Raw genomic sequence first — 57,671 nt, 5'->3', positions numbered from 1 at the left:
GGCTAAGATCGATGCAGGAAATTAGCCACCTTCAAGCGGCGCTACGCTGCCGCGGAACTCCGGAGACCAAATGTCTGAAGCAGTATCAACGCCCCGAAGTGTCCTCATCACGGGCGGAAACCGCGGGATCGGCCTGGCCATCGCAGAGTCCTTCCTTGCCAATGGAGACAAAGTTGCCGTGACGTACCGCAGTGAAACCGCACTTCCCGCGGGCATTCTTGGCGTCAAGGCCGATGTGACGGACGAGGCTTCCCTTGACGCGGCCTTCAAGGAGGTCGAGGCTGCCCACGGTCCCGTTGAAGTCTTGGTTGCCAACGCGGGGATCACCAAGGACACACTCCTTTTGCGGATGAGCGAGGACGACTTCACTTCTGTCATCGACACCAACCTCACGGGTGCCTTCCGGGTCATCAAGCGGGCCTCGAAGGGCATGATCCGCATGCGCAAGGGGCGGGTTGTGCTCATCTCCTCCGTGTCGGGTCTCTACGGTGCCCCGGGACAGATCAATTACTCGGCGTCGAAGGCGGGCATGGTGGGCATCGCCCGTTCCCTGACCCGCGAACTCGGCAGCCGAGGCATCACAGCGAACGTCGTGGCCCCGGGCTTCATCAACACGGACATGACTGCCGAACTTCCGGAAGAGACCCAAAAGTCCTATTTGGCAAGTGTTCCGGCGGGACGCTTCGCCGAAGCGTCCGAGGTCGCCAACGTGGTCCGTTGGATTGCCAGTGACGAAGCCGCGTACATCTCCGGGGCCGTGATCCCCGTGGACGGCGGCCTGGGCATGGGCCACTAGGGCCCGCTTCGCCGGCCAAGTCAGGGCTTGGACGACTAAACCTGCCCCGGGGATCTTTGTGGGGATCCCACAGGAGTCATCAGCAATCCCGCTGGCATGATTGACTCGGGACTAATAGAACTTGGACGTTTTGAACAAATTGAACGCTTTGAATCAAGGAGCACGAATGGGACTGTTGGACAACAAGACGGCGATCGTCACCGGTTCTTCACGCGGGATTGGCGCTGAAGTAGCCAAGATCCTGGCTGGAGAGGGTGCCGCCGTCGTCGTCAACTACCGTCAAAAGGCCCCGCGGGCCAACAAGGTGGTAGGCGAGATCCAGGCGGCCGGCGGCCGGGCCGTCGCCGTGGGCGCGGACCTGACCACCCAGGAGGGTGTCCAGTCGCTGGTCAGCGCCGCCATGGAGGAGTTCGGTTCGCTCAACGTCCTGGTACTCAACGCTTCGGGCGGCATGGAATCCGGCATGGAGGAGGACTACGCCCTCAAATTGAACCGGGATGCCCAGATCAACATGCTCAATGCCGCAGTTCCGCTGATGCCCGAAGGTTCCCGCGTGGTCTTCGTCACGAGCCACCAAGCGCACTTCGTGGAAACCGTTCCCACGATGCCCGAATACGAGCCGGTTGCCCGCAGCAAGCGCGCGGGCGAAGACGCATTGCGTGGACTGCTCCCGAACCTCGCCGAGAAGGGCATCTCCCTGGTAGTTGTTTCGGGGGACATGATTGAGGGCACCGTGACGGCAACGTTGCTGGACCGTTCCAACCCGGGCGCGATCGAGGCCCGCCGCGCCGAGGCCGGCAAGCTGTACTCCGTCGAGGAATTCGCCGCCGAGGTCGCCAAGATGGTTACTGCCGACGTCGAAAGCGGCCACACTGAATACGTTGGGGGCGCCGACTACTTCGGCAAAAGCGCCTGATCATTTTTTAGTGCATAAATCAGGGCACGAGGAAGCGGCCCGGGACTGGCTGAATCGCCCAGTCCCGGGCCGCTCTTGTGTTGCTTCTGTGGTGCTTGAATTCCAGTTAGACGCCCGCGATATGGCGGACCGCGTCCAGGTACGGCATATTAATGGCGGCATCAGCCACCGCTCTCACGGCCGGCTTGGCGTTGAAGGCGACGCCGATGCCCGCTGCGCCGAGCATGTCAAGGTCATTGGCGCCGTCGCCCACGGCAATCGTGTGCTCCAGGTCGATCCCTTCGGCAGCTGCCCACTCGCGCAGGTACTTCTCCTTGGCGGCGCGATCGATCACGTCGCCAAGCACCTTGCCTGTCAGCACGCCGTCGACGATCTCGAGTTCATTGGCGATCCAGTAATCCAGCCCGAGTTTTTCCGCGATGGGCTGCAGGATCTGGTTGAAACCCCCGGACACCACCGCCACCGCATGGCCGGCAGCCTTGAACGCGGCAACGAGTTCCGCCGCGCCTTCGCTGAGGCGCACCTCGGCCCGCACAGCGTCGACGACGGCGGCCGGTAGTCCTGCGAGCACCGCGACGCGGGCGTGAAGGCTCTGCGCGAAATCCAACTCGCCACGCATTGCTGCCTCCGTGACGGCCGTTACTTCCTCGCGTTTGCCGGCGTGCGCGGCAAGCAGTTCGATGACTTCCTGCTGGATCAGGGTGGAATCGACATCCATTATCAGGAACTTACGTGTTGCATCGCGCAGGGCGTCGGCGACGATCGCAGTGTCCATGCCGGGAGCTGCGGCGTCGGCGACCAGGCGGCGAATGCCGGACAAATCGGCAGCAGTGCTCCCGTCAACGGTCAAGCCAAGGATGCAGACCCCGAAACGCTCGTCCCCGGAACGCGACTCAGACGTCAAGGAAGCCCCCGAACCGGCCAGCACCTTGCGCAAGTGGTCAAGCTCCGAAGGGGACAAATTCACACCATAGCTGACCGCGGTCAAGTTCGAACTCATGGCTGCAATCTTAGCCAGCGTAGAAGCGCCGCCCGAATTCCTGTTTCATTCAAGGCGCCGCACAAACCGTGTGAGCGAAGTTTCGGTTATCTATCGCCCGCCTTTTTGTCCTAGTGTCTACTCCTATGAGTGATGTTCTTGAATTGGCTTCCGTCAGCGTTGTCCGAGGTAGCAAGATCCTGCTGGACAAGATCGACTGGCAAGTCAACGAAGGCGAACGCTGGGTCATCCTCGGCCCCAACGGTGCCGGCAAGACCACTCTGCTCCAGATCGCTGCCGCCCGGATGCATCCCACCAGCGGAAAAGCCGGAATCCTTGACGAGACGCTCGGCCGGGTCGATGTGTTTGAGCTCCGCCCGCGCATCGGCCTCTCCTCCGCGGCCTTGGCCACGCAGATTCCCGAACACGAAAACGTGCTGAACGTGGTGGTCACCGCCGCCTATGGTGTGACCGGCCGCTGGCGCGAGGGATACGAGCGCGACGATGAGCGACGAGCCTTCGGCCTTCTCAACGAGTGGGGCATGGGGCCGTTGCTGAACCGTTCCTTCGCATCGCTTTCCGAGGGCGAGCGCAAGCGCGTACAAATCGCCCGCGCCCTCATGACCGATCCCGAATTGCTCCTGCTCGACGAGCCAGCCGCGGGCCTGGACCTGGGCGGACGCGAGGAGCTCGTCCATAAGCTTGGTGAACTCGCCCGCGACGAGGACGCGCCTGCCATGGTTCTCGTCACCCACCACTTGGAAGAAGTGCCGCCGGGCTTCACCCACGCCATGTTGCTGCGCGACGGCGGAGTGGTTGCCGCGGGACCCATCGAAGAGGTCTTGACGGCGGAAAACCTCAGCGACACCTTCGGGCTGCCCCTGGACGTGAGCGAGAACTCCGGCCGCTACACGGCCACCGCCCGCCGCTAGGCCCGGGCACCAAGAAACTGTGGAGATCCTTAGCGGCATCCTGATCTTTTTCGCGGGCTTGTGGGCCGGAACCATCAATAGCGTGGTCGGCTCGGGCACGCTGGTGACGTTCCCGGTCCTCATCGCTTTGGGCTACGCACCCGTCACTGCGACCATCAGCAACGCCATGGGCCTCGTGGCGGGCAACGTCACCGGAGCCTGGGGCTACAGGCATGAGCTCCGGGGCAGGGGCCGCCAATTGCTTCGGCTCTTGCCCGCGTCCCTTCTCGGCGGCATTACGGGTGCGTGGCTGCTGCTGCACCTGCCGGAGAAGGTCTTCTACTACGCGGCTCCCATCCTGATTGTCGTCGCGCTGCTCATGGTCCTCTTCCAGCCCAAACTGCAACGATGGGTCCAGGACCGGGCAGGCAACCCGGAACACGCTATCCACGACAAGCGGCACACCGTGATTCTCGTGGTATTGGTGTACCTCGCCGGGGTCTATGGCGGCTATTTCGTCGCTGCCCAAGGCATCCTGCTGGTCGGCATCCTGGGTGTTTTCATGACGGGCACCATCCAGAACGCCAACGCGATGAAGAACATCCTGGTGTTGGCCGTCAACGTCGTGGCAGCGTGTTCCTACCTCTTGTTCGCCTTCGGCCGGATCGAGTGGCCAGTCGTGGCAATCATCGCAGCGAGCTCATTGATCGGTGGCCTCATCGGCTCCAAAGTGGGGCGGCGCTTGAAGCCCCTCGCGCTACGCATCGTGATCTTCGCCCTCGGCATCGTGGCCCTCGGCTTCATGATCACCAACCTGCTGAAATAGGAATCCGGTGACCTTCCACTACCTTGAAACCGCCGACGACCCGCGGGTTGCCGACTACACCCGACTCACGGATGTCCACCTTCGCAAGCTTCGCGAGCCGGAGGAAGGTATGTACATTGCCGAGTCGTCCCGAGTCCTGCGACGGGCCCTCGCGGCCGGGCACAAGCCCCGTTCCTTCTTCCTTGCGGAGAAGTGGCTGGAAGACCTCGACGACGTCTTCCAGCAGTTCCCTGACGTGCCGGTCTACATCGGCACGGCTTCCCTGCTCGAGGAAATCACGGGATTCCACCTGCACCGCGGTGCCATGGCCGCCATGCATCGCCCCGCTCCGGTGCCTCTCGAGGAGCTCCTCGCCGGGGCACACCGCGTGGCTGTCCTGGAGGACGTCGTCGACCACACGAACGTCGGTGCCATCTTCCGATCCGCGGCTGCGCTTGGCGTGGACGCCGTGTTGGTCTCGCCGCGCTGCGGGGATCCCCTGTACCGCCGCAGCGTCCGGGTGAGCATGGGCACCGTTTTCCAGGTGCCATGGGCTCGGCTTGAGTCCTGGCCGCGTGACCTCGAACGGCTCAAAGAGCAGGGCTTCACCGTGGCCGCCATGGAGCTGACCGACGACGCCGTGGACCTGGATGACCTCGCGGCAAGTAACCCCGGCAAACTCGCCCTCGTGCTCGGCACCGAAGGCGCGGGCATGAGCCCGGAGACGCTCGCCGTCGTCGACCTCGCAGTGAAGATTCCCATGCGCGCCGGCGTCGATTCGCTCAATGTCGCGGCCGCTTCCGCGGTGGCCTTCTGGGAACTGCGCCCGCGCACCTGATACGGCCGATGGGGTGGAACTATGCCCCGCGCGCCGGTTCGTGGCAAGGTGCAGTTTCCGCTATGATTGATTGTTGGCCCGGCACTGGGTATCTGTTATCAGTGTGCGGACCGAATCCATTCATACCTGGCAACTGGCAAAATCCAGCTGCGTGAACAAAAGGTCCCATTATGAAGTCTGATATCCACCCGAAGTACGAAGCTGTTGTTTTCAACGACCTGGCTTCCGGCGTCAAGTTCCTGACCAAGTCCACCGTGTCTTCCAAGAAGACCATCGAGTGGGAAGACGGAAACACCTACCCGGTCATCGACGTCGAAATCTCCTCGGAGTCCCACCCGTTCTACACGGGCAAGCAGCGCATCATGGACTCTGCAGGCCGCGTCGAGCGCTTCAACGCTCGCTTCAAGGGCTTCGGCGGCAAGAAGTAATCAACTTCACCTCCAAGCTTCTGTGAAAGCCCGCGCCCGTCGTATCTTCGGCGGCTGCGGGCTTTTGCGTTTTCCGGCAGGATGGAAAGCATGACTTCCACCATGCCATTCCAAAATGACGGCCCCCTGCTCCATGGCGAATACAAGGTCCCCGGCGGAAAACTTGTGGTTGTTGACCTCGACGTCTTGGACGGGCGGTTCGCGAACGTTTCGCTCAGCGGCGACTTCTTCCTGGAGCCGGACGAGGCCCTGCTGGAGATCAATCGGGCGCTCACGGGCCTTCCGGAAAGTTCGACGCCTGCAGAGATCTCCGCTGCGGTTACCGAGGCATTGCCTGCCGACACAGTCCTGTTCGGCTTTTCCGCCGACGCGGTCGCCGTTGCTGTCCGCAGGGCGCTGTCCAAGGCCAGCGGGTGGGCGGACCACCAGTGGGAGGTCATCCCGCCGTCGGTCCTTCCCACGCACCTCAACGTCGCGTTGGACGAGGTCCTCACGGCTCAGGTCGGGGCCGGGCTCCGCAACCCCACCTTGCGCTTCTGGGACTGGGAGGAGCCCTCAGTGGTGATCGGCAGCTTCCAGTCCTTCCGCAACGAGGTGGATCCCGACGGCGTCGCGCGCCACAGCATCACGGTGGTCCGCCGCATCAGCGGCGGGGGAGCGATGTTCATGGAGGCGGGCAACTGCATCACCTATTCGCTGTATGTGCCACAGAGCCTGGTCGACGGCATCAGCTTTGCCGATTCCTATGCCTTCCTGGACGCTTGGGTCATGGCGGCACTGGAACAGCTGGGCATCACTGCGTTCTACGTCCCCCTCAATGACATCGCCACCGAACAGGGCAAGATCGGCGGTGCCGCGCAGAAACGACTCGCGAATGGCGGGATGCTGCACCACGTCACCATGAGCTACGACATCGATGCCGACAAGATGGTGGACGTGTTGCGCATCGGTAAGGAGAAACTGTCCGACAAAGGCACCCGCAGTGCTAAGAAGCGCGTGGATCCACTGCGACGGCAAACCGGCCTCGCGCGGACGGAGATCATCAAAGCCATGCAGGAAGTTTTCACCGAGCGATACGGCGCCATGGAGTCCCGCATCACCGATGCGGAATTGGCAACAGCCCGGGAGCGGGTGCAGTCAAAATTCGGTACCGCGGAATGGCTACACCGGGTTCCCTAGGACTCGTCCCGTGGCTTGTGCCGTCAATGCGCGGAACATATGGCTCCGCTGTTCAATGATGATGCGCTGGAGCGCGCGCGGGGCGGCCGGGTGAGTGGCAAGCCAATCGTCCGTAAGCCGGAGCACCGGATGGTCCGCCGGAGCCATTCCCCCGGACAGGTCCTGGGCCGAGGGGAACAGTCCGCGCACAATCCGGCTCGCGATCTCGATGCTCCGGGACTGCCAGACACTTTCCAGACAATCGAAATATAGCCCGGCAAAACCGTCCAACAGGCCTGACGGGGCAAGGGAGAAGCCGGCGATCGTCGCGCTCAGGATCTCGTTCGAGAGCGTGGTGTTGTTGATTGCGGCATCCCATGCGGCTGCTTTGACTGCCGCCTCGGGACGGGCGGCAGCGGCCAACGCATGGCCTTCGCGTCCGGCAGCGGTGTGGTCCCGGGAAAGTTCGGCATCCAGTTCAGCGAGGCCCGCCGCCCCATTGGCTGCCAGCGCTTGCCACAGGCTCCACCGAAGATCCGCGTCCACCGTCAGTCCATCCACTGTGATGCTTCCCGAGAGGATACCGCGGAGGAACTCAACGTAGGCACTATCATGACGGGACAACTCGGCGAGGGTCCTCGCCCAAGCAAGTTGCTGGTCTGAACCCGGCCGGGAGGTGCGCAGCTGCATCGCGCTGCTCGCCATCAGTCTCTCCCGGACCTCGCCACGCTGCGGAGCCGGGATGTAACGCTCGACGGCGGTCACTGCGTTCCCCAAAACGTTCAGCAGCACGCCGATCCCTGATTCGGCAGGGGCGAAGCGTTCGACGGCGGCGACGTACAGCGCCGCCGGGGTAACGGCGTCGCGCGCTGAATCCCACAGGGCTGTCCAACACAACGCCCGGGCCATGGGATCGCTGAGGCGGTCCAAGGAGGAACGGACCGTTGCCTCGGACGCCGCATCCAGCCGGACCTTGGCGTAGCTGAGGTCGTCGTCGTTGACGAGGAGCAGGGCCGGGCGCGGCTTTCCTGCCAGTGCGTCCACTCTGGTCTCGGCCCCTTCAACGTCGATCTCGACGCTCTCGGTGCGGAGCAAGCTGCCGCCGTCGTCAAAATTGTAGAGACCGATCCTGAGCCTATGCGGGCGGTGTTCCTGCCTGCCTGTGGCCGGGTCTACGGAATCCTGGCGCAGGGCAACGGACCCCATGGCATCGCCGCTCCCGGAGATCTCCGCCGCAATGGTGGAGATCCCCGAGGTCTGCAGCCACTGCCGGGCCCACGTTCCAAGGTCCCGGCCCGATGCGGTGCCCAAGGCTTGGAGGAGGTCGGCGAGCGAGGTGTTGCCGTATTCATGATCCCTGAAGTACCGTCGCGAGCCGGCAATGAACGCCTCGAACCCGACGTAGGCCACCAATTGCTTGAGGACGGATGCGCCCTTGGCATAGGTAATGCCGTCGAAGTTCTGCTTGGCAGCTTCCAGGTCGGGGATATCCGCAACGATGGGGTGCGTCGTGGGCAACTGGTCCTGCACATAGGCCCAGGACTTGCGTTTGTTCGCGAAATTCACCCAGGCGCTGTCCCAGTCCGTGGCCTTGTCCACGCCTAGGGTGCCCATGTAGTCGGCGAAGGATTCCTTGAGCCAGAGATCATCCCACCAGGTCATCGTCACGAGGTCACCGAACCACATATGGGCCATCTCGTGCATGAGGGTATTGGCGCGGGCCTGGTATTGCGCATCCGTGGCCCGCGACGTGAAGACGTACTTCTCGGTGAAGGTGACCAGTCCGGGATTTTCCATGGCACCAAGGTTGTATTCGGGCACGAACGCCTGATCGTACTTGCCCCAGGGATAGGGATAGTCGAAGAGCTCGTTGAAGAAGTCCAAGCCCTTCTTCGTCAAGCGGAAAAGTTCGGCCGCGTCGAAGGACTCCTGCATCGACGCGCGGCAGTAAAGCGCCAGCGGAACCTCGAGGCTGGTCCCGTCGTCGAGCGTCTTGCTCCAGTGATCCGTGGCGCGGAAATAGGGGCCGGCCAGGACGGTGGTGATGTAGGTGGACATCCGCTTGGTGGTGGCGAAGTCCCAGCGGCTCGTGGCAGGATCGCTGGTCAGTTGCGTTCGGGCGGCTTCGGCGCCGTTCGAAGCCACCTGCCACCCGGACGGCGCCATGACATGGAAGGTGAATTCGGCTTTCAGGTCCGGTTGCTCGAAATTCGCGAAGACGCGGCGGGCATCCGCCGGTTCATATTGTGTGTAGAGGTAGCACTGTCCGTCGGCCGGATCGACGAAGCGGTGCAGTCCTTCCCCGGACCGGCTGTAAAGGGCCGTACCGGTGATGGTGACTTGATTTTCGGGCTGAAGGTTTTCGAGGCGGATCCTGTCGCCGTCCACCACCGCAGCGACGTCAAGTCCTTTCCCATTGAGGAAGACGCTGTGCACTCCGCCGTGGATGAAGTCCAAGAACGTGGACGCGCCGGGCTCGGCGGAGAAGTTGATGACGCTGCGGCTTGTGTACCCGGCCACCTCGGGGTCCGCTGCTTCGCGGACGTCGAGTGAGACATCGTAGCTGTGGGTGCTGATCAGGGCTGAACGGGTGGCGGCCTCAGCGCACGCCAGATTGTGATTCGACACTCAACTATCTAATCATGAGCCCTGCGGCGCCCAAGCCCAGCAACGCGATGAGGAGCCAGGAGCCCAGGGCAACCAGCACTGCGCGGACCCCGGTGTGCAACAACGTGCGGATGCGGACCGCCGAACCCAGCCCGAACAAGGCGGAGCTAGCAGTATGTCCTGGATTCCTCCCGCGGCCTCCAGAACGCCCGGGCTGAGCCAACCCAGTGAACGGGCAGCTACCATGGCGATGAATCCAAGGACGAAAAGGGGAACGATCGGTGGGAACTTGCCGTCGTCGTTCGCCTCGATGCCGTTGCGCGACTTCCGCCCCATGGACCATCGTTGCGTGAGGCCGTACGGCAACGACGGGGGCCAGGAGGATCACGCGCGTCAGTTTCACGACGACGGCGAGTCCCACGGCCGCCGGACCGGCAGTCTGTGCGGTGGCAACCACTTGACCCACGTCGTGGACTGAGGCGCCGGTCCATGCGCCGAACCGTTCCGGGGTCAGCCCCATGGCACCATCCCGTGGAAGCTTTAATAAGCGGGCGAGCCCATACGTGCCGGCGAAACTGAGGAGTACGACGGCGGCAATCAGCACGAGCGCGAACCCGCCAAGGTCAAGGACGTCCACAACACTGACCTTCAAGCCCAGCAGGACGATGCCTGCCCGCATGTGGTGCTTGCCGGCGAAGTCCAGGCCCGGGCGGGCGCGTCCGGCGGCCCATGCCGCCGTGCCCGGTATATTTGCAGCTAGCAAACCCAGCGCTACAGCCGCCGTCATGGCAGGGATGGGGGAAATCAGGGTGTGGACAATGAAGGCAAGCCCAGTGGCTGCCACTGCCATGACAATCCCTGCTCCCACTCGGGAGACGGGTGCCGGAAGACGCTTGGGGTGCATTCGTCAACCTTGAAGCATGCAAGAGGTGGAACGCGAACCGGGATCGAACCTGGAGTCGCAAAATGCAGGACGCGAAATGTGTTCGTAATCGAAAAGGTGATTGTCTGAATCCCATGTCTGAGCTATTCCGGGATTACTCCGAGGCCGCCGCCCGTTCCGGCGCCTACGACGAAATGTTCACCCCGGGCACGATTGCCCGAAAATCCTACGGCCAGGTAGACGGCGCGCTTCGCGAGCTTTCGCTTGCCGATGTGAGTGCTCGTGCCGAGTCGATGGCGCGGACCTTCCTGGACCGCGGCGTGACCTTCGATTATGCGGGGGAGGAGCGGCCCTTCCCTTTGGATATCGTGCCGCGGGTGATTCCGGCTGATGAGTGGGATGTTCTGGAGCGTGGGGTAGCGCAGCGTGTGCGCGCGCTTGAAGCATTCCTGGACGATGTCTACGGGCGGATGGCGGTGGTCGCGGACGGTGTGGTGCCCCGTGCTTTGGTGACCACAAGTGCGCACTTCCACCGGGCGGTCCATGGATTCGAGCCGGCCGGTGGCGTGCGCGTGCACGTGTCCGGCATCGACGTGGTCCGTGATGCGGCAGGCACGTTCCGGGTGCTGGAGGACAACGTGAGGGTCCCTTCGGGAGTGTCGTATGTGCTGGAGAACCGGCGGGCGATGGCGAAGGGTCTGCCGGAGGCCTTCGGGCAGCAACACATCCGGCCCGTGGAGGAATACCCGCGCCGCTTGCTGTCGGCCCTCCGGAAGACGGCGCCGTCAGGGGTCGATGACCCGACAGTCGTGGTGTTGACGCCCGGGGTCTTCAACAGCGCGTACTTCGAACACACGCTGCTGGCGGGTTTGATGGGCGTGGAACTGGTGGAAGGCAGGGACCTTATCTGCCGTGGAAACCGGGTATACATGCGGACCACGGCCGGTGAACAGCGCGTGGATGTGATTTACAAGCGCATTGACGACGAATTCCTGGATCCGTTGCAGTTCCGCTCGGATTCCATGCTCGGATGTCCGGGACTGGTGAACGCAGCCCGGGCCGGCGGGGTGACGATCGCGAACGCGGTCGGCAACGGGGTGGCCGATGACAAGCTGGTCTATTCCTATGTTCCCGATCTGATTCGCTATTACCTGCACGAAGAGCCGGTCATCGCCAATGTGGAGACGTTCCGGCTGGAAGAGAAAGAAGCCCGCGAGCAAGTCCTGGACCGCCTTGAGGAACTCGTGGTCAAGCCGGTGGATGGTTCCGGCGGCAAGGGCCTGGTGATCGGTCCTGATGCTTCACGCGAGGAGCTGGATGCTTTGCGGAAGCGGGTGTTGGCGGATCCCCGGGGATGGATCGCCCAACCGGTGCTGCAGCTCTCCACCGTGCCTACGCTCGCCGGGGACCGGTTCGGTCCACGGCATGTGGACTTGCGTCCATTTGCGGTCAACGACGGCGACGACGTCTGGGTGCTGCCCGGTGGCCTGACCCGGGTGGCCCTTAAGGAAGGCTCGCTGATCGTGAATTCATCCCAGGGTGGTGGCTCCAAAGACACCTGGGTGCTTTCGGATTCCCCGCAACTGCCCGCCGCGGAGATGCCCCGATCCTCCATCACGGTCCGCGAACAGGTCTCGGTCTGGCCAGTCGAAAGCAACTGGCGGGACCGGCAATCGGACCAACAGCAGTGATCCGTCACGCCATGTCCGGACCGGTTACATTCATCGTCGCAACGCAGGACCCGAAGGAGGCACAGCCCCATGCTGAGCCGTATTGCTGAATCCCTTTTCTGGATCGGCCGCTATGTTGAGCGGGCCGACGGAACGGCCAGGATCCTGGACGTCCATCTCGAACGCCTGAACCACCTTCCGCTCGAGGAGCAGCGGAGTGTGGCCAGGGAACTGCTTGCCGTCATGGGCGCCCGTCCCCAGAGCGAAGAATTCGGCCTGCCCGAGCTGCTCCATGCCCTCGCCTACGACAAGACGAGTGCAACGTCCATTGCCGGTTCGCTGAGCGCTGCGCGGGAGAATGCGCGTCGGGCACGCGAGACGGTGTCCTCTTCGCTGTGGGAAAGCCTCAACACCACGTACTACGGGCTGAACCAGCACCGTAAGGATGTGGTGGGAACGTACCGTTTCTGCAACTGGGTGCTGGAACGCACCGCCATGGTCAGGGGCCTCGCGGACACCACGGTGAGCCACGACGAAAGCTGGCTCTTCCTGGTCCTGGGCCGCTCGCTCGAACGCGCCGACATGACTGCGCGCATGCTGTCCACCCGGGATGTCCTGTCCGCCGGAATGTCCTGGGTGAACATGCTGCGCTGTGCTGGCGCTTACGAGTCGTTCCTGCGGACCCGGCGGGCGGCCTTCGGAGACCAACACGCCGCCGAATTCCTTTTGCTGGACCGCTTGTTCCCACGCTCCATCGTTTTCGCCTTGCGCGACGCCGATGAGTGCCTCGCCAAGCTGGATCCCTCCGCCCAGCGGGTGGGCTTCATTAATGACGCCCGTCGGATCGTCGGCCAGGCCCGCACCTTCCTTGAGTTCCACCGCACGGACGACCTCATGTCCGAGCTGCCCGAGCATATGGACCGGGTGCAGAAGGCGGTCACTCAGGCCTCCGACGCGATTTCACGTAAGTACTTCAATCAGGCGGATGAACTGGCCTGGGTGGGAGAAGTTTCATGACCCGGCTGAGCATCGTCCACAAGACGGCCTACAAATACAACCGCAGAGTGACCTTGTCGTACAACGAGGCACGCATGACGCCTTTGACTGATCCGCAGCAAGTGGTGCTTGAATCCTCGTTGAAGATTACGCCGTCGCAAGCTGCCGTGAGCACCTACCGCGACTATTGGGGCACCAGGGTGACCGGTTTCGACATGCAGATGCCGCACGAGCGCCTCGAAGTCGTGGCCACCACCACCGTCGAGGTCCATCGGGTGGAACGGGTGGCCTTGGACGAAGAGATCGTTGGCTGGGATGTGCTGGCCTCGGACGAGATCCGGGACCAGTTCAGTGACTGGCTGCCGCAATCGCAGCTGAGCGGGCCCGGCGAGGAAGTCCTTGGCATCGTTCCCACAGTCGTCGCCGGCAAGAACCCTCATGAGACAGCCATGGCGATCTTCGAATGGATGCACGGCGAAATGAGTTACGTGAAAGGCACCACGGGCGTGACCACCAACGCCGAGCAGGCCTGGAACCAGCGTCAAGGAGTCTGCCAGGACCTCGCGCATCTGGCCATCGGCTCGCTTCGCAGCTGCGGCATTCCTGCACGGTACGTGTCCGGTTATATCCATCCGCGTCCGGCGGCGCAGATCGGCGAGACGGTCGCTGGCCAGTCTCATGCTTGGCTGGAATGGTGGGACGGAGAATGGCGTAGCTGGGACCCCACCAACCACAAGCCCGCGGGCGATCTCCACGTCACTGTGGCCCGCGGTCGGGACTACCGGGATGTTCCTCCCTTGAAGGGCATCCTGTCCGGGGGCGGCGGCTCGGGCCTTACGGTGACGGTCGAGATCACCCGACTGACCTAACGGGCCCGGGGCCCTCCACCTGGATTACCAGGGGGAGGGCTTGTAGTCCTTCAGGAAGACACCGTACTGGTCTTCGCCGTTTTCGCCCATCACTATGGGGTCGTAGACGCGGGCCGCGCCATCCACCAAGTCGAGCGGTGCGTGGAAGCCTTCCTCCATGAGCCGGACTTTGGTGTAATGCGGTCGTTCGTCGGTGATCCAGCCGGTGTCGACGGCGGTCATCAGGATCCCGTCAGTGTCCAGCATCTCTTGCGCGCTGGTTCGCGTCATCATGTTCAACGCAGCCTTCGCCATGTTGGTATGCGGGTGCCCGGGGCCCTTGTAAGCGCGGGAGAACTGCCCTTCCATGGCCGAGACGTTCACGATGTACTTCCGATGTGCAGTGGAGCGCTTCATCGCCCCGCGGAGACGGCTGACCAAGAGGAAAGGTGCCGTGACATTGCAGAGTTGAACCTCAAGCAATTCCAAGGGATCAACCTCGTCCAGTACTTGCGTCCAGCTGTTGATGGTCGCAAGGTCAGGAACCAAGCCGCCGGCGTCGATCGCGGTCCCCATGGTGATTCGCTCCAATGACGCCGACCCGGTGGACAACGCGAGTGAGGTAATCGCATCACCTGCCAGCACGGGATGATCGGTGACGCTTTGGGTGATGGCCAAGGGGTGCTTGTCGTGGGCATGGCCGAAGGTGACCAGCTCCGGACCGCCGTTGGCTGCCTGAAGGGCCTCGGGCAGTGGCTCATCCTCGGCATCGACGAGGGGCTTGTACGCATTCCCGGAGCGCCGGACCGTTTGCGCGGCGTTGTTGATGATGATGTCGAGCGGGCCGGCTTCGTTGAGGGAGTCCGTGAGCGCCATGACCTGTGAGGGATCCCGGAGGTCGATGCCCACAATCCTGAGTCGGTGCAGCCAGTCCGCGCTGTCCTCCATGGCGGCAAAGCGGCGTGCGGCGTCCTTGGGGAAACGCGTTGTGATGGTGGTGTGTGCGCCGTCGCGGAGAAGTCGGAGGGCGATGTACATGCCGATCTTGGCGCGTCCGCCCGTGAGCAGGGCGCGTCGTCCGCTGAGGTCCGTGCGGGCATCACGCTTGCTATGGCTGAACGCCGCGCATTCCGGACACAACTGATGGTAGAAGGCGTCTACCTGCGTGTAATGCTGCTTGCAGATGTAGCAGGGCCTGGAGCGGATGAGGTGGCCGGCGATCTCGCCTGTGGCCGACGTAGCTAGTTTGTTGCCGCGGGTCTCGTCGTCGATCCTGTCTGGTGCAGCGGTGGCGGTCAGCGAGAGGACAGCGCGGTCCGCTTCGGCGATCTCGTCCCGTTTGGTGACCCGGCGATGGCGCTTGACAGCCTTGAACATCTTTCCCGTGGCACGGCGGACGGCGAGGTAGTCAGGGTGCTCCTCGTCGTAGGCGTGGATCGTGTTCAAGACCTTGAGGCAGGCCTGGATCTCTTCAGGCGTCAAATCGGCGGGGCTCATTGGCTCAATTTTACAGTGTCGGGCAGAACAAAGCCTCCTCGGCGACGGCGGCTGGACGCGCCTGCTGTCGCCGGGGAGGCCGGGCGCTGTTCTAACTCCTGGGTTCCTCGCTAGACCTCAACCGAGGAAGCCTGGATTTTGGTGACCTGCTCTGCGGAATCCCGGATATCGGGGAACTTCTCCGTGGCAGCTTTGATTGCTTCCGGTACGGAGCGCCGGTATTCGGCCGCCAAGGCAAGCTCTGAAGCGTCAGGCTCCGGTACCACCTGGTCCTTGGCGAGTACCGTGATTCCGGATTCGGTGACCTTGAAGCCGCGTGCACGGTCGAGATCAGCGTCCAAACCGATGGTTGCCCCGGCGGGGATCTTCACGTTCTTGTCGATGATTGCGCGCTTCACCACGGCGCCGCCACCGACGCGTACCTTGTCCATCAGTACCGAGTCCTGGATCCTGCTGGCCGTTCCCACGTAGACGTCGTTGGAGAGGACGGACCCTTCAACGATTCCTCCGGAGATCACCGAGCCGCTGGCCACGATGGAATCCAGGGCCGTGCCGACCGTGTTGTTGTCGCCGCGGACGAATTTGGCGGGCGGTGAAATGCTCTGCCGTGTGTAGATGGGCCATTCCGAGTTGTACAGGTTGAAGACGGGGACGGGCGAAATCAAGTCCATGTGGGCGTCATAGAACGAATCGATCGTACCTACATCGCGCCAGTAGGTGCGGTCCCGTTCGGTGGATCCGGGAATGTCGTTGAGGGTGAAGTCGTAGACCCCGGCCTCTCCTTGGGACACGAAGTAGGGGATGATGTCTCCGCCCATGTCGTGTTTGGTATCCAGACGCTCCGCATCGATGCGAAGGGCTTCCACCAGGGCGTCGGCATTAAAAACGTAGTTGCCCATGGAGGCAAGGAACTGCGTGGGGTCGGCTGCGAGGCCTTCCGTTTCAGCGGGCTTTTCGACGAATGCCGAGATCTTCTGGGGATCGTTCTTGTCTACCTCGATCACACCGAACTGGTTGGCCATGTTGAGGGGCTGGCGGACCGCTGCGACCGTGGCCTTGGCCCCGCTGGCTACGTGCTGCTGGACCATCTGCTGGAAGTCCATGCGGTAGACGTGGTCGGCTCCGACTACCACCACGATGTCGGGATTGGCGTCGTGAATCAGGTTCAGGGACTGGTAGATTGCGTTTGCGCTGCCTAGGAACCAGCTCTTGCCAACGCGCTGCTGCGCGGGAACGGAAGCGACGTATCTGCCCAGCTGGGTGGACATTCGCCAGGTCTCGGAAATGTGGCGGTCAAGACTGTGCGACTTGTATTGGGTCAATACGACGATCTGCAGGTACCCGGAATTGACCAGATTCGAGAGAGCGAAATCGATCAGTCGATAGCCTCCCGCAAACGGCACCGCAGGTTTTGCCCTGTCTGCCGTCAATGGCATGAGGCGGTTTCCCTCGCCGCCAGCCAACACAATTGACAATACTTTCTTCAACGCCATGGTGTTTGCTCTCCCTGTACGTCTTTGTAGCCCCCGTAAAAAGCCCGGGTTGCCGGACCCTTTCACACTAGAACACATACTCGGGAAGGACTACGTTAGGTAGCGTGCGCGTAGACATTGTGACTAAAGAGTTTCCACCCGAAATCTATGGCGGGGCCGGTGTGCATGTTGCCGAGCTCAGCCGCGTCTTGGCCAAGCACGTGGATCTGCAGGTGCGCGCCTTTGGGGCGCCCCGTGATGCGGACTTCCATGGAGCAACGGTGACGTCGTATTCCACACCGGAAGATCTGAGCGAGGCCAATGCCGCCCTTCAAACGCTCGGGGTGGATTTGCGTATCGTGCCGGACATCGCCGGAGCGGACTTGGTCCACTCCCATACTTGGTATGCCAACATGGCGGGCCACCTGGCGTCGCTGCTGCATGGCATCCCCCATGTCCTCAGCGCCCATAGCCTGGAGCCCCTGAGGCCGTGGAAAGCTGAGCAGTTGGGCGGTGGCTACGCTCTGTCTTCGTGGGTTGAAAAGACTGCGTACGAGGCAGCGGCAGCCATCATCGCCGTCTCGGAGGGCATGCGGCAGGACATCCTGCGCAGCTATCCGAACGTGGACCCGGCCAAGGTCCGTGTGGTCCACAACGGCATCGACGTCGACATGTGGCAGCCGGACAACGGCGAGGACGCAATTCGCGCCCTCGGTATGGACCCGGCCAAGCCCAGCGTGGTGTTCGTGGGGCGCAATACGCGACAGAAGGGCGTGCCCTATCTTCTGAAAGCGGCCGCAAGCTTGCCGGAAGACGTTCAGCTTGTCCTCTGCCTCGGGGCAGCGGACACCCCGGAACTTGCCGCGGAGACGGCCCGGCTGATCGAGGAACTTCAGGGCAAGCGCGAGGGTGTGCTGCTAATCGAACGCATGCTTCCCCGCCATGAGCTCATCCAGGTCCTCAGCCACGCGACCGCCTTCGCTTGCCCGTCGATCTACGAGCCCCTCGGCATCGTCAACCTCGAGGCCATGGCGTGTGGTGCAGCCGTGGTGGCGAGTGCCACGGGAGGTATCCCCGAAGTGGTCCAGCACGGTGAAACAGGCTTGCTCGTGGAGCTGGAGCAGGTCACGGATGGTACTGGAACGCCGTTGGATCCCGAGAAGTTCGTCGCAGACTTTGCTGCCGCACTCAATGAGGTTGTGTCCGATCCCGCGCGGGCCAAGGTCATGGGCGCTGCGGGCCGGGTTCGGGCGGAGCAGCACTTCTCTTGGGAATCGATCACGGAAACGACACTTGAGGTCTACCGCTCGGTCCTCGCCCCCTAGCCTTTAACCCAGGAGCCCAACTAGCTCGCAGTTGTTGTCGTTCTGGGCCCCCAGAACGACAACAACTGCGAGTCACTTGGGGCGAAACGACGACGGCGAAGACTTCTTCCCCTTCGAAGCGAGCAAGGTCTTCTCATCCGAGGGCGCCTTGCCGCTCGCCCGCTGTGCCTGGAAGTAGCCGCGGGCTTCGTCTTGGCGCTCTTTCTCGGCTCCGAACGCAATGGCCGCCCGCAAGTGTTCAGGGCCGTAGCCGAAGGAATCGACCAGGTCGAGTGCGTGGGGACGGATCTTGAGGAGCAGCCTGTTGATGTAGGCACCCACGGTGCGCCCGCGTTGCATGGAGAGGCGACCGTTCATGAGGTACCAGGACAGGTGCTTTTCGATGAGCGAGAGGCCAAAGAGATCGCGAAGCCATGTCAGGACCTGGCGGGTGCCCGGATCCGTGACCTTGCCGAGGGCTTCGGTGAACGCTTCCCATTGCAGGAGTTCGGCGTGTGCCTGGGCGGCATCTATCAGCTCGTCCTGATGTTGGTTGAACAATGCCGCGGCCTGGTGCTGGGGAAGCTTGTTCGCGCCCTTGAGTGCCGAGCCGATCTCCGCGACCATGGATTGGACACGATCGGTCAGCAGTGTGCGTTGGCCTTCTTCATCGCGTAGGGCCAGCGCTGCCTTCTGGACGGATCCTGTGTCTGCCACGAACTGCGCCACTTGCCGTAGCCCGGTGCGGTGGAAGGCCACATCAGTGGCTTGGGCAACCACGAAGCGGGCCAACACGCCAAAGTCCACGTTGCGGAACTCCTTGGCATAATCTGCCAGCAGCCGTTTTGCGACGAGCTGGAGAAGCACGGTGTTGTCGCCCTCGAAAGTGGCGTATACATCCAGGTCCGCGCGCAGCGAGGCAAAGCGGTTTTCACTGAGGAACCCTGCGCCGCCACATGCCTCGCGGCACTCCTGGAGCGTGTCGAGGGCATGCCAGGTGCTCATGGGCTTGAGGGCTGCTGCAAGGGTCTCGAGGTCTTGGCGGTCGGCATCGGTGTCGTGCCGGCCGGAGAAGACGTCGTCGAACTTCTCGAGCAGCTGCTCGTGTGCGAAGCTCGTCGCAAAGGTGGTGGCCAGCCGGGTGAACAGCCGGCGTTGATGCCGCTGGTAGTCCAGCAGGACTTCTTCGTCGGTGGGGGAGGCCGCGTTGAACTGCCGCCGTTCGGTGGCGTAACGGATGGCTGTGGTCAGGGCAACCTTGCTCGCAGCCACTGCAGCGCCGTCGAGGGAGACACGCCCCTGCACCAGGGTGCCGAGCATCGTAAAGAAGCGCCGTCCCGGGCTGGCAATCGGGGAGGTGTACTCGCCTTCGGGGGATACATTGCCGTAGCGGTTGAGCAGGTGTGTGCGCGGTACCCGGACATCGCTGAAGTGCAGGCGGCCATTGTCGATGCCGTTGAGGCCACCTTTGAGGCCGTCGTCCTCACCGCCGATGCCGGGCAGGAACTCTTTCGTGTCCGGGTCTCTCAGCTGGACATAGAACGCGTGCACGCCGTGGTTGACGTTGCGGGTCACCAATTGGGCGAACACGACGGCGGCGAGGCCATCCACAGCTGCGTTGCCGATGTAGTCCTTCCATGCGGCACGGAACGGCGTGTTGATGACGAACTCCTGAGTGGCCTCGTCATAGCTTGCCGTGGTGGCGATGCTGGCGACATCGGAGCCATGGCCGGTTTCGGTCATGGCAAAGCAACCGGGGATCTCGAGGTTCATGATTCCGGGCAGCCATCGTTCCTGGTGTTCTTCCGTGCCGAGGTGCATGACGGCCGAACCGAAGAGCCCCCACTGGACGCCGGCTTTGATTTGGAGTGAAGGATCGGCGGTGACGAGTTCCTCGAAGCCTGCGATGTTGCCGCCGTGGTCATCCGAGCCCCCCAGGCTTGCGGGGAAAGCCCGGTGCACAGCGTTGTTTTCCACGAGGTACTTGAGCTGCCCGAACACACGCTTTCGATGTTCGCTATGCGTCAGGCCTTCGATCTTGTGTACCTCGGGGCGGCCGGCGACGTCGCGCGCGGTGCGCCTGATGTGGGCCCACTTGCCCAGCAGCAATTCGCCAAGTGCCGTTACGTCAACAAGGGGCGCGGCGGCCGTTGCGGCAGCTTCCCGGCTGGAGGAGGTGCGGTCCACTACTTCAGTCATGGTGATTCCTTCTTTGGTTCCGAACAACTGATGTGTCATTGCTGATATTCAGCGGGAGTTGGTCTTGAGTTCCGCGGCGATTCCCACACACAGCCAGTCCGTGATCCGGGCCGCCATGGTTTGCTGTTCGGGCTTCGTGGGGGAGGGAGGGCTGGAGAGCCATTTTTCGCCTGCATTGCGGACGAGCCCGATAGCGGCAGCGGGCCAGTAATCGATCAGGGCTTCTTTTTCAGCTCCGAGGTGTTCCCGCATGGGTTGGGCGATCATGGCGCTGATCGATTCGAAGAAGTGGCCCAAGGCGCCGGATGCGGCAATAGCGTCCTGCGCCGAAGGTTCTCCGGGGGAGAGTCGGGTGATGAACGCGTAGACGTTGGGGCTGGATTCGGCCATTTGGAGGTATGCCGAGACCATGGCGAACAATCCTTCTCGCGGAGTCTGCGCGCTTTCGGCTGCTTCCTTCATCCGCCGTTGCATTTGTCCAAGCACTATTTCACCCATGGCCTGTTGCAGGCCTGCTTTGTCCCCGAAATACCGGTAGTACACAGACTTGGAGGTGCTAGCGGCGGCGGCGATGTCTTCCATCGAGGCGTCGCTGCCCAATGTGTGGACAGCCTTGCGGGCGGCTTTGATGAGCTCGCGGCGGCGTTCTTCGCGGTGGCTCTGCCAGCGGGCGGCACGGCCGTCGACGGCGGGAGCCTCGCCGCCTGCGGGGGGTAGCGTCCCGGCGTCGTGGTGGGCGGAAAGCGATGGGCTCGGGATGTTCACGATACTCAGCGTATCAGGTACGCTGGGTATCAGTAACCAGATGTGATCAAAAGGAGAAACGCATGCCTGAAGCAGCACATTCCGCGAGCGCACCACAGGAAACCTCCGACGGACAGGGCGCATTCCGCAAAGCCGTGGTGATTGGCGGCAACCGGATCCCTTTCGCGCGCACCGGCGGCGCTTACACCAAGTCGTCCAACCAGGACATGCTGACGGCGGCGCTGGACGGACTGATCGCACGTTTCGGGCTCCAGGAGGAGCGGATCGGTGAAGTGGCAGCCGGTGCTGTTTTGAAACACTCCCGCGACTTCAACCTGACCCGCGAAGCCGTGCTTGGATCGGCCCTTTCCGCGGAGACTCCCGCCTACGATCTCCAGCAGGCATGTGCCACCGGGCTCGAAACCGTCCTAGGCCTCGCCAATAAGATCAAGCTCGGCCAGATCGACTCGGCTATCGCCGGGGGTGTCGACTCCGCATCGGATGCCCCCATTGCCGTGAGCGATGGCCTCCGAGAAATCCTGCTTGACCTCAATCGCGCCCAATCGCTGCCTGAGCGGCTCAAAGTCCTTTCGCGACTGCGTCCCAAGGACCTTGCTCCGGATGCCCCGAATACCGGCGAACCACGGACCGGCCTGTCCATGGGTGAACACCAGGCGCTCACCACGGCCCACTGGAAAATCAGCCGAGAGGCCCAGGATGAGCTTGCCTTCAGCAGCCACCACAACCTCGCCGCAGCCTACGAACGTGGCTTCTTTGATGACTTGGTGACTCCGTACCGCGGGCTGAGCCGCGATTCGAACCTCCGGCCCGATACTTCCATGGAAAAGCTGGCCACCCTCAAACCCGTTTTCGGCAAGAGTCTGGGAGCGGACGCCACCATGACGGCCGGTAACTCCACTCCGCTCACGGATGGCGCCTCCACGGTGCTCCTCGGCACGGCGGAATGGGCCGGCGCCCGGGGCCTGCCCAAACTTGCCGTCGTCGTCGACGGCGAAGCGGCCGCCGTCGATTTCGTCCACGGCAAGGACGGACTCCTCATGGCCCCAGTCTTCGCCGTGCCACGCCTCCTCGCCCGCAACGGGCTGTCCTTCGAGGACATCGACTTCTTCGAAATCCACGAAGCCTTTGCCGGCACGGTCCTGAGCACGCTCGCCGCGTGGGAAGACGAGGAATTCGGCCGTACCCGTCTGGGATTGGATGGCGCTCTCGGCAAGATCGACCGGGCCAAGCTCAACGTCAACGGTTCATCCCTCGCCGCCGGACATCCATTTGCTGCCACCGGTGGACGGATCGTCGCGTCCCTGGCGAAAATCCTCCACGAGAACGGCCCGGTGGACGGCCGCCCCGCCCGCGGACTCATTTCCATCTGCGCAGCCGGGGGACAAGGCGTTGTGGCGATCCTCGAGGCCTACTCCGCTCCGGAAGGGCGGTAGCCGGCATGACCGACAAGTACACCCAGTTCGTTAGTCACGGGCTCGGCAAGGACCTGGCCAAGAGACTCGGGCTGCCCCGACCCGCCGTGCTCCGCCGGTACAAAGCGGGAGACCTGCTGGTTCCCGGGCCGGTCCTCTTGCTGGGGAGCGGGAACGGCGACACCGCCGGCACAGATGAATTGGCTGCGGCACTCGTGGGCTGGGACCTCGACGTTCGGCGTGCGGCCCTGCCTAAGGAAAAGCTCGGGGCGATCATTCTGGTACTTGACGCCGTCGAGCACCCCGATGAGCTTGCCGGCCCCGTTCTGACCGCGGCTCCCTCACTCCGCGACCTTGCCCCGGGCGCAAGGGTCGTCACGATTTCCCGTACCTCCGCGTCGGCGGACAGCCCGGCCGTTGCCGCGGCCCGTCAGGGCGTCGACGGGCTGCTGCGTTCGGTGGCAAAGGAACTGAGGACGGGTGCCACGGCGAACGGCATCCTTCTTGCGGACGGCGTGCAGACCACCAGCCCCAGCACACTCGGCGCGTTGCGCTTCTTCCTGTCCGGGCGATCAGCCTTTGTCGATGGACAGTTTTTGACCGTCACGAACAATGCGGGTCAGCTTCCCGCCGACGCCGACAAACCTTTGGCAGGGGAAGTCGCCGTAGTCACCGGGGCTGCCCGTGGCATCGGGGCGGCCATAGCCAGGACTTTGCATAGGGACGGTGCCACGATTGTGGTGGTGGACATTCCCGCCGCGGGAGACCACCTGGCTTCCGTCGCCAACGAGGTCCATGGCACCGCCCTGCAGCTGGACATCACGGTCGAGAACGCCGGGAAGCGCATCATCGACCACGCCATGGAACGCCACGGGGGCCTCGATATTGTCATCCACAATGCCGGCATCACCCGGGACAAGCTCCTCGCCAACATGGACGAGGGCCGGTGGAACTCCGTCATAGGCGTAAACATCGCCTCGCAGTTGCGAATCAACGAAACACTTCTGGGCGCGGATCTGCGTGGCAAGTCGCCGCGGATCGTTTCGGTGGCTTCCACGAGCGGCATTGCCGGAAATCGGGGGCAGAGCAATTACGCCGCTTCCAAGGGCGGAGTCATCGGCATGGTCAGGGCAACGGCACCTTTGCTGGCAGAACGCGGGGGATCGATCAACGCCGTCGCGCCCGGTTTCATCGAAACCGACATGACCGCAAGGATGCCCTTCGCTACCCGTGAGGTGGCGCGCAGGCTGAATTCGCTCCAACAAGGCGGCCGGCCCGGGGATGTCGCGGAAGCCATTGCGTTCCTGGCATCGGATGCTGCCGCGGGAATCTCGGGTGAAGTCCTCAGGGTCTGCGGGCAGAACGTGGTGGGTGCATGAGTCCGGAACCACCGCTCATCCTGGGCGAGCTGCCGTCTCTGCCGAAACTGTATGTGAATGCGGCGGCCATGGCGGCACGGAGAAGGGTACTCGGGTCCCATGCTGCGAATATGCTGCCCAAAGGAAGCCACGAGGTCCGCGGGATCCGGGCGGACGTCGAAAACCTCACTGCCTACCAACACTTGATAGGTGAGACAGCGAGTGACGTGCTGCCGGCGGGCTTCATCCACGCGCTCGCCTTCCCGGTCGCCATGAGCGTGTTGAACCGGGATGACTTCCCGCTTCCGCTGCTCGGGATGATCCACTTGAAGAATCGCGTAGAGCAGTTGCGGCCGGTGCAGTTCAGCGAGGCGCTCGACATCCAGTGCTGGGCCGAGGACATGCGCGGCCACAGGGCGGGCACCCAGCTGGACGTTGTCGCCGAAGTCCGTTCAAGCGGCGACGGGAAACTGCTCTGGCGAGGCGTCTCCAACTACTTGGCTAAAGGAGTGTTCTTGCCGGGGGTCGATAAGGCGGCTACGGCCGGCGTGCCTACTGAGTTCACGGCACCGCTGCCTACGGCCGTCTGGCAGCTCGGCGTCGATACGGGGCGCCTTTATGCCGCCGTCTCGGGAGACTTCAATCCGATCCACCTGAGCGTTCTCTCTGCCAAGGCGCTGGGCTTGCCGCGGTCGATTGCGCACGGCATGTACCTTGCTTCCCGGGCTTTGGCTGACGTCGGCTCGGTGAAGTCCGAGGCGTTCTGCTGGGACGTGACCTTCGAAGCGCCGGTGTTCCTCCCGGCGCGGGTGGCCCTGGAAATCAGCACGGCGCAGTCCTCGTCGGGTGCCTGGCAGCGTTCTGACTATGTCGCCTGGAATCCGAGGAGCGGCAGGAGGCACTTCAGCGGATCCGTGGCGACGTTGTAGGGTGCCGGGACTGCGGTTCCAGCGCACAGGAAGAGCTACGACGACGGCGGCGGCCACCCCGTGTGGGTGGCCGCCGCCGTCGTCCCCCACGAAGCCCGGCTCGCCTTCGTGGGGAAATTGCCGGTAATGCAATTTAGTAAATGTGATGAACGTGGCAGAATTGTTGAAACGCAAATTAATATTAAACAAAGAAGGCCCGAAATCTTCTGATTTCGGGCCTTGCAATTGTGCGCGGAGGGGGACTTGAACCCCCACCCCCTTTCGAGGACTAGCACCTCAAGCTAGCGCGTCTGCCATTCCGCCACCCGCGCAGGTGGTGTTCGGAGCCTTGGTTCTGCGCCTCTCGGCGCTTCTCTTTCCTCCGAAGCAGCGAGAAAAACTCTAACACGGTTTCTGGGAAATGAAAAAATCGGTACTGGAAGGGGTGCTACGGGCGGGAATTAGTCCGCGACAATCGGCGTCAACCGGCGCGAAAACACCTGAAAACACGCGCGCCCAAACCCCGTGGCGATGGGTAGGCTGAGGGAAGCGCGCGGGAGCGTCCGCACCATTCGCCTGCCCGCCGGAGTATGCGAATCCCAGCCAGCAAGGAGAGCTCCATGACTGATATCCGACCCGAGGACGAAGTTGTCCGGATCTGCCAGGAACTCATTCGGATTGACACGTCCAATTTCGGCGACGATTCCGGGCCGGGGGAACGCGCGGCGGCAGAATATACCGCGGGGCTGATCAGCGAAGTGGGTCTGGACGTCGAAATCTTCGAGTCCGCTCCGGGCCGGGCCAACGTAGTGACGCGCATGGCAGGGGAGGATCCCTCAGCCGACGCCCTGGTGGTGCACGGCCACCTCGACGTGGTTCCTGCCCTCAAGGATCAGTGGTCGGTGGATCCTTTCAGCGGTGAACTCAAGGATGGTCTCATCTGGGGACGGGGTGCCGTGGACATGAAGGACATGGACGCCATGATCCTCGCTGTCATGCGCGATTTCGCCAGGACGGGACGCAAGCCCAAGCGGGACATCATCTTCGCCTTTTTCGCGGACGAGGAAGCCGGCGGCAACCACGGCGCGCGTTACGCGGTCGAACATCGCAGGGAACTTTTCGACGGCGCGACGGAAGCGATCTCGGAAGTGGGCGGCTTCTCGGCGATGATCGGAGGCCAGCGCACCTATTTGCTCCAGACCGCGGAGAAAGGCCTGTCCTGGTTGCGGCTCGTGGCCCACGGCCGGGCAGGGCACGGTTCGCAAATCAACACGGACAACGCCATCACCCGCCTGGCCGGAGCGGTGACCAGAATCGGTGAGTACCGCTGGCCGGTTGAGCTGACGCCCACCACGCGACAGTTCCTCGACGGCGTCACCGAACTGACCGGCGTCGAGTTCGATCCGGACAACCCCGAGACCCTGTTGAAGGAACTCGGCACTGTGGCGCGTTTCGTCGGAGCCACCCTCCAGAACACGTCCAACCCCACGCTCCTGAGCTCGGGATACAAGCACAATGTCATCCCCGAATCCGCCGAAGCCCTGGTGGATTGCCGCACGCTGCCGGGCCAGCAGGAGTTGGTTTTCGAAACCATCAAGCAGCTCGCAGGGGATGGCGTGGACATCAGCTATGTCAACAAGGACGTCTCTTTGGAGGTGCCGTTTGCCGGCAATCTGGTAGACGCCATGATCGATGCCTTGCACTCGGAAGACCCCGGCGCCAAGGTGCTGCCGTACACCTTGTCCGGCGGCACCGACAACAAGTCGCTCAGCAAGATCGGCATCACAGGCTACGGATTCGCCCCGCTAATGCTCCCGGAGGAACTCGACTTCACCGGGATGTTCCACGGCGTTGACGAACGCGTCCCGGCCGATTCGCTCAAGTTCGGATCCCGGGTGCTCAACACCTTGCTCAGCAACTACTAGGGAGAACGCCGTGACTCCCAGTGAGATCCTGCCGGACGAACTGCTTGACCGCATCAGGGGCCGCGCCGCGGGCTACGACCAGAACAACTCGTTCTTCCACGAGGACCTCGAGGAGCTTGCTGCGGCGGGTTACCTGAAGATCTTTGTTCCCGGATCCGACGGCGGACTGGGACTCGGGCTCGAAGCCGCGGCAGCGCTTCAGCGCCGGCTTGCCACGGCAGCGCCGGCCACAGCGTTGGCGGTCAACATGCACCTTGTCTGGACCGGCGTCGCGCATGTCCTCGCGGCCCGCGGCGACCATTCCCTCGACTTCGTCCTCAAGGAAGCCGGCAAGGGCGAGATCTTTGCGTTCGGGATTTCGGAGGCGGGCAATGACTCGATGCTCTTCGACTCAGGTACCACTGCCGAACCCTTGCATGACGGCGCCTATAGCTTCACGGGACGGAAGATCTTTACGAGCCTGTCGCCGGCTTGGACCCGTCTGGGAGTCTTCGGCAAGGACCGCGATGCGCGGGAGGGGAGCGGAGAGCTGGTCTTCGGCTTCATCGAACGCGACACTCCCGGTCACGAGACTCTCAGCGACTGGGACACCGTGGGCATGCGCGCCAGCCAATCGAACACGACGCTCCTCCACGGTGCCATGGTCCCGCCGGACCGGATCTTCCGGAAACTGCCTGTGGGGCCCCATCAGGATCCGTTGATTTTCGCGATCTTCGCGTGCTTCGAAACCCTGCTTGCCGCCGTGTATACAGGCATCGGAGAGCGGGCATTCACCCTCGCGGTCGAGGCCGCCATGCGCCGCACCTCGGCCAAGTATGGTGGCCGCAGCTTTGCGCAAGACCCGGACATCCGCTGGAAGATTGCCGATGCCGCCATGGCAATGGACGCCATCGAACCCCACTTGTCGTCAGTAGCGCGTGACGTGGACGCACTGGCAGACCATGGCGCCCAGTGGTTTCCAAAGTTCGTCGGACTCAAGGTGCGGGCTACGGAGAACGCCCGGACCATGGTGGATATGGCGATCCGCGTGTCCGGAGGCTCCAGCTATTTCCGCGGATCCGAGCTGGAACGGCTGTATCGGGACGTTCTGGCCGGGATTTTCCATCCCTCCAACGATGAATCAGCGCACACTACAGTGGCCAACGCGTGGCTTGGGCCGCTCGAAAGCTGAAGTGCTCGACAAGTTGAAACAGTGAGCCCGAATGGCTGCTGCTCCTAGACGGTGCGCTGCACGTTCAGTACCTTGCGGCGCAGCCAGAAACGCCGGCCGCCGCCAATATAAAGGATGCTTCGCTCCAGTTCCCACTTGCCATACTCGGAGTGCTCCACGAGCCGACGCCGCGCCTCGGGCAAGGAGTCGTCAGGGCTCACAGTCAGCACGAGATACTCGTACTGCCTTGCGTAGTCCCGTCGGCGTTCCTCTGAACTGCTCAGAAATTGTTCTCTCATCCCTCTCCATTTTCGTCTTTTTCGGGCTAACGTGAAGTCATGAGCATCGATCCGCGTGTCGCGCTTCAGTCGCTGACAGCTGCCTTGGAAGAGCACCTTATTGCCGCTTCCGCCCGCCGGGGCGAAGGAGATCCCACTGTGGAGGCAGCGTTTTTCGCCGTCGCAGATGCCTTTGAGGTGTATGAGGATTCACTATACGAGGCCTACTCGGAAGTCACACCCCTCCAGGTGTTTGACGACGATGAAGAAGATGATGACGAGGACCGCAACGAACTCGTCGATGAAGATGAGCTGGAGATTTTGGACCAGTAGGGCCGCCGTTTCAGGCATGGTCACATCGTTGAAACGTCCTCCAGTGCCCGGGAGATTTCGGTCGGAAGCGGCGCTAGCTGTGCATCGAGTAGCTCCTTAAGCTGAACGGCATTGCGTGCGCCTACTACAGCCGTTGACACGGCTGGCCGGGAGAGCAGCCAGCTCAGCGAAACATCCACGGCGGAGCGTCCCAATCCACGACCGGCCATGGCCACTGCTTCCACGATCCGGGCGCCCCGCGCGTCGAGGTACTTGTCGACGTAGCCGCTCAGGCGGTGCTCCGCTGCCCGGGATTCGGAGGGGATCTGTCCACGGTATTTGCCACTGAGCACGCCGCGGCCGAGGGGACCCCAAGCCATGAGGCCGAGGCCGGCGTCCTCGACGGCGGGCACCAGTTCGTCTTCCGGCTTGCGGTGCAGGAGCGAGTATTCAGATTGATTGGCCACCATGGTGAATCCCGCAACGGCGGAAGCCTTGGCGGTCTGCCAACCGTTGTAATTGGAGATGCCGACGTACCGGGCACGTCCTGACCGCAGAGCAAGGTCGAGCGCGGAAAGCGTTTCGTCCAACGGAACATTGCCGTCCCACGCATGGGCAAACCAGATGTCAACGTAGTCGGTTCCCAAGCGGGCAAGGCTCGCGTCGAGCGCGGACAGCATGGAGCCGCGGGACGCATCGATACTGCGTCGGCCGTCCGACGTCGAGACGCCCGCCTTCGTGGAGAGGACAAGCTCCGAGCGCGCAACGACGTCGCCCAGCATGGAGCCCAGGAGAGCCTCGGCTTGTCCACCGGCGTAGGAGGCCGCGGTGTCGATCATGGTCCCGCCGGCTGAAACGAAGGCATGCAGCAGCTCGCGCGCATCCTGTTCGTCCGTTTCTTCCGCCCAGGACATGGTGCCCAGGGAAAGGGTAGACACCCGAAACCCGCTATTGCCGACGTAACGCTGCTGCATAGCTGATAGCTTACGGGGAGTTCGGGTAGTTCATGACGTAGGGTCTATTCACGTGAACTGGTTAGAAGCAGCCTTCCTCGGCCTCGTGCAGGGCCTGACAGAATTCCTTCCGATTTCTTCGAGCGCGCACCTGCGCATTGTCGGCTCGTTCCTGCCCAACGCGGCGGACCCCGGCGCTGCTTTCACGGCCATTACGCAACTGGGCACCGAAACGGCTGTCATCGTCTTCTTTTGGCGGGACATCGTCAGGATCGTGCGCGCTTGGTTCGGATCGCTGCGCGGCAAGGTCTCACGGGACGATCCCGACGCCCGGATGGGTTGGCTGGTCATCCTCGGCAGCCTGCCGATCATCGTACTTGGCCTGCTCTTTCAGGACCAGATCGAGTCCGTCCTCCGGAGTCTGTGGATTGTGGCCACGATGCTCATCGTGTTCGGCATGATCCTTGCGGTAGCCGACGCTGTCGGCCGGCAGAAACGGGAGCTAAGCCAACTGAGCTACAAACACGGCATCCTGTACGGGCTGGCGCAGGCCATGGCGCTCATCCCCGGCGTATCCCGCTCAGGCGGAACCATCACTGCCGGCCTGTTGATGGGCTACACCCGTGAAGCCGCCGCGCGGTACTCCTTCCTGCTGGCAATCCCCGCCGTTTTCGGCTCCGGACTGTACCAGTTGTACAAGGTGGTCTCGAAGGAAGGAATCACGGGACCCTTCGGCCTGCCGGAAACGGCACTAGCCACTGTCATCGCCTTCGTCGTCGGCTTTGTCATCATCGGCTGGTTCCTCAAGTTCATTTCCACTCACAGCTACCGCGTCTTCGTCTGGTACCGGATACTCCTTGGACTCGCTCTCTATGTCCTGCTCGGTTTCAATGTCATCAGCGCCTAGCACTAGGGTTGAGGCTGTGAAATCGTGGATCTCCCGCCCTGTGCCTGAATTGCCCGGCAGCATGCCCCGACTCAGGCTGTTCGACACCGCCCTCAAGTCACTGGTGCAGGTAGAGCCGCGCCCGGAGCAATCCATGTACGTCTGCGGCATCACGCCCTACGACGCCACCCACATGGGCCACGCTGCCAGTTATGTCGCCTTCGACCTGCTCAACCGGGTATGGCGGGACAGCGGCCAGCGCGTTGCCTACGTCCAGAACGTGACCGACGTCGACGACCCTTTACTGGAGCGTGCTACCGCCACCGGCGTTGATTGGCGTGAGCTTGCGGCGAGCCAGATCGAGCTTTTCCAGACCGACATGGACGCCCTCAACGTGCTGGCTCCCGACTACTACATCGGAGCCGTCGAGGCCATTCCGATGATCGTCCCGGCAATTGAAAAGTTGATCGCGGACGACCTCGCCTACCCCGTACACGGCACCAACGGAGAACCCGACGGCGACGTCTATTACGACGTCGAGGCAGCAGGCAAAGCTTCGGATAAGCCGGACGCGTGGACACTCGGCGACATCTCGGGGCTCGGCGAAGTGGAAATGCTGGAGCTGTTCGCCGAACGCGGCGGCGATCCCGGCCGGTCCGGCAAGCGGAATCCCCTCGATCCTTTGCTATGGCGCGTTGCCCGCGACGGCGAACCGAGCTGGCCCGGCGCAAGCCTCGGTGACGGACGTCCCGGCTGGCACATTGAGTGCACTGTCATCGCCCAGAAATATCTGCCGGCTCCGTTCACCGTGCAGGGCGGCGGTTCGGACCTCATCTTCCCGCACCACGAAATGGGCGCCGGACACGCATACTCTCTCCGGGGCGTTCCCCTGGCACGCCACTACGCCCACGCCGGAATGGTGGGCCTGAACGGCGAAAAGATGAGCAAGTCCAAGGGCAACCTCGTGTTGGTGTCCAAGCTCCGCGCCGCTGGCGAAGAACCTGCTGCAATCCGCTTGGCGATCCTGGCCCATCACTACCGCTCGGATTGGTCCTGGACGGATGAAGGATTCGAGCAGGCCAAGGAACGGCTCAACACATGGCGGGCCGCCCGGGACATTGCCCCGGAGGGGACGGCGGCGCAACTGCTGACGCAAATGCGTGCCGAACTGGCCAACGACCTCAATGCACCCGGTGCGATTGCCGCCGTCGACGCCTGGGCAGCAGCCGCCCTCAGCGACTCCTCCAAGGCCCATGTCAGCGCGCTGGACACCGCTTTGGTAAGCGACGCTGTCAACGGGCTGCTCGGCGTCGAGCTCTAGCGAGACGGCACCGAGCTTCACGAGCGGAAGCTGTCAGGGCTTATCCTTGCCCCTGCGCTTGAGGTAGCGCTCAAATTCGCGGGCGATGGATTCGCCGCTCGCCTCCGGCAGGTCTGCCGTGTCCTTGGCTTCTTCGAGCTGACGCACGTAGGCCGCGATTTCAGGGTCTTCCGTTGCCAATTCGTCCACACCGCGCTCCCAGGCCTCGGATTCCTCGCTCAGGGCCTGCGTGTCGAGAGGTACCTGGAGCAGGTCCTCGATCTTGTTCAAGATGGCTAGTTGCGCCTTGGGGGACGGCGCCTGCGCGACGTAATGCGGTACTGCTGCCCACAGCGACACCGTGGGCAGGCCCGCCAGCAGTGCGAATTCGCCCAGAACCCCGACGATGCCCACGGGTCCTTCGTACTGCGAGGCCTCCAGGCTCAGGCGCTGCCTCAACACTGCGTCGTCCGAAGTAGTGCTGACGGGGATCGGGCGGCTGTGCGGGACATCGGCCAAGAGGGCGCCAATCAGCACAACATAGTCGACCTTGAGCGTTTCGGCATGGACCAAAAGCTCGGCGGTGTAAGCACGCCAGCGGTAGGAAGGCTCGGTGCCGAGCACCAACACCACATCCACGTTGCTGTCCGGCACACTGGCCCTGTAGAGGCGCGTGGAAGGCCATTTCACCTTGCGGGTTCCGGCTGCGGTCCGTCGTACGGTCGGTCTGGTGAACTGGAAGTCGTAATAGTCGTCGGCATCAACGGATGCCACTTTCTTTCCCTGCCACAACTTGTTCAAGTAGTGCAGGGAATCGCTGGCGGCCTCACCGGCATCGTTCCAGCCCTCGAAAGCCGCCAGCATCACGGTGATGCGCTGACCCTCCGCCACAGGCTGGAGCAGGCGCTCAGGCTCCGGTGAAATGGCCTGTCCGTCAGGGGCTCCGTCCAAACTGTTCATCCACTCACCCTACGTCCAAGACCGCCACCCACGCATGGCCTTGAGGAGGACGGCGTGGCCATAAGTCGCCCCGGGCGTGGAAGGACGATTGCGTCCCCCCGTTCCACGTAGACTTGAGGCATGCATGCCTTATCCACCCAGCCCCTCCTCAAAGCCGCGCTATGGGACATGGATGGCACCCTGGTGGACACCGAACCATACTGGATTGCCGCGGAACGCGCCCTCGTAGAGTCCCACGGTGGCGGCTGGAGCCATGAACAAGCCATGCAGCTCGTAGGACAGTCGCTCATGCACTCGGCCGGACTCCTTCAATCCGCCGGTGTGAACCTTGCAAAGCGGGAGATCGTTGACACCTTGAGCGGCCACGTGATCGAGCGCCTCCGCGTCGAGGTGCCCTGGCGGCCCGGTGCCAAGGAATTGCTCGACGAGTTGTACCAAAGGGGCGTTCGCTGCGCCCTCGTGACCATGTCCGAGGGTCCGATGGCACGCGAAGTTGTGGCCAACCTCCCCAAGCCCTACTTTGAATTCCTGGTCACGGGGGACATCGTCAACCAAGGAAAGCCCCACCCGGAGGCCTACCTCACGGCGGTCGAGCGACTTGGGCACACAGACCCCGAGCTGACCAAGGATCATTGCGTCGCCTTGGAGGATTCCGTCCCGGGAGTTGCGGCCGCGATCGCATCCGGGGTCGTCACGGTCGGAATTCCGCACCAGATGCCCTTGCCGGAGGACCCAAGCAGAACCACTTGGGACACCCTTCAGGGACGGAAGGTCGCCGACCTTGAAGCGCTCGTCGCTGCACGGGCTGCCGGCATTGTGCCTGCTGCCGCCCTCCTCGGACAGGCAAACTAAGTGAGCACTACCGGGAAAGTCGGACATAGCACCCGCGGTGGACGGAAAGACGGGATTCCACTCGGCCGCATCGCGGGGATCCCCGTCTACCTTGCTTACTCTTGGTTCATCATTGCCGCGTTTACGGTCATCGTGTACGGGCCGGCTCTGCTGATCCGGAACCACTCCCTAGGCATCGGCGCCTACTTTGTTGCCTTTGCATATGCGCTCCTCCTCGCGCTCTCGGTGCTCGTGCACGAACTCGCCCATGCTTTGAGCGCGAAGGCTTTCAAATGGCCTACGGAGAAGATCGTGTTGAACCTCTGGGGCGGGCACACGCAGTTCGAGAGTTTCATCGCATCCCCGGGCCGCTCGGTGCTGGTTGCCTTGGCAGGACCCGTGGCCAACTTTTTCCTCGCGGGCGGGGCCTGGCTGTTGCTTGAGGCCGATGTCTTCACCGGGGTGGGGGACACTCTGACGAATATTCTGATGTGGGCCAACCTGCTGATCGGCATCTTCAACGTACTCCCGGGCCTGCCCCTTGATGGAGGACGCCTCGTGGAATCCGCGGTATGGAAGGCTACGGGCAGCCAGGAAAAGGGGACGGTGGCGGCCGGGTGGGCCGGACGGGTCATCGTGATCGTCCTGGTTGTTTGGTTCATCGCGTTGCCGTTGCTGAGCGGCAGTTCCCCCGATCTCACCCTGATGCTCATCACATTCCTTGTCTGCAGCTTCCTCTGGGTCGGCGCATCCGGTGCCATTCAGCAGGCCACGCTCCGCGGACGCCTCCCCTCGGTGAGTGCCGCGGCCTTGGCCGAACCCGCCGTCGGGATTCCGAACTCGGCCACCGTCGCCGACGTCCTGCGCGTGGCACCGTACGGTGCTCCCGCCGTCGTGATTTGCGGGCCGGACGGGCGGCCGCAAGGACTTGTCGATCCGGCTGCCGCAGCAGCCGTGCCGCCCTCCGAGATTTACGCGACACTGGTCACCGCGGTTTCGACTCCGCTTGCCGACGGCGCCTACGTGCCCAGGACATCGAACGGCCAGGAACTGATCCAGTATCTGGCCCAGCTCAACGGCGCCGAATACGCCGTGGTGGACGAAACCGGCACCGTCACGGGTCTGTTGCGCCAACAGGCCGTCGTGACAGCCATTACAGGTAAAGTAGCCCGCCGGAGCGGGCGCTCCTAGGACCTTCCCGGTAGAGTTACCTGCCGGCCGCGAAATACCCCCGACAGCAGTGCGCATCACTAAGCAGCAACTGCGGCAACAATTGACGGCCCAGCCGTACAGGAGCGAGGAAACACCCATGAGCAGCGAAACCGCCGCCAGCGACACCGAAACCGGCACCGCCAACACTGCCCTCCAACCCACGGGTGCTGCGCGGCGCCGCGGACCGTTCCGTGTGGGCGAGCGGGTCCAGCTCACCGACGAACGCGGCCGGATGAACACGATCACCCTGGAGGAAGGCGGCGCCTTCCACACGCATCGCGGTTTCCTGAACCACGATGAGATCATTGGCCAGGTTGACGGTTCGGTGGTGGCCAACAACGTCGGCCAGCAGTACCAGACGCTCCGGCCGCTCCTGTCCGACTTCGTGTTGTCCATGCCCCGCGGCGCGGCTGTTGTTTATCCCAAGGATGCGGGCCAGATCGTCACCATGGCGGACATCTTCCCAGGCGCGCGCGTGGTGGAGGCCGGCGTGGGTTCCGGAGCCCTTTCGATCTCGCTGCTTCGCGCAGTGGGCGACGGCGGCTACCTGCACTCTTTCGAGCGCCGCGAAGAATTCGCCGACATCGCCCGCGGGAACGTGGAAACCATTTTCGGCGGACCACACCCTGCCTGGAAGATCTCGCTCGGTGACTTCCAGGAGGAAGTTGTCCGCAGCGAAGAACCCGGATCCGTGGACCGCGTGGTCCTCGACATGCTGGCTCCTTGGGAATGCCTCGACGCCGTAGCGACCGTTCTGGCCCCGGGCGGCGTGTGGATCAACTATGTGGCCACCGTGACCCAGCTTTCCCGTACCGCGGAAGCCATCCGCGCCGACGGCCGTTTCACCGAACCGGACGCTTGGGAATCGATGGTCCGCGGGTGGCACCTCGAAGGCCTGGCCGTCCGCCCTGACCACCGCATGGTGGCCCACACCGGCTTCCTGCTCGTGACTCGTCGGCTCGCGGATGGCGTGACGGGTATCTCCGTCAAGCGCCGCCCTTCCAAGACCGAGTTCAGCGAAGAGGACCTGAATGCCTGGACTCCGGCGGCGGTGGGGGAGCGGGCCGTTTCCGACAAAAAACTGCGCCGGGCGGCACGTGATGCGATAGCCGGCACCAACGTGAAGGACAACCCCGCGCCCGCGAATTAAGGAAAGATCACAAACTGGTCCGCATTCCGGATGTCACAGGTTTCCCGACGCTTTTGAGGGCTAAGGTCTATTTATAGAAAGCGGGAAGGAGCTGATGCTTCGTGGATACGTCGAACAACGACTTCGGGCGGACAATGCCGGAGGAGCCATCGAACAAGGCTGTGACTGAGGGAAAAACGGGACACGGGGGTGGGGGGAACCAACCGGTGGAGGACTCCTCCGGTGAGCTCACTGTCGCGGAACGCCAGATCAACATCCTTCGTGACAAACTGCGCCACATTGACCGCCAACTTGCCGCCGCCACTCAGAACAACACCAAGCTCGTCACCATGTTGGAAACGGCGAAGGCCGAAATCCTGCGGCTCAAAGGCGCCCTCGAACAGGACGGCCAACCGCCGTACAGTTTCGGGACCATTTTGCAGATCAACCCCAGGCGCCAACCAACGGCAGGCAGTACGGGCCAGGCAGCCACAGAGGAATCTGTTGACATCTTTAATGCGGGCCGAAAGATGCGCGTCGGCGTCAGCCCTCTGGTTAACCTCAACCAGCTGGCCGTGGGGCAGGAAGTCCTTCTCAACGAGGCCTTGCTCGTGGTGACTGGCCTGGGCTATGAACGGGCCGGCGAACTCGTCACGCTCAAGGAAATGCTTGGCACCGATCGCGCCCTGGTAGTGGGACGGGCCGATGAAGAGCGTGTCGTCAGGCTTTCAGGGGCATTGCAGAAGGTGCACCTGCGCGTCGGTGACGCCTTGTCTCTGGATTCCCGCACCGGCTACGCCCTGGAGAAGGTGCCGCGAGCAGAGGTGGAAAACCTCGTCCTCGAAGAAGTCCCGGATATCACCTACGAGGACATCGGCGGTTTGGGCCCTCAGATCGAACAGATCCGCGACGCCGTGGAACTCCCGTTCCTGCACCCGGATTTGTACCGCGAACACGGGCTCAAGGCACCCAAAGGCATCCTGCTTTACGGCCCTCCGGGTTGCGGTAAGACGCTGATCGCGAAGGCCGTTGCCAACTCGCTCGCCGCCCGTGCCTCCGAACGGGCCGGCAACGTGGACCTCAAGAGCTACTTCCTGAACATCAAGGGTCCTGAACTTCTTGACAAGTATGTCGGGGAAACAGAGCGTCATATCCGGCTGATCTTTGCCCGGGCCCGGGAAAAGGCTTCGGACGGCAGCCCCGTGGTGGTATTTTTCGACGAAATGGACTCATTGTTCCGCACCCGCGGAACGGGTGTTTCCTCCGACGTTGAGACAACCATCGTCCCGCAGCTCCTCAGCGAGATTGACGGCGTCGAACGGCTGGACAACGTGATTGTGATCGGCGCCTCGAATCGCGAAGACATGATTGACCCCGCAATTCTTCGGCCGGGCAGGTTGGACGTGAAGGTCAAGATCCAGCGTCCCGACGCCGAAGCGGCAGCCGACATCTTCGCCAAGTACATCACCAAGGACCTTCCTTTCCATGCGACGGACCTGGCCGAGCACGCCGGTGACGTTCAGGCTACGGTTGATGCGATTATCCAACGCACCGTCGAAGCCATGTACTCGACCGAGAAATCCAATGAGTACCTGGAAGTCACCTACGCCAATGGCGATACCGAGATGCTCTACTTCAAGGACTTCAACTCCGGAGCCGTAGTCCAGAACGTGGTGGACCGGGCCAAGAAGTACGCCATCAAGGACCTCTTGCTGACACAGCAGAAAGGCCTTCGGATCGACCACTTCCTGCGTGCAGTCGTCGATGAATTCCGCGAGCATGAGGACATGCCCAACACCACGAACCCGGATGACTGGGCACGCATTTCAGGAAAGAAGGGCGAACGCATCACATACATCCGCACCATCGTCCAGGGCAAGGCAGGCCAGGAGCCCGGGAAGTCGATCGAGACGACTCCCAACACCGGCCAGTACCTGTGACGGCCCGGCCGGAAGTTCCGCCTTCGGAGAAACTTCCGGTGGGCGGGGCGATGCGCGTCATGGGTTCGGAAACTGAATACGGTATCCATGCGCCCTCTGCGCCGGGGGCGAATGCCACAATGATGTCCGCGCGCATCATCCAGGCCTACGCCAACCTGACCCGGCAGCGGGCGGCGGGGGGTGCTGAAACCCGGTGGGACTATACCGACGAAGAACCCCTGCATGATGCCCGTGGCTGGACAGTGGAGCGTAGTGCTGCCGAGCCCAGCCAGCTGACCGACAGGCCTCCGGTGCTCGACGCCGAGGCCGTTGCCCTTGCATATGGGCGGCAGGAACTCGAAGCCGACGGCAGCGACGAATCTGGCTCGCTGCTGATGAACATGGTCCTCGGCAACGGGGCGCGCCTGTACGTGGACCACGCCCACCCGGAATACTCCAGTCCCGAGGTCACGAATCCTCGCGACATCGTTGCGTGGGATGCAGCCGGCGACCTCGTCGCCTTGGCCGCCGTCCGGAGAGTGGCAGCAGATCCTGATTTGCCGGCCATCAACTTGTACAAGAACAACACTGACAATAAATCGGTGTCTTACGGCTCCCACGAGAACTACCTCATGCCCCGATCGGTGCCTTTCGGGGAGATCGTCCGGGGCTTGACGCCGTTCTTCGTTACCCGCCAAGTCATCTGCGGGGCCGGGCGACTTGGCAAGGGCCAAGACGGTTCGAAGGCCGGATTCCAGATCAGTCAGCGCGCGGACTTCTTCGAAGCTGAGGTGGGACTCGAAACCACCATCAGGCGTCCCATCATCAATACCCGTGATGAACCGCACGCCACGGCGGACAAGTACCGGCGCCTGCACGTCATCATCGGCGACGCCAACCTGAGCCAAGTGTCCAATTACCTGAAGTTCGGCACCACGGCCTTGGTCTTGAGCCTTATCGAAGCCGGCCAAGCTCCGAAGATCGAAGTGCACGAGGCCGTGGCGGGCCTCCAGACAATCAGCCACGACACCTCACTGACGGCCACGATCAGGCTTCTCGACGGACGCCGCGTAACAGCGTTGGATATCCAGTGGATGTACTACGAGGCCGCAGCCAAACTTGCCCAGGAAACCGGGGTTTCCGACGCCTTCAGCGGGGACGGCCACACCCGGGATGTCCTGGAACGGTGGGAGTCAACGTTGGGGCTTTTGGGGAACAATCCGGCAGGTGCCGCGTCTTCCGTCGAATGGCTCGCCAAGATGTCCCTCTTGGAGGGCTATCGCAACCGTGATGGCTTGGAATGGAACGACGCCCGCCTGGGTCTTGTTGATTTGCAATGGTCCGACGTCAGACCCGAAAAGGGCCTTTACTATCGCCTGCTTTCCCGTGACCGGATGCAGACGATTGTCGACGACGCCGCCATCACCCGGGCCGTCGTCGAGCCGCCATCGGACACGCGGGCATATTTCCGCGGGAAGTGCGTTGCCAGTTTCGGTAAGGACGTGGTCGGTGCCAGCTGGGATTCGGTCATCTTCGACGTTCCCGGCATCGGCAAACTCCAAAGGGTGCCCACACGGGAGCCCCTCCGCGGAACAGAAGCACTCACTGGCCAGCTCTTTCGAAAGCACGCCACCGCGGGTGCATTCCTTCGGGAATTGCTCGGTCTGGACCCGGCGCCGCCCGCCTGAACGGGCGGCCCATGAAAGGTCGCCAAACTGCTTGCTAAAACCGCAGCGGCGCGGGCCGCCCCGTGGCAATATGGCATTACAGGAAGTCCCCTTTTGACGGGGATGGACAGAATGGAGAAAGAAATGGCAACCCAAGAGCAGCAGCAACCGCAGTCCCGCGACGCTGAGACCGAGGCTGACGTCCCCGAGGCCCCGCCCGGAGCGCCGGAGGCCCAGGCTTCAGTCGCCACGCAAGGCGTGGACGATCTCCTCGACGAAATCGACGGCGTCCTTGAATCGAATGCCGAAGAGTTCGTTCGGGCATTTGTGCAAAAGGGTGGCCAGTAAGCAGCCGCCAGCTAAGCTAACGGCCCGGCCGGCGCGAGGCCGCCGGGCATCGGAAGTCAGAGTCGAAGGAGCGCAGCAATGCAGGATCCAGCAGCCGGCCACCTGGCCACCCAAGCAACGTCTTCGTTCACAGAGCATCTGCAACGCTCCAGGCCTGAACTTCTCCCTTTCAACCAAGTGCTGCCCGCGGGACAGATTCCGCCGGTGCCGCACGCCACAACCATCGTCGCCCTCAGTTATCCCGGCGGCGTTCTGATGGCGGGCGATCGGCGCGCCACTATGGGGAATGTCATTGCCAGCAGGCACATCGAGAAGGTCTTCCCTGCCGACGAATACTCCGTCCTGGGCATAGCCGGCACGGCGGGCCTTGCCCTCGATATCACCCGCTTGTTCCAGGTGGAACTTGAACACTACGAGAAGATCGAAGGCACCCTGCTGAGCCTGGACGGCAAAGCCAACCGGCTTGGAGCCATGATCCGGGGAAACCTCCCGATGGCCATGCAAGGGCTCGCGGTGATTCCGCTTTTCGCGGGCTTCGACCAGGCAGCCGGCGTGGGACGGCTGTTTTCCTACGACGTCACAGGCGGACGATACGAGGAATTGGAGCACCACTCGGTGGGTTCCGGTTCCGTCTTCGCCCGGGGTGCCTTGAAGAAACTGTGGCGGCCGAACCTCACCGAAGACGGGGCCGTGGCCGTCGCAGTGGAAGCCCTCTACGACGCGGCCGACGACGACTCTGCCACAGGCGGCCCGGATCCCGTCCGTCAGCTCTGGCCGGTGGTGTACACCGTCAATCGCGCAGGCGCCCGCCGGGTGCCCGAACGCGAGTTGGCGGCGATCGCCGGATCCATCGTTGAATCGCGCGCTGTTGCCGGACGGGAGGCTTGAGATGACCCAGCAGTTTTATGTTTCGCCCGAGCAGCTGATGAAGGACCGCGCAGACTTCGCGCGGAAAGGCATCGCCCGCGGCCGCTCCGTCGTCGTGATCAGCTGCGCGGACGGGATCGCCTTGGTGGCAGAAAACCCGTCGCCGTCCCTGCACAAGATCGGTGAGATCTACGACAAGATCGCCTTCGCCGCGGTGGGGAAGTACAACGAGTTTGAGAGTCTTCGGCAGGCAGGCGTCCGTTACGCCGACGTCCGCGGCTATTCCTACGATCGCGAGGACGTCACGGCCCGCGGGCTCGCGAGCGTCTATGCGCAGAGTCTTGGCGCCGTCTTCACCGCGGAGCAAAAGCCGTTTGAAGTGGAGCTTGCAGTGGCGGAGGTGGGGCATACCCAGGCCGATGATCATCTGTATCGGCTGACCTTTGACGGTTCCATCGCCGACGAGAACGGCTTCGTGGTCATGGGAGGCCTCGCGGAACAAGTAGCCGAGACCGTCGCAGGTGGCTGGAAAGACGATCTTGACCTGGCGGGTGCCCTTCGCCTGGCGGTCAAGGCGCTGGCCACGGACAAAGAGGTGGACGCACTGCCCGGAACCGCCGTCGAAGCTGCAGTGTTGGACCGTAGCCCGGAAAGCGGGCGCGGATCCCGGCGGGCGTTCCGCAGGCTCCGCGCGGAAGAAATCACGCAGCTGCTTGCAGGGGAGGCCTGAAATGGACAAGAGAATATTCGGGATTGAAACCGAGTTCGGTATTTCGTATTCGAGCCCGGACTCACGGCCCTTGGCCCCGGAGGAAGTCGCCAGGTACCTTTTTCGGAAGGTTGTGAGCTGGGGACGATCCTCCAACGTCTTTCTCACCAATGGCTCGCGGCTGTACCTCGACGTCGGCTCGCACCCGGAATACGCCACAGCAGAGTGTGACGACCTCGCCCAGCTGATCGCGCACGACCGTGCCGGTGAACTGATTCTCGATGACCTGGTGGATGAGGCGCAGGGCCGCCTCGCGGCGGAGGGATTCAACGGAACGGTCTATTTGTTCAAGAACAACACCGACTCCGCCGGCAATTCCTATGGCAGCCACGAAAACTACCTGATTCCCCGCCGCGGTGAGTTCTCGCGGCTCGCGGAGATCCTCATTCCGTTCCTCGTCACACGGCAGTTGATCGCTGGTGCGGGCAAGGTTCTGAAGACGCCGCACGGGGCCACCTTCGCGTTTTCCCAACGGGCGGACCATATCTGGGAAGGCGTATCTTCGGCAACGACGAGATCCCGGCCGATCATCAACACCCGTGACGAGCCGCACGCCGACGCCGAGTTCTTCCGTCGGCTGCACGTGATCGTTGGCGATTCCAATATGTCCGAGACCACCGCCTTGCTGAAGGTGGGGACGGTAGACCTTCTCCTGCGGATGGTCGAGGCCGGAGTCATCATGCGGGACATGCGCATGGAGAATCCCATCCGCAGCATTCGTGAAATCTCCCACGACCTGAGCGGCAAAGCCCTGGTACGGCTCGCCAATGGGAGGCAATTGACGGCCCTGGATATCCAGCGTGAGTACCTCGCGAAGGTCAGCGCCTTTCTAGCATCAAACGGAGCCCATAACCCGCACGTTCCACTTATCCTGGATCTGTGGGAACGGACGCTGGACGCCATCGATAGCGGAGACACCAGCGGAATCGACACCGAAGTGGACTGGGCCATCAAAAAGAAACTGATGGATGGTTATATGCGTCGTCATGGACTGGGCCTCGATTCCCCGAGGATCGCGCAGCTGGACCTCACGTATCACGACATATCGCGCAAGCGCGGGCTCTTCTTCCTGATCCAGTCCCGCGGCGCGGCCCGGCGCATCGTGGCCGACACGGACATCAAGGATGCCGTCGACGCGCCGCCGCAGACCACCCGCGCAAAACTCCGTGGCGACTTCGTCCGGCGCGCCCAGGAACTCGGCCGCGACTACACGGTGGACTGGGTCCATTTGAAACTGAACGACCGCGCCCATCAGACTATCTTGTGCAAGGATCCCTTCCGCAGCGTTGACGAGCGGGTGGATGCCTTGCTGGACTCGATGGGCTGACTCCCAGCTTTACCGGCTATCCTTTAAGTTGGCCTTTGCCGGGGGCCTCTACGTGCACGTCCCGGCGGTGCCCTCCTTTTGCCCCGACGAAAGTTCATTTGTGCGACGTCTACTAGCAATTCTTATACCCGGCCTTTTGCTGCTCACCGCCTGCGGCGGAAGCCCGGCAACAACTGCAACCCCGGAGCCCACCAGTCAGTCCGCTGGTGAGGTCGCCAAGCTGGATTCCCTCAAGGTCTCCGATAATGGCGACAAGAAGGCACCCGGCCTGGACTTCACCAAGCCGTTGGATGTAACGCAGCAAACCATCAAATTGGTCACCGACGGGACCGGCGACAAAGTGAAGGCCGGCCAGGTAGCGCAGATCACCTACATTGCCGTCGACGGCAATGACGGCAAGACCCTCGAAGACACTTTCCCGACCGGCTCCCAGCCCGTCGAATTGAACGATCAACTCAAAACGAACAGCGCTGTGCTTTACAACGCGCTGGTCGGCGCGAAGGTGGGCGCTGACATCGCTTTCGCCGTCCCCGGAACCGCAGCGTCGGCTGAAGCAGCGGCGACGTCATCCCAGCTGGTGGTCTTCAAGATCACTGGTGTCAAGGACGCAGTCAAGCCCCTGGACAAGCCCGAGGGCGACACCGTCACTCCGCCCCCCGGCCTCCCTACTGTCAAGGTCGACGACAAGGGAGTTCCGCAAATTTCCGTTGATGGCGCGAAGGCCCCGCAGGCCCTCGTCTCCCAGGACCTCATCAAGGGGAAGGGTGCGGTCGTCAAGGAAACGGACACCCTGACGGTCAACTACGTCGGCGTCACCTTGGCTGACGGCAAGAAGTTCGACTCCAGCTACGACAAGGGCCAGACCGCCAGCTTCGCGCTGAACGGCGTCATCAAGGGCTGGACGCAAGGCCTGACGGGCAAGACCGTCGGCTCCCGTGTCCTTCTGGTTATCCCCAAGAGCCTCGCATATGGCGACGGGGCGGCAGCCCAAGGCCAGCCCACGGGCGACCTCGTCTTCGTCGTGGACATCCTGGGCGCTCAGTAACCTCCCGCAAGACAACATAATGTTCCTATCAAATTAAGGAGTACCCATGTCATTTGGTCAGCGTGATTACGATCGCACTAAGCCGGAGATCGACTTCCCGGAGGGCGACGTCCCGACGGAACTCGTGATCGAGGACATCATCGTCGGTGACGGCGCCGAGGCCCAGACCGGCGACACCGTCTCCACCCACTACGTCGGCGTTGCATGGTCTACTGGGGAGGAATTCGACGCATCCTGGGGCCGAGGCGCACCGCTGGACTTCCGCGTCGGTGTCGGCCAGGTCATCCAGGGCTGGGACAAGGGACTGCTTGGCATGAAGGTCGGTGGCCGCCGTCGCTTGGAGATTCCCGCCGAGCTTGCCTACGGCTCCCGTGGCGCGGGTGCGTCCATCAAGCCCAACGAAGCGCTGATCTTCGTCGTTGACCTGGTGGCTGTCCGCTAGCTTTTGCAGCATTGGAAGGCGCGCCAGCAGCCGGAGAAATCCGGCGGCAGACGCGCCTTCCGCCTTTATCGGCGGAGTTTAGTAACGTTGCAACCGTGTCCGCATCACGTACCGAACGACTCCTGAACCTGCTGATCGCCCTTCTGAACACGAAGTATGGGCTGTCCCGGGCCGTTCTGAGGGACAAGGTCTACCACGACGCCGGTGACAACGACGTCGCGTTCGGGCGCATGTTTGAACGCGACAAGTCCGACTTGAAGCAGTTTGGCTTCGACATTGAAACACTCCTTGACCATGGGTTTGGCTCAGACGATCCCGCGTCGACGCGCTACCGCATCGGCAAGGAATCCAACCGCCTGCCGGATGTGCATCTGACGCCCGCGGAGGGAACAGTGCTGCTCCTTGCGGCGCAGTTGTGGGAACGGGCCGCCTTAGGCTCCGCTGCGGCAAGCGCGCTGCGTAAGCTGCAGGCTTCCGGCGACCTTGCCGACGTCGAGCTTCCAGCAGGCGTCCAGCCCCGCATCAAGCCGGCAGGCCAGGCGTTTGACGACATCATCCTGGCCATGAATGGCCGGCACCCTGTAAGTTTCGGCTACCGGGCGGCGAGCACAGGCAAGGACGAACGCCGCCTTGTGGAGCCCGGGGGCCTCGGGAGCCGCTTCGGCCAGTGGTACCTCGTGGGGTACGACCGGGGGCGGGAGGCGAAACGCTTCTTTAGGCTGTCCCGGATGACGAGCGACGTTCATGTCGAAACCGGGTATCACTGCGAGATTCCTGCGGGCTTCAATACACGCACAGAACTGGACAGCCTGAGCGAACTGCCCTTGCAGGAGGCCCACCTCGAAGTCGCCGAAGGCCGTTTGCTGGGCCTCCGCAAGCGTGCGGCGAGAGAGGCGGATGCAAGGGTGGCGGGCTGCCCGCCGGATGGCAGGGATCGCCTCTCCGTGCCGTTCCGGGACAGTGACTTGCTTGCTGAAGAACTTGCGTCCTACGGTCCCCACGTTCGCGTGGTGGGGCCTCCTGAGTTGCGTGACGCCGTCGTCCGGAGGCTTGAAGGTGCTGCCGCATTCGCCTCGCGTCCCGCCGTCGAAGTCCGCTTTCCCGACGCCGGCCCGGCACCCCGGGCGCGTAAGCGAACTTCGGAGGACCAACTCAACCGTATGCTGCAGTTGGTCCCTTTTCTTGTCCACAATCAGGGCCTGCCCATCCAGGACGTGGCGGACCGCTTCGGTATCAGCCGCAAGGAACTTCTCGAGGACCTGAAGATCCTGATCTGCTCCGGCCGCCCGGAAGGGTATCCGGATGACCTGTTCGACATCGATTGGGAAAACGAACACGTCTATATCCGGGAGCACCTCGAACTCAATCGGCCCGTCCGATTCAGCGTTGATGAAGCCTGCGCGCTGCTGACCGGCCTCGCCACCCTGGGCGGACTTCCCGCCCAGGCGGGAATGTCGGAAGAGGAACAAAGCGGGGCCCTGGAGTCCGTGACGCTGAAACTCACGGGCGCGGCGGGGGAGTCCGGCCGTTTGGCGGCGGCCGTCTCCGGACCGCCAGTCGCCCCTGCCGACGCCGAGTCGTTCGACACCATCACCCGGGCGATTGAAGCGGGGGGTCAACTGCGTCTTCGCTACTTGTCGCCCCGGCGTGATTCGGTTTCCGAACGGGACGTGGACCCTTTTCGGCTCTATTCGCTCGACAACACCTGGTATTTCGAGGCGTACTGCCACAGCAAAGCCGGGCTGCGGAACTTCCGCCTTGACCGTATCGAGGAGATTGCGCCCAACGGACGGCCGGTTTCCAGGAGCGGTAACGCCGAGGAAGGCGTTCCCGTGAAGTTATACACCCCCAATGACGACGACGTCGTCGTCGTCCTCGAATTGACCCGGCAGGGCGCCGGGCTGGCCGACGACTACTATGCGGAGCGGACCGCCGTGCTTCCGGAAGGCGGCCTGCTCGCCGAGGTTCGATTCGGAAGCGCGGACTGGTTGCCGATGTTTGTTGCCCAGCACGGTGGAGCGGTCCGAATCCTGCAGCCCGCCGAACTGGCTGACGTGTCTGCGGCATGGGTCGCTTCCGCACTTGCGCAGTACAAGCAATGAAGGCTGGTTAGACTACTCAAATGCCTTGGTGGTCCTGGATCCTCTTGTGGGTCGCTCTGATTGCGGTGTCACTACTTTGCTACGTCCTGCTGGGAGTCCGGCTTTTCCGGAACTTCATGGCAACGGTGCACGAACTGAGTGCGGCGGGGGAGCGCTTTGCTCACCGCGCGCACCTTCCCGAACCCGCTGACGACGACGGCGAAGCGTCACCGAAAGTGTTTGGCGCGGCCGTTTTTGCCTCACCTGAACAGATGCGTCATGATTACGTGACGGCCAAGGCCTCCCGCCAGGAAGTGCGTCGCCAAGAGCGCGTTAAGCGCAAAGCCGAACGGGGCCAACCCCAGTCCCTGCGCGACATCGAATTAAGTTAGACGTAGGATGTATTCCAACGAAAGGACTTCCCGTGGGACGACTATTTGATGGCCCTTGGCCAATTGTCATTATCATCATCGTGGCCTTGCTGCTGTTTGCCGCACCCAAGCTGCCTTCCATGGCCCGTGCCCTGGGCCAGTCGATGCGCATCATCAAGTCCGAAGTCAAGGAAATGAAGAACGACGGCAAGCCGACGGCCAAGGACGACTCGGACCCCGTTGAAGGCAAAGTGGTCAACCACCCCGAAGCCAACAAGAGCGGCAACGACACCGACGTTCCGCCCGCAAGCCGTAGCTAAGCAGTAGTGGCAACGAAGACAGGCCGCAAAGCCAACCCCGAAGGGCGGATGGCGCTCCTAGACCACCTGAGGGAGCTCAAGAATCGGCTGATCAAATCTGCCGTCGGCGTGCTGCTAGGCGCCGTGGCAGGGTGGTTCCTTTATGAGCCGGTGGTGAACAGCCTGTCGGATCCGCTGGTCAAGATCGCCCAGGAGACCAAGAGGACCGCGGTCCTGAATTTCGCGAGCGTGGCGGATCCGTTCGACTTCAAGCTCCGTATCGCCATCCAAATCGGTTTGGTGATCTCCAGCCCGATCTGGATCTACCAGGTGTGGGCATTCATCACGCCCGGCCTGACCAAGAAGGAGCGTCGCTACACTCTCGGCTACATGGCCGCTGCGGTGCCGTTGTTCCTCATTGGCGTATACGTTGCGTGGACGGTCATCCCGAACGTCGTGCGCGCCTTGCTGCAGTTCACGCCCCAAAATGGTGCCAACAACATCGACGCATCTCAATACCTGACGTTTGCCACGCACATGCTTCTTTTCCTCGGCATCGCGTTCCTGGTGCCGGTGGTGTTGGTCGGTGTCAACATGGCGGGCATTTTGAGCGGCAGGACCATTCTCAAGGCTTGGCGCATTACGGTCTTCCTCGTGTTCGTCCTGGCGGCCGTTGCCGCCCCTGGCGCGGACGCGCTGTCAATGTTCATGCTCGCCGGTCCCCTTCTGGTGCTGTTCTTTGCCGCGATCGGACTCTGCATGCTGAACGACAAACGGCGGGCCCGCCGTCAGGCGAAGGTTACCGCTGAGACGGAAGCCACGGCCGACGTCGCCACACCTGCCTCCGATCTGGAGAATCTGTAGTCCTCCGGCCACTAGTCTTGAAGCATGTCTTCCAATTCAGGGGCCCTCTCGCCCTCAGAAGCCTTTCAAGCTGCAGCGCAACGGAGTGCTGAGTCGAAAACCTATCTTGGTACTTTCACCCGGTCCTTGGAGTTCGAACTTGACGATTTCCAGCGTGACGCATGCCGTTCCCTTCAGGAAGGGAAGGGAGTGTTGGTTGCGGCGCCCACCGGGGCTGGTAAGACGATCATTGGCGAATTCGCTATCTACCTTGCCCTGGAACGCGGTCTCAAGGCGTTTTACACGACGCCGATCAAGGCGCTGAGCAACCAGAAGTTCTCCGAGCTTTCGGCGAAGTACGGTGCATCGAACGTCGGCCTGCTGACCGGTGACACCACCATCAACGGTGAGGCACCCGTTGTTGTGATGACCACTGAGGTTCTGCGGAACATGCTGTACGCGGATTCGGACACTTTGGGCGACCTTGGCTATGTGGTGATGGATGAGGTGCACTACTTGGCAGACCGCTTCCGCGGGGCCGTTTGGGAAGAAGTCATCATCCACCTGCCCAGTGAAGTACAGGTGGTTTCACTCAGCGCGACGGTATCCAACGCCGAGGAGTTCGGGGCGTGGCTGGATACCGTGCGTGGGCACACTGATGTAATTGTCTCCGAGCACCGCCCCGTCCCCTTGTGGCAGCACGTCATGGTGGGCCGTGAGATCGTCGACCTCTTCGCGGGGGACACCAGCTTCGACGAGATCGCCCCCGGGGCGAGGGACGGCGAAGCACCCCTGCTGCCGGGAGTGCGGGAGCCGGAGCGGAATCCCGGGCAGAAGGAGTTCGAGGTCAACCCGGAACTGCTGTCCATGGCGCGGGCTGAAAGCCAGATGAACTTCCGTGGCCGCTTCGGGCATGGCGGACGCAGCCGACGCCGGCAGGACCGCCAACGCGACAACACTGCCGGGGAGCAGCGCAGTCCCGTGCGCAAGGCCAGCCGGCCACAGATCATTGCGAGCCTGGACCGCCAGGGGCTGTTGCCGGCCATTACCTTCATCTTCTCCCGTGCCGGCTGTGACGGGGCTGTCGCGCAATGTGCTGCTGCCGGGCTGTGGTTGACCACCGAGCGGGAGCAACAGATCATCGCGTCCCGGGTAGATGAGGCGAGCCGCGAGATTCCCGCCGATGACCTCGATGTGCTTGGCTTTTGGAGCTGGCGTGACGGGTTGCTCCGTGGGCTCGCTGCCCACCACGCCGGTTTGCTGCCGACCTTCAAGGAAGTGGTGGAGACGCTCTTCGCCGATGGCTTGGTGAAGGCGGTTTTCGCTACGGAGACGCTCGCGCTGGGCGTCAACATGCCGGCCCGCTGCGTTGTCCTGGAGAAGCTCGACAAGTTCAACGGCGAAGCCCACGTCAACATCACGGCGGGGGAGTACACCCAGCTGACCGGACGCGCAGGAAGGCGCGGGATCGACGTCGAAGGTCACGCCGTGGTCCTCTGGCAGCCCGGAACCGATCCTGCCGCCGTTGCCGGCCTCGCTTCGCGACGCACCTATCCGCTCAACTCGAGCTTCCGGCCCACGTACAACATGAGCATCAACCTGATTGCCCAGTTCGGCAGGCCGCGGGCACGCCAGATCCTCGAATCGTCCTTCGCCCAGTTCCAGGCAGACCGCTCCGTTGTGGGGCTGGCCCGTCAGGTTCAAAGCAGGGAAGAGTCCCTTGCCGGCTACGCGGAATCCATGAAGTGCCATCTTGGCGACTTCACCGAGTATGCCAAACTCCGGCGGGATCTGAGCGAGGCGGAGCAATTTGCCTCGCGGAGCACGTCGCGGGCGCGCAAGTCTCTGACCGTGGACTCCCTCACCCGGCTCATGCCTGGCGATGTCGTCAAGGTTTCCGGCGGCCGCACGCCAGGATACGCCGTCGTGCTCAATGCCGACCCCAACGCGCGTGAACCGCGTCCCGCGGTCCTGACCGAAGACAACCAGTTGCACAGGATCGGCGCCCACGAGGTCGAAGGACCCGTCGCTCCGGTATCTTGGATCCGGATACCGAAGTCGTTCAACGCGAAGCTGCCCAAATCCCGCCGCGACTTGGCATCCGCGATGCGGAACGCAGTGCGCGAGGGACGCCCGCCCGCGCGGGGGACGATCCGGAACGAGGACTTTGGCCGTGCCCGCTATTTGCCGGACCAGGAAAAGAAGATCGCTGACCTCCGCCGGGCGTTGCGTGCCCATCCTTGTCACGGGTGCAGCGAACGCGAAGACCATGCCCGCTGGGCCGAGCGCTGGTGGAAACTGCGCCATGAAACCGATGGGCTCGTCAGGCAGATCCAAGGCCGGACCAACACGATCGCCAAGACGTTCGACCGCGTGTGCGATGTCCTCGCCGCTTACGGTTACCTCCAGACGTCCGACGGCGGCCACGTCACCATCAGCGCGGATGGTCAGCGACTTCGCCGTATCTACGGCGAAAAAGACCTGCTGATCTCGCAATCCATTCGGCGGGGCGCCATCAAGGACCTCGACGCCGCGGAACTGGCCGCGCTGGCTAGCACCATGGTTTATCAGGCCAAACGCGACGATCGGGGCCTTCGACCCAAGATGCCGTCGGTCTCCCTCGAAACATCCGTGGACATCGTGGTGCACGAGTGGTCTGCCTTGGAGGATGTCGAGGACAAGAACAGGCTGCCATTGACCGCTGAACCGGAGCTTGGACTTGTGTGGCCCATTTTCAAGTGGGCCAAGGGTCGGCACCTTCAAGAAGTTCTCAGCGGAACAGACCTTGCCGCAGGCGATTTCGTACGCTGGGCGAAGCAAGTGATCGACCTGCTCGACCAGATGGCCAAGATTCCCGGTCTCGAACGGCGGCAGGCCAAGATGTGCCGCGAAGCGATCGATCTCATCCGCCGCGGCGTCGTGGCCTATTCCAGCGTCGCCTGAACCCCGCAGATTCCAGCAAGGAGCAATTCCATGATCCATCCAGGCGTGCCCGCCGCCACTACCCAGCCGCGCAAGGTCACGATGTACCGGAACGGCTCCGTCTACACAGCGGCGGACCCCTTCGCGACGGCAATGCTGATTGACGGAGACACCGTTGCCTGGGTCGGTTCGGAGCAGGCCGCGACCTCGATTGTGGATTCCTCCATGGAAGTCATCGACCTTCGAGGAGCCCTGCTGGCTCCCGGTTTCGTGGATTCCCACATGCATCTCACCGAGACCGGTATCGCTTCCGATTCCCTTCAGCTGGCCGGGGTCCGGTCTGGGCGGGAGCTGCTCGACGCCGTCGCCCACGCGGCAACAGCTCTTCGCCCGGCAGGCGCCGTGCTTGGCCATGGCTGGGACGAATCAACGTGGTGGGACAGGACCTTTCCCACACCGGAGGAACTCGAACGCGCCGCCGGCGGACGCAAGGTGTATTTAGCGCGCGTCGACGCGCATTCGGCTTTGGTATCAACCTCTTTGGCATCCAATGCGGGCCTCAGCGGCCTTGACGGGTATGACGGTTCCGCTCACGTCCTAAGGGCCGCCCACACTGCCGCGCGCCGGGCCGCCAGGCAGCTCCCCGAAGCCGAGCGCCGCCGGTATCAGGAACTCGCGCTCCGCGAGGCGGCGGCCAACGGCTATGTCGCGCTGGCGGAAATGGCGGCGCCGCACATCTGCAGTATTGAGGACCTCCGCATGTCGGCATCGTGGAATACCGGTGAAATGGTGCTGCCCGAGATCCTGCCCTATTGGGGCGAATTAGCTACGTCGGAAGAACATGCCGAATCCATTCTGGAACGCTTGGACGTCTCCGTCCTTGGCTTGGCAGGTGACTTGAATATCGACGGGTCCATCGGGTCGCGGACCGCTGCCCTCAGCTCCGACTATGCCGATGCACCGGGTCATCGTGGAAGCCTTTATCTCTCCGTGGACCAGGCTTCCCGCCACATCGCAGCCTGTTCAGGGCTGGGTATCCAGGCCGGTTTCCACGTCATAGGTGACGCCGGACTGAAGATGGCGCTGGATGCCTTCGACCTTGCGGCCTCGGAGGTGGGCGAGCAGCGGGTCCGTGCCGCCGCACATCGCCTCGAACATGTGGAAATGGCCGATGCCGCCGATCTCGCCCGATTGGCCAAGCATTCGATCACGGTGAGTGCCCAACCAGCCTTCGACGCCGCCTGGGGTGGTGCAGGAAAGCTGTATGAGCAACGCCTGGGTGCGCGGGGTTCAACGATGAATCCGTTCGGCTCGTATTACGCCGCCGGCGTACCGGTGTGCTTTGGAAGCGATAGCCCGGTCACCCCCTTGCGGCCGTGGTCCAGTGTCCGGGCATGCCTGGAGCACAGCAACCCTGATCAACGCATTTCGGCGCGGGCGGCCTTCCTGGGACACACCCGGGCAGGTTGGCGCGCCAGCAAACAGCGCAATCCTCTTTTGGGGCAATTGGTCCCCGGTGCCCCTGCTAGCTTTGCCGTCTGGGAAGTTGAAGAACTGATGGTCCAGGTGGCTGATGGCCGAGTGCAGTCCTGGTCCACTGATCCGCGTGCCCGGACGCCCCTTCTCCCGGCGCTGGATAGCGGTAGCGATCCTGTCTGCCTGCAGACCGTGCGGGATGGCCAGGAGGTCTTCGCCAGCGAAACTTTGCGGTCATAGTCGCAGAATCTTGATGCGCCAGAGAGGCCCCTGACGTGCGTCGATGAATAAAGCCTCAGTTCAGCCGGTGCTTGACAGGATTTGTGAAGCCCGTAGCATCAAGTGTCAACAGGTCGCCACAGGGAATACCTGGTTGCCTGGCCGCGGTCCGGTTCCCTCGCCAAAAACAGGCAACGGACCCGTTCTTCCAGGACCGTGGCACTCGTAGTGGGCAGGTCCGCTATGCAGCAGAAAACGGTTCGGCCCCGACTTCACTACCCGGGCCGGCACTGGACCTGAGCTTGTGGACCTGCCTGCGGCCAAGCACATCCGTTGTGGCGAGCACCACAAGTGGCCCGGAGCAGTCAAGGTTGTCGTCCTATAATGGATAGTCGCGCCTGAATGCCAGCCACGCTGCCGCTCCGGCCCACTGACCGCTCCATCAAGGAAAGGCCTCTTCTTGCGTGTTCTGACGATCATCCCTACGTACAATGAGCTGGAATCGCTGCCCAAGACCCTCGGACGGCTGCGGGCGGCTGTGCCCGCCTCCGACGTCCTGGTGGTCGACGACAACAGCCCTGACGGCACGGGACAACTCGCCGACAGCATCGCGGCCGAGGACAGCCAAGTCCACGTCCTGCACCGAAAAGGCAAGGAAGGCCTCGGGGCAGCGTACGTTGCCGGCTTCAAATGGGGCATGGCCGCGGGTTACGACGTCCTTGTCGAGATGGATGCCGATGGTTCGCACCAGCCCGAGCAGTTGCCGTTGCTGCTCGATGCAATCAATGACGGAGCCGACCTCGCCATGGGCTCACGATGGGTTTCCGGCGGAGGCACCGTCAACTGGCCTCTCTACCGCCAAGCAATTTCGCGCACGGGCAGCACGTATGCGCGGATCATGCTTGGCCTGAAGATCAAGGACATCACCGGCGGTTACCGCGCGTTCCGTCGCAGTACCCTGGAGGCGCTCAAGCTGGACCAGGTCGAATCGGTCGGATACGGATTCCAGGTTGATCTCGCGTGGCGGGTTGCCAAACTCGGTCTGAAGATCGTTGAGCGTCCCATTACTTTCGTGGAGCGCGAACTCGGTGCTTCGAAGATGAGTGGCAACATTGTTGTTGAGGCCATGATCAACGTCACCAAGTGGGGGATGGCTTCCCGTTGGGCCGCACTGACCCGGAAGAAGACCCCGGTCTCAAAGTAGACCATGGCAGACAAAGGCCGGCTCCGCGCTCTTCAAAGAGCATGGACCCGGCCTTTGTCTCGGGACTGTGCCCCGTACTTTGCCGTTAAGCCGAGCGGCGTTCCCCACGACGTTCGCGCAGGATGTTCAGGCGGTCCTCGAGGATCTGCTCGAGCTCGGGGAGGCTGCGGCGTTCCAGCAGCATGTCCCAGTGCGTGCGGACGGCCTTTTCATTGGTGTCAATGGGGCGTTCGCCATCAACCAGGAGCGCTTCCTTGCCGGTCTTGGAAACCCAAACAGGGGGAATCTCCGCTTCGGACGAGAAGGTAACGAAGACCTGCTCTCCGTCTGCGCAACGGTATTCGACCCGCTGGCGCGGTGCCGGCTCCACACCTGATTCGGTTTCCATGCTCTGGGCGCCAAGACGCATGCCCCGCAGGCTGCGATCGCTCATGATTACTCCCTCTGTCTGTTCACGGAGCGAGGCTCCGCGCTAGCCGGGCGCCGTATCCACGCCGCCCGGGCTACTGAATGCACACATTGCATCACTAGATGAAACGCGTGGCCAAGCGTTATTGTTCCGTTCGGACTGAACCGACCGGACAAATACACCATTATACGCGGATCGAAGCGCGGAGGACAAAGTGAGAGGGCTTGGAACGTTTGTGGTTACGCTGGCGGTTCCTGAGTCGGCGGCGTCGATTCAGCATGTCCGGAACCCGCGGCCGTCGTAGTTGCCGGCGCGCCAACACCGGCCGGCGGCTTCCCGGGATCGCTGAACAAGTCCGCGACGCCGTTCCCACCGTTGACGCCTCCCAGTGCGCCGCCAATCCCCTTGAGCGCCTCACCGACCTCGCTGGGGATGATCCACAGTTTGTTGGACGATCCTTCCGCAATTTTGGGCAAGGTCTGAAGGTACTGGTATGCGAGCAGCTTTTGATCGGGATTGCCCTTGTGGATGGCGTCGAAGACTTTTTGAATAGCCTGTGCTTCGCCATCGGCACGGAGAATAGCCGCCTTTGCGTCACCCTCTGCGGCAAGGATTGCAGCCTGTCGCTGGCCTTCGGCCGTGAGGATCTGCGACTGCTTGGTACCTTCGGCCGTCAGAATGGCAGCTCGCCGGTCGCGTTCGGCCCGCATCTGTTTCTCCATCGAATCCTGGATGGAGTGGGGCGGATCAATGGCTTTGAGCTCCACGCGCGAAACCCGAATTCCCCAGCGTCCCGTGGCCTCGTCCAAGACGCCACGAAGCTGACCATTGATCTGGTCGCGGGAAGTGAGCGCTTCTTCGAGATTCAGGCCTCCCACCACGTTGCGGAGGGTCGTGGTGGTCAACTGCTCAACAGCTTGAATGTAGTTGGCGATCTCATACGTCGCCGCCCGCGGATCCGTCACCTGAAAATAGACCACGGTGTCGATCGAGACCACCAGGTTGTCCTCGGTGATGACGGGCTGTGGCGGGAAGGAGACCACTTGTTCGCGAAGATCCAGCAGCGGCAACAGGCGGTCGACGAACGGGATCAGGATGGTAAGCCCGGGGTTGAGGGTTCTCTGGTACTTACCCAGACGTTCTACGACGCCTGCGCGCGCTTGCGGAATGATCCTGATTGCGCGGACCAACACAATAATCACAAATATGACGAGAACTAGCAGCACAATCGCGGCTGCGGTTCCTCCCAAGCTATCCATACAGCTCCTTCATTCCCCAGTGACGCATTTTAGTTGACTTGCGTGGCAGCGCGGCGATTACTCTTCGGCGGAGGTAACGACCGCCGTCGCGCCGTCAATCTTGGTGACCTGCACTGTGTGGCCGGCGTCGATGATTCCCGCGGCGCTGCGGGCGGTCCACACGTCACCGCCGATCTTCACCAGTCCTCCGGTCGCCGTGACGGGCTCCATGACGAGCGCCGACTGGCCGATCAGGCGGTCCACGTTGGTTCGTTGCTCGGCGGGCCCCTTCCGCAAATGTTTCAGGGCGATGGGGCGAACGAAGGCGATCATCAGTAGTGACACGACGCATAGGACAACGATCTGCAACCACAGATCGGCTCCGGCGAAGTCAGCGACAAGGGCAGCGAGCGCCCCGGCTCCGAGCATGATGAAAAAGAAGCTAAGCGTCAGCATCTCTACGACGGCAAATGCGAGGAAAACCGTGAGCCAGAGAGCCCACCAGTTGCTGCCAAGCCATTCAAACATCGTTCCCCCTGTTTCCGGACTTGCGGCGGCAGCCGGCCTGATCCGGACTGCAGCGTCGGCAAGATCACAGTCGCTATTTTTCCATCCTAGCCCGGTGTGCAGTTTCGCGTTAGGAGCCGCTTTCGGGGGAAGTGAGGACGGTGAGGCTGAACTTCGCCGTGGCACGAACCGATGACTCCGCCGCCGTCGAGGCGGTGAGGGAGGAGCGCTCAAGATGGTGGCCTGCGGGTCCCATGAAGGCGACATCGGCGATGTCCCGTCCATTGAGTACCAAGTCCAGATCGAGCTGACGGGATTCGCCGGGAACGAAGAGTCCCTGCATGGATTCGGCCAGACGTTCGTCCTTGCCCGGCTCAATGCCTAACATTCCGGTCCGTTCTGCAATCTCCGCAAGGTGTCCGGTGCGGGGAGTCACGATGATTAACCGGCCGCCCGGCCGCAACACGCGGGCGAACTCCGGCGGATTCCGGGGCGCAAAGACCACGATGACGGCATCCGCGGAACGGTCGGCGAGCGGCAAAGGACGCCAGATGTCCCAGACCAGGTTGATGGCGCCGGGATTCAGCCGTGCTGCCCGGCGGAGGGCAAACTTCGAGATATCTATACCAATGGCTGCCGCGGGAGTACAGTCCAACACCGTGCGCAGATAGTGGCCGGTGCCGGTACCCGAATCCAGGACGAGGGAGCCCGGCGCGGACAGGACGGGTGCCGCCAACTCCGCGATGGCTTCAGCCAAGGGAGCGTAGTGGCCTGCGGCCAGGAAGTCATTTCGTGCAGCCACCATCTCTGCCGTGTCTGCTTCGAAAACGGTGCCCTTGCCGGTCAGCAGGTTGAAGTAGCCCTGCTTGGCGGCGTCGAAACCGTGGCCGGCGTCACAAATCAGCGAAAAAGGAGCTTCCGGACTCAGTGCGAAAGTACCCTGGCAGACCGGGCAGCGCAGGGAAGGGACGGCATCGGAAAGCATATCGACAATCCTACGGTGGCCGGAGTGGCACGTATCGTTGTGCCCGGAGGGCCGCTAGGCTCACCAGCGTGAAAGCCGAACAACTCCCGCTGCTGAACTCCGTCTCTTCCCCTGCTGCCCATCCCGATGGCACCCGTGCTGTCGTGTCGGTCACCCGGCCCGATTTTGACGCCGACGCCTACGTTGGACAACTTTGGAGCGTTCCTTTCGACCCAGCGATGCTGCCACGCCGGATCACTCGCGGATTCAGGGACACCGCGCCTGCCTTCTCCCCTGACGGCAGGGTATTGGCGTTCCTCCGGGCGACAGCGGACGGCAAGCCGCAACTGCATGTCGTGGAAGCCGACGGCGGGGAGCCGCAGGCTTTGACAGAGCAGAAATTAGGAGTTTCGGAATTTTCCTGGGCGCCGGATTCGAGCAGGATCGTGTTCTCCTCGCGGGTTCCCGAAGAAGGCCGTTACGGAACGGTCGACGGCGTCGGGGCGGGTAACGAGGACCCCCGGTTGATCACCGACAGGCAATACCGGCTCAATGGGCTGGGCTATACGGCTGACAAGCCCGCCCAACTGTTCGTCGTCGACGTCCCGGAGCTTGGGGCGGAACCGGCAGTGGTTCCCGTGGGGCGGGCTGCGAAAGAACGCGGAGCTGATGCGTTGAGCTTGCTGCCAGCGCCGGTGCAGTTGACATTCGGCAAAGCCGACCACACCTCACCCTCGTTCAGCCGGGACGGCGGGTGCGTCTACTTTGTCGCGTCGCTCCACGAAGGGCACGACGCCGATATCGCCTCGGGGATCTATCGGGTCCCGGCCGCGGGTGGCGAGTTCACGGCGGTGCGTCCTCACGCTGCACCCCAGTCCGTCCACGAGGTCTGCGAGTCCGGAAGCGGCGAATGGCTGTTCTTTACGGCGCAGGACCTCGGCGACGACGGACTGGACTTCGTGGCCAGGAACACGGCACTGTATGCGATACCCGTCCGCGGCGGTGAGGCGTCGATGCTCAGCGACGTCGAAAACCAGGACCTTTCCGGCCGCCTCGAACCCTTCGGGA

51 protein-coding genes, 1 tRNA gene and 1 pseudogene (1 of these 53 running past the window's edge) are annotated in these 57,671 nt (G+C 62.8%); 38 read left to right on the top strand and 15 right to left on the bottom strand.

Annotation, left to right across the window (positions count from 1 at the left end; all coding sequences use genetic code 11):
* Nucleotides 1-70 precede the first annotated feature (70 nt).
* Nucleotides 71-796, top strand: a complete 726-nt coding sequence (locus A3M3_RS0116905; protein WP_028267317.1) for a beta-ketoacyl-ACP reductase — start codon at nt 71-73, stop codon at nt 794-796.
* A 166-nt stretch (nt 797-962) separates the two neighbouring features.
* Nucleotides 963-1,712, top strand: a complete 750-nt coding sequence (locus A3M3_RS0116900; protein WP_028267316.1) for an SDR family oxidoreductase — start codon at nt 963-965, stop codon at nt 1,710-1,712.
* 106 nt (nt 1,713-1,818) lie between these two features.
* Here A3M3_RS0116900 and serB read toward each other — a convergent pair whose 3' ends face one another.
* Complete coding sequence (gene serB / locus A3M3_RS0116895; protein WP_028267315.1) at nt 1,819-2,712, bottom strand: phosphoserine phosphatase SerB; 894 nt, start codon at nt 2,710-2,712, stop codon at nt 1,819-1,821.
* 125 nt (nt 2,713-2,837) lie between these two features.
* Between serB and A3M3_RS0116890 the strand changes: the two genes are divergently transcribed.
* From A3M3_RS0116890 to A3M3_RS0116870, 5 genes are all read left to right on the top strand, one after another.
* Nucleotides 2,838-3,623: an ABC transporter ATP-binding protein gene (locus A3M3_RS0116890; protein WP_028267314.1), complete on the top strand. Its 786-nt coding sequence runs from the start codon at nt 2,838-2,840 to the stop codon at nt 3,621-3,623.
* Between the two features lie 19 nt (nt 3,624-3,642).
* Nucleotides 3,643-4,428 carry a sulfite exporter TauE/SafE family protein gene (locus A3M3_RS0116885; protein ID WP_028267313.1) on the top strand — a complete coding sequence of 262 codons (786 nt, stop codon included), beginning with the start codon at nt 3,643-3,645 and terminating at the stop codon, nt 4,426-4,428.
* A 7-nt stretch (nt 4,429-4,435) separates the two neighbouring features.
* Nucleotides 4,436-5,245, top strand: a complete 810-nt coding sequence (locus A3M3_RS0116880; RefSeq protein ID WP_028267312.1) for a TrmH family RNA methyltransferase — start codon at nt 4,436-4,438, stop codon at nt 5,243-5,245.
* Between the two features lie 170 nt (nt 5,246-5,415).
* Nucleotides 5,416-5,673, top strand: a complete 258-nt coding sequence (locus A3M3_RS0116875) for a type B 50S ribosomal protein L31 (RefSeq protein WP_028267311.1) — start codon at nt 5,416-5,418, stop codon at nt 5,671-5,673.
* Between the two features lie 81 nt (nt 5,674-5,754).
* Nucleotides 5,755-6,852: a lipoyl protein ligase domain-containing protein gene (locus A3M3_RS0116870; RefSeq protein WP_028267310.1), complete on the top strand. Its 1,098-nt coding sequence runs from the start codon at nt 5,755-5,757 to the stop codon at nt 6,850-6,852.
* Here A3M3_RS0116870 and pepN read toward each other — a convergent pair.
* The gene (gene pepN, locus A3M3_RS0116865) at nt 6,835-9,459 is read right to left on the bottom strand and encodes an aminopeptidase N (protein WP_028267309.1); all 2,625 of its coding nucleotides are present in this window, start codon (nt 9,457-9,459) and stop codon (nt 6,835-6,837) included. The two genes, A3M3_RS0116870 and pepN, sit on opposite strands and share 18 nt — an antisense overlap.
* 4 nt (nt 9,460-9,463) lie before the next feature.
* A pseudogene (locus A3M3_RS25675) lies at nt 9,464-10,342 on the bottom strand (YeiH family protein).
* A 113-nt stretch (nt 10,343-10,455) separates the two neighbouring features.
* On the opposite strand from A3M3_RS25675, the gene A3M3_RS0116855 reads away from it, so the two are divergent.
* The 3 genes from A3M3_RS0116855 to A3M3_RS0116845 all read left to right on the top strand — a co-directional run bounded on the left by A3M3_RS0116855 (nt 10,456) and on the right by A3M3_RS0116845 (nt 13,856).
* Entirely contained in the window at nt 10,456-12,012 is a 1,557-nt protein-coding gene (locus A3M3_RS0116855; RefSeq protein ID WP_028267308.1) for a circularly permuted type 2 ATP-grasp protein, read from the top strand.
* A gap of 69 nt (nt 12,013-12,081) precedes the next feature.
* On the top strand, nt 12,082-13,008 hold the full coding sequence (locus tag A3M3_RS0116850; protein ID WP_028267307.1) for an alpha-E domain-containing protein: 927 nt from the start codon (nt 12,082-12,084) through the stop codon (nt 13,006-13,008).
* On the top strand, nt 13,005-13,856 hold the full coding sequence (locus tag A3M3_RS0116845) for a transglutaminase family protein (RefSeq protein WP_028267306.1): 852 nt from the start codon (nt 13,005-13,007) through the stop codon (nt 13,854-13,856). Before A3M3_RS0116850 ends, A3M3_RS0116845 begins: the two co-directional genes overlap by 4 nt.
* A 24-nt stretch (nt 13,857-13,880) precedes the next feature.
* On the opposite strand, the gene A3M3_RS0116840 is transcribed toward A3M3_RS0116845, so the two are convergent.
* Complete coding sequence (locus A3M3_RS0116840) at nt 13,881-15,332, bottom strand: SDR family NAD(P)-dependent oxidoreductase (protein WP_028267305.1); 1,452 nt, start codon at nt 15,330-15,332, stop codon at nt 13,881-13,883.
* 110 nt (nt 15,333-15,442) lie between these two features.
* Nucleotides 15,443-16,825: a glucose-1-phosphate adenylyltransferase gene (glgC, locus tag A3M3_RS0116835; protein ID WP_028267304.1), complete on the bottom strand. Its 1,383-nt coding sequence runs from the start codon at nt 16,823-16,825 to the stop codon at nt 15,443-15,445.
* A 104-nt stretch (nt 16,826-16,929) separates the two neighbouring features.
* Between glgC and glgA the strand changes: the two genes are divergently transcribed.
* Complete coding sequence (gene glgA, locus A3M3_RS0116830) at nt 16,930-18,129, top strand: glycogen synthase (protein WP_035741959.1); 1,200 nt, start codon at nt 16,930-16,932, stop codon at nt 18,127-18,129.
* A 72-nt stretch (nt 18,130-18,201) separates the two neighbouring features.
* On the opposite strand, the gene A3M3_RS0116825 is transcribed toward glgA, so the two are convergent.
* Together A3M3_RS0116825 and A3M3_RS0116820 are read right to left on the bottom strand one after the other, a co-directional pair.
* Entirely contained in the window at nt 18,202-20,307 is a 2,106-nt protein-coding gene (locus tag A3M3_RS0116825; RefSeq protein ID WP_028267302.1) for an acyl-CoA dehydrogenase family protein, read from the bottom strand.
* Nucleotides 20,308-20,355: 48 nt separating this feature from the next.
* Nucleotides 20,356-21,066, bottom strand: a complete 711-nt coding sequence (locus A3M3_RS0116820) for a TetR/AcrR family transcriptional regulator (protein ID WP_081736924.1) — start codon at nt 21,064-21,066, stop codon at nt 20,356-20,358.
* Nucleotides 21,067-21,134: 68 nt separating this feature from the next.
* On the opposite strand from A3M3_RS0116820, the gene A3M3_RS25670 reads away from it, so the two are divergent.
* Genes A3M3_RS25670 through A3M3_RS0116800 form a run of 3 tightly spaced genes read left to right on the top strand, consistent with a single transcriptional unit; the run spans nt 21,135 to nt 24,771 of the window.
* Nucleotides 21,135-22,505, top strand: a complete 1,371-nt coding sequence (locus tag A3M3_RS25670) for an acetyl-CoA C-acetyltransferase (RefSeq protein ID WP_035741956.1) — start codon at nt 21,135-21,137, stop codon at nt 22,503-22,505.
* Nucleotides 22,506-22,510: 5 nt separating this feature from the next.
* Nucleotides 22,511-23,863 (top strand): 3-oxoacyl-ACP reductase, encoded by a 1,353-nt coding sequence (locus tag A3M3_RS0116805; protein WP_028267300.1) that lies wholly within the window; start codon nt 22,511-22,513, stop codon nt 23,861-23,863.
* Nucleotides 23,860-24,771, top strand: coding sequence for a MaoC family dehydratase (locus A3M3_RS0116800; protein WP_028267299.1), 912 nt, complete (start codon nt 23,860-23,862; stop codon nt 24,769-24,771). The genes A3M3_RS0116805 and A3M3_RS0116800 overlap by 4 nt, the downstream gene beginning before the upstream one ends.
* 228 nt (nt 24,772-24,999) lie before the next feature.
* Here A3M3_RS0116800 and A3M3_RS0116795 read toward each other — a convergent pair.
* Nucleotides 25,000-25,082 (bottom strand) — tRNA-Leu (locus A3M3_RS0116795).
* Nucleotides 25,083-25,370: 288 nt separating this feature from the next.
* Between A3M3_RS0116795 and A3M3_RS0116790 the strand changes: the two genes are divergently transcribed.
* Together A3M3_RS0116790 and A3M3_RS0116785 are read left to right on the top strand one after the other, a co-directional pair.
* Entirely contained in the window at nt 25,371-26,675 is a 1,305-nt protein-coding gene (locus A3M3_RS0116790) for a M20/M25/M40 family metallo-hydrolase (RefSeq protein WP_028267298.1), read from the top strand.
* A gap of 10 nt (nt 26,676-26,685) precedes the next feature.
* Nucleotides 26,686-27,846, top strand: a complete 1,161-nt coding sequence (locus tag A3M3_RS0116785; protein ID WP_028267297.1) for an acyl-CoA dehydrogenase family protein — start codon at nt 26,686-26,688, stop codon at nt 27,844-27,846.
* A 44-nt stretch (nt 27,847-27,890) separates the two neighbouring features.
* On the opposite strand, the gene A3M3_RS0116780 is transcribed toward A3M3_RS0116785, so the two are convergent.
* Nucleotides 27,891-28,124 carry a DUF5703 family protein gene (locus tag A3M3_RS0116780; RefSeq protein WP_028267296.1) on the bottom strand — a complete coding sequence of 78 codons (234 nt, stop codon included), beginning with the start codon at nt 28,122-28,124 and terminating at the stop codon, nt 27,891-27,893.
* 39 nt (nt 28,125-28,163) lie between these two features.
* Here A3M3_RS0116780 and A3M3_RS0116775 point away from each other — a divergent pair, with 39 nt between their 5' ends.
* Nucleotides 28,164-28,436 (top strand): hypothetical protein, encoded by a 273-nt coding sequence (locus A3M3_RS0116775; protein ID WP_028267295.1) that lies wholly within the window; start codon nt 28,164-28,166, stop codon nt 28,434-28,436.
* A 20-nt stretch (nt 28,437-28,456) separates the two neighbouring features.
* Here the strand turns inward: A3M3_RS0116775 and A3M3_RS0116770 are convergent, their stop codons facing one another.
* Nucleotides 28,457-29,389: an aldo/keto reductase gene (locus tag A3M3_RS0116770; RefSeq protein WP_028267294.1), complete on the bottom strand. Its 933-nt coding sequence runs from the start codon at nt 29,387-29,389 to the stop codon at nt 28,457-28,459.
* Between the two features lie 52 nt (nt 29,390-29,441).
* Here A3M3_RS0116770 and A3M3_RS0116765 point away from each other — a divergent pair, with 52 nt between their 5' ends.
* Together A3M3_RS0116765 and mshC are read left to right on the top strand one after the other, a co-directional pair.
* Entirely contained in the window at nt 29,442-30,275 is an 834-nt protein-coding gene (locus A3M3_RS0116765; protein WP_028267293.1) for an undecaprenyl-diphosphate phosphatase, read from the top strand.
* 16 nt (nt 30,276-30,291) lie between these two features.
* The gene (gene mshC / locus A3M3_RS0116760) at nt 30,292-31,575 is read left to right on the top strand and encodes a cysteine--1-D-myo-inosityl 2-amino-2-deoxy-alpha-D-glucopyranoside ligase (protein WP_028267292.1); all 1,284 of its coding nucleotides are present in this window, start codon (nt 30,292-30,294) and stop codon (nt 31,573-31,575) included.
* A gap of 33 nt (nt 31,576-31,608) precedes the next feature.
* On the opposite strand, the gene A3M3_RS0116755 is transcribed toward mshC, so the two are convergent.
* Nucleotides 31,609-32,514 carry a PAC2 family protein gene (locus tag A3M3_RS0116755; protein WP_028267291.1) on the bottom strand — a complete coding sequence of 302 codons (906 nt, stop codon included), beginning with the start codon at nt 32,512-32,514 and terminating at the stop codon, nt 31,609-31,611.
* 120 nt (nt 32,515-32,634) lie between these two features.
* On the opposite strand from A3M3_RS0116755, the gene A3M3_RS0116750 reads away from it, so the two are divergent.
* From A3M3_RS0116750 to A3M3_RS0116665, 18 genes are all read left to right on the top strand, one after another.
* On the top strand, nt 32,635-33,366 hold the full coding sequence (locus tag A3M3_RS0116750; protein ID WP_028267290.1) for an HAD family hydrolase: 732 nt from the start codon (nt 32,635-32,637) through the stop codon (nt 33,364-33,366).
* A complete protein-coding gene (locus A3M3_RS0116745) occupies nt 33,367-34,536 on the top strand; it encodes a site-2 protease family protein (protein WP_028267289.1) in 1,170 nt (389 codons plus the stop codon).
* A 118-nt stretch (nt 34,537-34,654) separates the two neighbouring features.
* Nucleotides 34,655-35,707, top strand: coding sequence for a tRNA (adenine-N1)-methyltransferase (locus A3M3_RS0116740; protein WP_028267288.1), 1,053 nt, complete (start codon nt 34,655-34,657; stop codon nt 35,705-35,707).
* A 101-nt stretch (nt 35,708-35,808) separates the two neighbouring features.
* On the top strand, nt 35,809-37,626 hold the full coding sequence (gene arc, locus A3M3_RS0116735) for a proteasome ATPase (RefSeq protein WP_028267287.1): 1,818 nt from the start codon (nt 35,809-35,811) through the stop codon (nt 37,624-37,626).
* A 50-nt stretch (nt 37,627-37,676) separates the two neighbouring features.
* On the top strand, nt 37,677-39,293 hold the full coding sequence (dop, locus tag A3M3_RS0116730) for a depupylase/deamidase Dop (protein WP_051423360.1): 1,617 nt from the start codon (nt 37,677-37,679) through the stop codon (nt 39,291-39,293).
* A gap of 123 nt (nt 39,294-39,416) precedes the next feature.
* Nucleotides 39,417-39,620, top strand: coding sequence for a ubiquitin-like protein Pup (locus A3M3_RS0116725; protein ID WP_028267285.1), 204 nt, complete (start codon nt 39,417-39,419; stop codon nt 39,618-39,620).
* Between the two features lie 78 nt (nt 39,621-39,698).
* Complete coding sequence (prcB, locus tag A3M3_RS0116720) at nt 39,699-40,508, top strand: proteasome subunit beta (RefSeq protein ID WP_028267284.1); 810 nt, start codon at nt 39,699-39,701, stop codon at nt 40,506-40,508.
* Nucleotide 40,509: 1 nt separating this feature from the next.
* On the top strand, nt 40,510-41,217 hold the full coding sequence (gene prcA / locus A3M3_RS0116715; protein WP_028267283.1) for a proteasome subunit alpha: 708 nt from the start codon (nt 40,510-40,512) through the stop codon (nt 41,215-41,217).
* A gap of 1 nt (nt 41,218) precedes the next feature.
* A complete protein-coding gene (gene pafA / locus A3M3_RS0116710; protein WP_028267282.1) occupies nt 41,219-42,583 on the top strand; it encodes a Pup--protein ligase in 1,365 nt (454 codons plus the stop codon).
* A gap of 100 nt (nt 42,584-42,683) precedes the next feature.
* On the top strand, nt 42,684-43,628 hold the full coding sequence (locus A3M3_RS0116705) for an FKBP-type peptidyl-prolyl cis-trans isomerase (RefSeq protein ID WP_028267281.1): 945 nt from the start codon (nt 42,684-42,686) through the stop codon (nt 43,626-43,628).
* 46 nt (nt 43,629-43,674) lie between these two features.
* Entirely contained in the window at nt 43,675-44,070 is a 396-nt protein-coding gene (locus A3M3_RS0116700; protein WP_028267280.1) for an FKBP-type peptidyl-prolyl cis-trans isomerase, read from the top strand.
* 95 nt (nt 44,071-44,165) lie between these two features.
* Nucleotides 44,166-46,172, top strand: coding sequence for a helix-turn-helix transcriptional regulator (locus A3M3_RS0116695; RefSeq protein ID WP_028267279.1), 2,007 nt, complete (start codon nt 44,166-44,168; stop codon nt 46,170-46,172).
* A 20-nt stretch (nt 46,173-46,192) separates the two neighbouring features.
* On the top strand, nt 46,193-46,543 hold the full coding sequence (locus tag A3M3_RS0116690) for a hypothetical protein (RefSeq protein ID WP_028267278.1): 351 nt from the start codon (nt 46,193-46,195) through the stop codon (nt 46,541-46,543).
* A gap of 32 nt (nt 46,544-46,575) precedes the next feature.
* Entirely contained in the window at nt 46,576-46,842 is a 267-nt protein-coding gene (gene tatA / locus A3M3_RS0116685; RefSeq protein WP_028267277.1) for a Sec-independent protein translocase subunit TatA, read from the top strand.
* Nucleotides 46,843-46,890: 48 nt separating this feature from the next.
* On the top strand, nt 46,891-47,685 hold the full coding sequence (tatC, locus tag A3M3_RS0116680; RefSeq protein ID WP_028267276.1) for a twin-arginine translocase subunit TatC: 795 nt from the start codon (nt 46,891-46,893) through the stop codon (nt 47,683-47,685).
* Nucleotides 47,686-47,709: 24 nt separating this feature from the next.
* Entirely contained in the window at nt 47,710-50,607 is a 2,898-nt protein-coding gene (locus A3M3_RS0116675; RefSeq protein WP_028267275.1) for a DEAD/DEAH box helicase, read from the top strand.
* Between the two features lie 30 nt (nt 50,608-50,637).
* Complete coding sequence (locus tag A3M3_RS0116670; RefSeq protein ID WP_028267274.1) at nt 50,638-52,302, top strand: amidohydrolase; 1,665 nt, start codon at nt 50,638-50,640, stop codon at nt 52,300-52,302.
* A gap of 439 nt (nt 52,303-52,741) precedes the next feature.
* Nucleotides 52,742-53,485: a polyprenol monophosphomannose synthase gene (locus A3M3_RS0116665; RefSeq protein ID WP_028267273.1), complete on the top strand. Its 744-nt coding sequence runs from the start codon at nt 52,742-52,744 to the stop codon at nt 53,483-53,485.
* Between the two features lie 85 nt (nt 53,486-53,570).
* Here the strand turns inward: A3M3_RS0116665 and A3M3_RS0116660 are convergent, their stop codons facing one another.
* The 4 genes from A3M3_RS0116660 to A3M3_RS0116645 form a co-directional block, all read right to left on the bottom strand.
* On the bottom strand, nt 53,571-53,918 hold the full coding sequence (locus A3M3_RS0116660; RefSeq protein ID WP_028267272.1) for an RNA polymerase-binding protein RbpA: 348 nt from the start codon (nt 53,916-53,918) through the stop codon (nt 53,571-53,573).
* Nucleotides 53,919-54,133: 215 nt separating this feature from the next.
* The gene (locus A3M3_RS25665; RefSeq protein WP_081736847.1) at nt 54,134-55,153 is read right to left on the bottom strand and encodes an SPFH domain-containing protein; all 1,020 of its coding nucleotides are present in this window, start codon (nt 55,151-55,153) and stop codon (nt 54,134-54,136) included.
* Nucleotides 55,154-55,210: 57 nt separating this feature from the next.
* The gene (locus A3M3_RS0116650; RefSeq protein ID WP_028267271.1) at nt 55,211-55,660 is read right to left on the bottom strand and encodes an NfeD family protein; all 450 of its coding nucleotides are present in this window, start codon (nt 55,658-55,660) and stop codon (nt 55,211-55,213) included.
* A 109-nt stretch (nt 55,661-55,769) separates the two neighbouring features.
* On the bottom strand, nt 55,770-56,624 hold the full coding sequence (locus tag A3M3_RS0116645; RefSeq protein ID WP_028267270.1) for a methyltransferase domain-containing protein: 855 nt from the start codon (nt 56,622-56,624) through the stop codon (nt 55,770-55,772).
* A 68-nt stretch (nt 56,625-56,692) separates the two neighbouring features.
* Between A3M3_RS0116645 and A3M3_RS0116640 the strand changes: the two genes are divergently transcribed.
* On the top strand, nt 56,693-57,671 hold the 5' end (the start) of the coding sequence (locus tag A3M3_RS0116640) for a S9 family peptidase (protein ID WP_028267269.1). 1,028 nt of this gene lie beyond the right edge of the window; 979 of the gene's 2,007 nt are visible here — the first part of the coding sequence; its start codon is at nt 56,693-56,695; its stop codon lies off the right edge, out of view.

The organism is Arthrobacter sp. MA-N2, from assembly GCF_000517125.1.
GTDB lineage: Bacteria > Actinomycetota > Actinomycetes > Actinomycetales > Micrococcaceae > Arthrobacter > Arthrobacter methylotrophus.
The sequence above is the reverse complement of the archived record's forward strand: the minus strand, read 5'-3'. Positions and strand labels throughout refer to the sequence as shown.

Bases quoted from the DNA above. Each gene is read 5' to 3' on its own strand.
- A3M3_RS0116905 (WP_028267317.1), top strand. From the start codon at position 71: ATGTCTGAAGCAGTATCAACGCCCCGAAGTGTCCTCATCACGGGCGGA.
- A3M3_RS0116900 (WP_028267316.1), top strand. From the start codon at position 963: ATGGGACTGTTGGACAACAAGACGGCGATCGTCACCGGTTCTTCACGC.
- serB (WP_028267315.1), bottom strand. From the start codon at position 2,712: ATGAGTTCGAACTTGACCGCGGTCAGCTATGGTGTGAATTTGTCCCCT.
- A3M3_RS0116890 (WP_028267314.1), top strand. From the start codon at position 2,838: ATGAGTGATGTTCTTGAATTGGCTTCCGTCAGCGTTGTCCGAGGTAGC.
- A3M3_RS0116875 (WP_028267311.1), top strand. From the start codon at position 5,416: ATGAAGTCTGATATCCACCCGAAGTACGAAGCTGTTGTTTTCAACGAC.
- A3M3_RS0116870 (WP_028267310.1), top strand. From the start codon at position 5,755: ATGGAAAGCATGACTTCCACCATGCCATTCCAAAATGACGGCCCCCTG.
- A3M3_RS0116855 (WP_028267308.1), top strand. From the start codon at position 10,456: ATGTCTGAGCTATTCCGGGATTACTCCGAGGCCGCCGCCCGTTCCGGC.
- A3M3_RS0116850 (WP_028267307.1), top strand. From the start codon at position 12,082: ATGCTGAGCCGTATTGCTGAATCCCTTTTCTGGATCGGCCGCTATGTT.
- A3M3_RS0116845 (WP_028267306.1), top strand. From the start codon at position 13,005: ATGACCCGGCTGAGCATCGTCCACAAGACGGCCTACAAATACAACCGC.
- A3M3_RS0116840 (WP_028267305.1), bottom strand. From the start codon at position 15,332: ATGAGCCCCGCCGATTTGACGCCTGAAGAGATCCAGGCCTGCCTCAAG.
- glgC (WP_028267304.1), bottom strand. From the start codon at position 16,825: ATGGCGTTGAAGAAAGTATTGTCAATTGTGTTGGCTGGCGGCGAGGGA.
- A3M3_RS0116825 (WP_028267302.1), bottom strand. From the start codon at position 20,307: ATGACTGAAGTAGTGGACCGCACCTCCTCCAGCCGGGAAGCTGCCGCA.
- A3M3_RS25670 (WP_035741956.1), top strand. From the start codon at position 21,135: ATGCCTGAAGCAGCACATTCCGCGAGCGCACCACAGGAAACCTCCGAC.
- A3M3_RS0116805 (WP_028267300.1), top strand. From the start codon at position 22,511: ATGACCGACAAGTACACCCAGTTCGTTAGTCACGGGCTCGGCAAGGAC.
- A3M3_RS0116800 (WP_028267299.1), top strand. From the start codon at position 23,860: ATGAGTCCGGAACCACCGCTCATCCTGGGCGAGCTGCCGTCTCTGCCG.
- A3M3_RS0116790 (WP_028267298.1), top strand. From the start codon at position 25,371: ATGACTGATATCCGACCCGAGGACGAAGTTGTCCGGATCTGCCAGGAA.
- A3M3_RS0116780 (WP_028267296.1), bottom strand. From the start codon at position 28,124: ATGAGAGAACAATTTCTGAGCAGTTCAGAGGAACGCCGACGGGACTAC.
- A3M3_RS0116775 (WP_028267295.1), top strand. From the start codon at position 28,164: ATGAGCATCGATCCGCGTGTCGCGCTTCAGTCGCTGACAGCTGCCTTG.
- A3M3_RS0116770 (WP_028267294.1), bottom strand. From the start codon at position 29,389: ATGCAGCAGCGTTACGTCGGCAATAGCGGGTTTCGGGTGTCTACCCTT.
- A3M3_RS0116755 (WP_028267291.1), bottom strand. From the start codon at position 32,514: ATGAACAGTTTGGACGGAGCCCCTGACGGACAGGCCATTTCACCGGAG.
- A3M3_RS0116750 (WP_028267290.1), top strand. From the start codon at position 32,635: ATGCATGCCTTATCCACCCAGCCCCTCCTCAAAGCCGCGCTATGGGAC.
- A3M3_RS0116740 (WP_028267288.1), top strand. From the start codon at position 34,655: ATGAGCAGCGAAACCGCCGCCAGCGACACCGAAACCGGCACCGCCAAC.
- dop (WP_051423360.1), top strand. From the start codon at position 37,677: ATGCGCGTCATGGGTTCGGAAACTGAATACGGTATCCATGCGCCCTCT.
- A3M3_RS0116725 (WP_028267285.1), top strand. From the start codon at position 39,417: ATGGCAACCCAAGAGCAGCAGCAACCGCAGTCCCGCGACGCTGAGACC.
- prcB (WP_028267284.1), top strand. From the start codon at position 39,699: ATGCAGGATCCAGCAGCCGGCCACCTGGCCACCCAAGCAACGTCTTCG.
- prcA (WP_028267283.1), top strand. From the start codon at position 40,510: ATGACCCAGCAGTTTTATGTTTCGCCCGAGCAGCTGATGAAGGACCGC.
- pafA (WP_028267282.1), top strand. From the start codon at position 41,219: ATGGACAAGAGAATATTCGGGATTGAAACCGAGTTCGGTATTTCGTAT.
- A3M3_RS0116700 (WP_028267280.1), top strand. From the start codon at position 43,675: ATGTCATTTGGTCAGCGTGATTACGATCGCACTAAGCCGGAGATCGAC.
- A3M3_RS0116690 (WP_028267278.1), top strand. From the start codon at position 46,193: ATGCCTTGGTGGTCCTGGATCCTCTTGTGGGTCGCTCTGATTGCGGTG.
- tatC (WP_028267276.1), top strand. From the start codon at position 46,891: ATGGCGCTCCTAGACCACCTGAGGGAGCTCAAGAATCGGCTGATCAAA.
- A3M3_RS0116675 (WP_028267275.1), top strand. From the start codon at position 47,710: ATGTCTTCCAATTCAGGGGCCCTCTCGCCCTCAGAAGCCTTTCAAGCT.
- A3M3_RS0116670 (WP_028267274.1), top strand. From the start codon at position 50,638: ATGATCCATCCAGGCGTGCCCGCCGCCACTACCCAGCCGCGCAAGGTC.
- A3M3_RS0116660 (WP_028267272.1), bottom strand. From the start codon at position 53,918: ATGAGCGATCGCAGCCTGCGGGGCATGCGTCTTGGCGCCCAGAGCATG.
- A3M3_RS25665 (WP_081736847.1), bottom strand. From the start codon at position 55,153: ATGGATAGCTTGGGAGGAACCGCAGCCGCGATTGTGCTGCTAGTTCTC.
- A3M3_RS0116650 (WP_028267271.1), bottom strand. From the start codon at position 55,660: ATGTTTGAATGGCTTGGCAGCAACTGGTGGGCTCTCTGGCTCACGGTT.
- A3M3_RS0116645 (WP_028267270.1), bottom strand. From the start codon at position 56,624: ATGCTTTCCGATGCCGTCCCTTCCCTGCGCTGCCCGGTCTGCCAGGGT.